Annotated in this window: 52 protein-coding genes (2 of these 52 only partly in view); 19 read left to right on the top strand and 33 right to left on the bottom strand. The window is 71.9% G+C overall.

All coding sequences use genetic code 11. The features are described from left to right. The 5 genes from trpS to pdxR all read right to left on the bottom strand — a co-directional run. A protein-coding gene (trpS, locus tag IF20_RS05335) for a tryptophan--tRNA ligase (protein WP_052863779.1) crosses the window boundary here: on the bottom strand, positions 1–229 show its 5' portion. It extends 785 nt beyond the left edge of the window; the window shows 229 of its 1,014 coding nt (coding positions 1–229); it begins with the start codon at positions 227–229; the stop codon falls past the left edge of the window. A gap of 96 nt (positions 230–325) precedes the next feature. Next, positions 326–1,513 (bottom strand): glutathionylspermidine synthase family protein, encoded by a 1,188-nt coding sequence (locus IF20_RS05330; RefSeq protein WP_052863778.1) that lies wholly within the window; start codon positions 1,511–1,513, stop codon positions 326–328. Positions 1,514–1,526: 13 nt separating this feature from the next. Next, positions 1,527–1,886 (bottom strand): hypothetical protein, encoded by a 360-nt coding sequence (locus tag IF20_RS05325; protein ID WP_052863777.1) that lies wholly within the window; start codon positions 1,884–1,886, stop codon positions 1,527–1,529. A 209-nt stretch (positions 1,887–2,095) separates the two neighbouring features. Further along, the gene (locus tag IF20_RS05320) at positions 2,096–3,283 is read right to left on the bottom strand and encodes a hypothetical protein (protein ID WP_234426513.1); all 1,188 of its coding nucleotides are present in this window, start codon (positions 3,281–3,283) and stop codon (positions 2,096–2,098) included. A gap of 217 nt (positions 3,284–3,500) precedes the next feature. Then, entirely contained in the window at positions 3,501–4,955 is a 1,455-nt protein-coding gene (gene pdxR / locus IF20_RS05315; protein ID WP_052863775.1) for a MocR-like pyridoxine biosynthesis transcription factor PdxR, read from the bottom strand. Between the two features lie 47 nt (positions 4,956–5,002). Between pdxR and IF20_RS05310 the strand changes: the two genes are divergently transcribed. Next, on the top strand, positions 5,003–5,515 hold the full coding sequence (locus IF20_RS05310) for a carboxymuconolactone decarboxylase family protein (protein WP_052863774.1): 513 nt from the start codon (positions 5,003–5,005) through the stop codon (positions 5,513–5,515). After that, positions 5,512–6,234 carry an isocitrate lyase/PEP mutase family protein gene (locus IF20_RS05305; protein WP_052863773.1) on the top strand — a complete coding sequence of 241 codons (723 nt, stop codon included), beginning with the start codon at positions 5,512–5,514 and terminating at the stop codon, positions 6,232–6,234. The genes IF20_RS05310 and IF20_RS05305 overlap by 4 nt, the downstream gene beginning before the upstream one ends. A gap of 39 nt (positions 6,235–6,273) precedes the next feature. Here IF20_RS05305 and IF20_RS05300 read toward each other — a convergent pair whose 3' ends face one another. The 18 genes from IF20_RS05300 to IF20_RS05215 all read right to left on the bottom strand — a co-directional run bounded on the left by IF20_RS05300 (position 6,274) and on the right by IF20_RS05215 (position 26,065). Next, positions 6,274–7,431, bottom strand: coding sequence for a trypsin-like serine peptidase (locus IF20_RS05300; RefSeq protein WP_052863772.1), 1,158 nt, complete (start codon positions 7,429–7,431; stop codon positions 6,274–6,276). Between the two features lie 219 nt (positions 7,432–7,650). Then, complete coding sequence (locus IF20_RS05295; protein WP_052863771.1) at positions 7,651–8,658, bottom strand: ABC transporter substrate-binding protein; 1,008 nt, start codon at positions 8,656–8,658, stop codon at positions 7,651–7,653. Between the two features lie 2 nt (positions 8,659–8,660). Then, the gene (locus tag IF20_RS05290; protein ID WP_110943873.1) at positions 8,661–10,577 is read right to left on the bottom strand and encodes an ABC transporter permease; all 1,917 of its coding nucleotides are present in this window, start codon (positions 10,575–10,577) and stop codon (positions 8,661–8,663) included. Positions 10,578–10,648: 71 nt separating this feature from the next. Further along, positions 10,649–10,828, bottom strand: a complete 180-nt coding sequence (locus IF20_RS05285; protein ID WP_052863769.1) for a hypothetical protein — start codon at positions 10,826–10,828, stop codon at positions 10,649–10,651. Beyond that, entirely contained in the window at positions 10,828–11,955 is a 1,128-nt protein-coding gene (locus tag IF20_RS05280) for a quaternary amine ABC transporter ATP-binding protein (RefSeq protein ID WP_052863768.1), read from the bottom strand. Before IF20_RS05280 ends, IF20_RS05285 begins: the two co-directional genes overlap by 1 nt. After that, positions 11,955–13,517 carry a GMC family oxidoreductase gene (locus tag IF20_RS05275; RefSeq protein ID WP_234426512.1) on the bottom strand — a complete coding sequence of 521 codons (1,563 nt, stop codon included), beginning with the start codon at positions 13,515–13,517 and terminating at the stop codon, positions 11,955–11,957. The genes IF20_RS05280 and IF20_RS05275 overlap by 1 nt, the downstream gene beginning before the upstream one ends. 297 nt (positions 13,518–13,814) lie before the next feature. Continuing rightward, complete coding sequence (locus tag IF20_RS05270) at positions 13,815–15,323, bottom strand: aldehyde dehydrogenase family protein (RefSeq protein ID WP_052863766.1); 1,509 nt, start codon at positions 15,321–15,323, stop codon at positions 13,815–13,817. Positions 15,324–15,666: 343 nt separating this feature from the next. Then, positions 15,667–17,100 (bottom strand): hypothetical protein, encoded by a 1,434-nt coding sequence (locus IF20_RS05265; RefSeq protein ID WP_199896498.1) that lies wholly within the window; start codon positions 17,098–17,100, stop codon positions 15,667–15,669. Between the two features lie 29 nt (positions 17,101–17,129). Next, entirely contained in the window at positions 17,130–17,525 is a 396-nt protein-coding gene (locus IF20_RS05260) for a hypothetical protein (RefSeq protein WP_052863764.1), read from the bottom strand. A 25-nt stretch (positions 17,526–17,550) separates the two neighbouring features. Continuing rightward, positions 17,551–17,916 carry a DUF4913 domain-containing protein gene (locus IF20_RS05255; protein WP_052864048.1) on the bottom strand — a complete coding sequence of 122 codons (366 nt, stop codon included), beginning with the start codon at positions 17,914–17,916 and terminating at the stop codon, positions 17,551–17,553. Between the two features lie 38 nt (positions 17,917–17,954). Beyond that, positions 17,955–19,724: a type IV secretory system conjugative DNA transfer family protein gene (locus IF20_RS05250; protein ID WP_052863763.1), complete on the bottom strand. Its 1,770-nt coding sequence runs from the start codon at positions 19,722–19,724 to the stop codon at positions 17,955–17,957. Next, positions 19,721–21,181: an ATP/GTP-binding protein gene (locus tag IF20_RS05245; RefSeq protein ID WP_234426535.1), complete on the bottom strand. Its 1,461-nt coding sequence runs from the start codon at positions 21,179–21,181 to the stop codon at positions 19,721–19,723. The genes IF20_RS05250 and IF20_RS05245 overlap by 4 nt, the downstream gene beginning before the upstream one ends. 38 nt (positions 21,182–21,219) lie before the next feature. Beyond that, positions 21,220–22,707 (bottom strand): SCO6880 family protein, encoded by a 1,488-nt coding sequence (locus IF20_RS05240; RefSeq protein WP_052863762.1) that lies wholly within the window; start codon positions 22,705–22,707, stop codon positions 21,220–21,222. A 120-nt stretch (positions 22,708–22,827) separates the two neighbouring features. Next, complete coding sequence (locus IF20_RS05235) at positions 22,828–24,081, bottom strand: hypothetical protein (RefSeq protein WP_052863761.1); 1,254 nt, start codon at positions 24,079–24,081, stop codon at positions 22,828–22,830. A gap of 1 nt (position 24,082) precedes the next feature. Further along, the gene (locus IF20_RS05230) at positions 24,083–24,844 is read right to left on the bottom strand and encodes a hypothetical protein (protein ID WP_052863760.1); all 762 of its coding nucleotides are present in this window, start codon (positions 24,842–24,844) and stop codon (positions 24,083–24,085) included. Positions 24,845–24,866: 22 nt separating this feature from the next. Beyond that, the gene (locus IF20_RS05225) at positions 24,867–25,142 is read right to left on the bottom strand and encodes a hypothetical protein (protein ID WP_052864046.1); all 276 of its coding nucleotides are present in this window, start codon (positions 25,140–25,142) and stop codon (positions 24,867–24,869) included. 148 nt (positions 25,143–25,290) lie between these two features. Further along, positions 25,291–25,497, bottom strand: a complete 207-nt coding sequence (locus tag IF20_RS05220; RefSeq protein ID WP_234426511.1) for a hypothetical protein — start codon at positions 25,495–25,497, stop codon at positions 25,291–25,293. A gap of 49 nt (positions 25,498–25,546) precedes the next feature. Then, positions 25,547–26,065 (bottom strand): DUF6668 family protein, encoded by a 519-nt coding sequence (locus IF20_RS05215; RefSeq protein WP_234426510.1) that lies wholly within the window; start codon positions 26,063–26,065, stop codon positions 25,547–25,549. A gap of 280 nt (positions 26,066–26,345) precedes the next feature. Here IF20_RS05215 and IF20_RS05210 point away from each other — a divergent pair, with 280 nt between their 5' ends. The 6 genes from IF20_RS05210 (at position 26,346) to IF20_RS05185 (ending at position 31,748) form a co-directional block, all read left to right on the top strand. Further along, positions 26,346–27,293: a peptidoglycan DD-metalloendopeptidase family protein gene (locus IF20_RS05210; protein WP_234426509.1), complete on the top strand. Its 948-nt coding sequence runs from the start codon at positions 26,346–26,348 to the stop codon at positions 27,291–27,293. Positions 27,294–27,330: 37 nt separating this feature from the next. Beyond that, the gene (locus tag IF20_RS05205) at positions 27,331–27,996 is read left to right on the top strand and encodes a hypothetical protein (protein WP_052863756.1); all 666 of its coding nucleotides are present in this window, start codon (positions 27,331–27,333) and stop codon (positions 27,994–27,996) included. Between the two features lie 44 nt (positions 27,997–28,040). Then, complete coding sequence (locus IF20_RS05200; RefSeq protein WP_052863755.1) at positions 28,041–28,550, top strand: hypothetical protein; 510 nt, start codon at positions 28,041–28,043, stop codon at positions 28,548–28,550. After that, positions 28,547–29,725 carry a hypothetical protein gene (locus IF20_RS05195; RefSeq protein WP_052863754.1) on the top strand — a complete coding sequence of 393 codons (1,179 nt, stop codon included), beginning with the start codon at positions 28,547–28,549 and terminating at the stop codon, positions 29,723–29,725. Before IF20_RS05200 ends, IF20_RS05195 begins: the two co-directional genes overlap by 4 nt. A 174-nt stretch (positions 29,726–29,899) precedes the next feature. After that, positions 29,900–30,988, top strand: a complete 1,089-nt coding sequence (locus IF20_RS05190; protein ID WP_199896496.1) for a hypothetical protein — start codon at positions 29,900–29,902, stop codon at positions 30,986–30,988. A gap of 91 nt (positions 30,989–31,079) precedes the next feature. Next, entirely contained in the window at positions 31,080–31,748 is a 669-nt protein-coding gene (locus IF20_RS05185; RefSeq protein ID WP_052863752.1) for a hypothetical protein, read from the top strand. Positions 31,749–31,842: 94 nt separating this feature from the next. Here the strand turns inward: IF20_RS05185 and IF20_RS05180 are convergent, their stop codons facing one another. The 4 genes from IF20_RS05180 to IF20_RS05165 all read right to left on the bottom strand — a co-directional run bounded on the left by IF20_RS05180 (position 31,843) and on the right by IF20_RS05165 (position 36,057). After that, a complete protein-coding gene (locus IF20_RS05180) occupies positions 31,843–32,832 on the bottom strand; it encodes a malate dehydrogenase (protein ID WP_052863751.1) in 990 nt (329 codons plus the stop codon). A 417-nt stretch (positions 32,833–33,249) separates the two neighbouring features. Beyond that, positions 33,250–34,563, bottom strand: coding sequence for a helix-turn-helix domain-containing protein (locus IF20_RS05175; protein WP_052863750.1), 1,314 nt, complete (start codon positions 34,561–34,563; stop codon positions 33,250–33,252). 165 nt (positions 34,564–34,728) lie between these two features. Further along, entirely contained in the window at positions 34,729–35,157 is a 429-nt protein-coding gene (locus IF20_RS05170; protein WP_052863749.1) for a DUF3017 domain-containing protein, read from the bottom strand. Positions 35,158–35,202: 45 nt separating this feature from the next. Continuing rightward, positions 35,203–36,057: a bifunctional methylenetetrahydrofolate dehydrogenase/methenyltetrahydrofolate cyclohydrolase gene (locus tag IF20_RS05165; RefSeq protein ID WP_052863748.1), complete on the bottom strand. Its 855-nt coding sequence runs from the start codon at positions 36,055–36,057 to the stop codon at positions 35,203–35,205. A gap of 372 nt (positions 36,058–36,429) precedes the next feature. Here IF20_RS05165 and IF20_RS05160 point away from each other — a divergent pair, with 372 nt between their 5' ends. Further along, entirely contained in the window at positions 36,430–37,065 is a 636-nt protein-coding gene (locus tag IF20_RS05160) for a hypothetical protein (RefSeq protein WP_052863747.1), read from the top strand. A 73-nt stretch (positions 37,066–37,138) separates the two neighbouring features. Here IF20_RS05160 and IF20_RS39815 read toward each other — a convergent pair whose 3' ends face one another. From IF20_RS39815 to purN, 3 genes are all read right to left on the bottom strand, one after another. Further along, a complete protein-coding gene (locus tag IF20_RS39815; RefSeq protein ID WP_052863746.1) occupies positions 37,139–37,690 on the bottom strand; it encodes a hypothetical protein in 552 nt (183 codons plus the stop codon). 177 nt (positions 37,691–37,867) lie between these two features. Then, positions 37,868–39,439 carry a bifunctional phosphoribosylaminoimidazolecarboxamide formyltransferase/IMP cyclohydrolase gene (gene purH / locus IF20_RS05150; RefSeq protein WP_052863745.1) on the bottom strand — a complete coding sequence of 524 codons (1,572 nt, stop codon included), beginning with the start codon at positions 39,437–39,439 and terminating at the stop codon, positions 37,868–37,870. Further along, positions 39,436–40,095: a phosphoribosylglycinamide formyltransferase gene (gene purN, locus IF20_RS05145; protein WP_052863744.1), complete on the bottom strand. Its 660-nt coding sequence runs from the start codon at positions 40,093–40,095 to the stop codon at positions 39,436–39,438. Before purN ends, purH begins: the two co-directional genes overlap by 4 nt. A 274-nt stretch (positions 40,096–40,369) precedes the next feature. On the opposite strand from purN, the gene IF20_RS05140 reads away from it, so the two are divergent. After that, the gene (locus IF20_RS05140; protein ID WP_052863743.1) at positions 40,370–41,320 is read left to right on the top strand and encodes a hypothetical protein; all 951 of its coding nucleotides are present in this window, start codon (positions 40,370–40,372) and stop codon (positions 41,318–41,320) included. Between the two features lie 19 nt (positions 41,321–41,339). Here the strand turns inward: IF20_RS05140 and IF20_RS05135 are convergent, their stop codons facing one another. After that, positions 41,340–42,962 carry a cell division protein PerM gene (locus tag IF20_RS05135; RefSeq protein ID WP_052863742.1) on the bottom strand — a complete coding sequence of 541 codons (1,623 nt, stop codon included), beginning with the start codon at positions 42,960–42,962 and terminating at the stop codon, positions 41,340–41,342. A gap of 75 nt (positions 42,963–43,037) precedes the next feature. On the opposite strand from IF20_RS05135, the gene IF20_RS05130 reads away from it, so the two are divergent. Continuing rightward, the gene (locus tag IF20_RS05130; protein ID WP_052863741.1) at positions 43,038–43,949 is read left to right on the top strand and encodes an RNA polymerase sigma factor; all 912 of its coding nucleotides are present in this window, start codon (positions 43,038–43,040) and stop codon (positions 43,947–43,949) included. 113 nt (positions 43,950–44,062) lie between these two features. Here IF20_RS05130 and sucD read toward each other — a convergent pair whose 3' ends face one another. Continuing rightward, the gene (gene sucD / locus IF20_RS05125; RefSeq protein ID WP_052863740.1) at positions 44,063–44,947 is read right to left on the bottom strand and encodes a succinate--CoA ligase subunit alpha; all 885 of its coding nucleotides are present in this window, start codon (positions 44,945–44,947) and stop codon (positions 44,063–44,065) included. A gap of 21 nt (positions 44,948–44,968) precedes the next feature. Further along, positions 44,969–46,147, bottom strand: coding sequence for an ADP-forming succinate--CoA ligase subunit beta (gene sucC, locus IF20_RS05120; protein ID WP_052863739.1), 1,179 nt, complete (start codon positions 46,145–46,147; stop codon positions 44,969–44,971). A 708-nt stretch (positions 46,148–46,855) separates the two neighbouring features. Between sucC and IF20_RS05115 the strand changes: the two genes are divergently transcribed. The 8 genes from IF20_RS05115 to IF20_RS05080 form a co-directional block, all read left to right on the top strand. Further along, entirely contained in the window at positions 46,856–48,754 is a 1,899-nt protein-coding gene (locus IF20_RS05115) for a phage tail sheath family protein (protein ID WP_052863738.1), read from the top strand. 39 nt (positions 48,755–48,793) lie between these two features. Further along, complete coding sequence (locus IF20_RS05110; RefSeq protein WP_030254205.1) at positions 48,794–49,318, top strand: phage tail protein; 525 nt, start codon at positions 48,794–48,796, stop codon at positions 49,316–49,318. 84 nt (positions 49,319–49,402) lie between these two features. After that, a complete protein-coding gene (locus IF20_RS05105) occupies positions 49,403–50,158 on the top strand; it encodes a T4 family baseplate hub assembly chaperone (RefSeq protein ID WP_052863737.1) in 756 nt (251 codons plus the stop codon). Next, the gene (locus IF20_RS05100) at positions 50,151–50,885 is read left to right on the top strand and encodes a hypothetical protein (RefSeq protein ID WP_052863736.1); all 735 of its coding nucleotides are present in this window, start codon (positions 50,151–50,153) and stop codon (positions 50,883–50,885) included. The genes IF20_RS05105 and IF20_RS05100 overlap by 8 nt, the downstream gene beginning before the upstream one ends. Before the next feature lie 64 nt (positions 50,886–50,949). Further along, positions 50,950–51,972 (top strand): DUF4255 domain-containing protein, encoded by a 1,023-nt coding sequence (locus IF20_RS05095; RefSeq protein WP_052863735.1) that lies wholly within the window; start codon positions 50,950–50,952, stop codon positions 51,970–51,972. A gap of 32 nt (positions 51,973–52,004) precedes the next feature. Continuing rightward, positions 52,005–54,068, top strand: coding sequence for an ATP-binding protein (locus tag IF20_RS05090; RefSeq protein ID WP_052864045.1), 2,064 nt, complete (start codon positions 52,005–52,007; stop codon positions 54,066–54,068). Further along, positions 54,059–54,397, top strand: a complete 339-nt coding sequence (locus IF20_RS05085) for a hypothetical protein (protein WP_234426508.1) — start codon at positions 54,059–54,061, stop codon at positions 54,395–54,397. Before IF20_RS05090 ends, IF20_RS05085 begins: the two co-directional genes overlap by 10 nt. Next, positions 54,394–57,169, top strand: the start of a protein-coding gene (locus tag IF20_RS05080) for an eCIS core domain-containing protein (protein WP_052863734.1). 4,070 nt of this gene lie beyond the right edge of the window; the window shows 2,776 of its 6,846 coding nt (coding positions 1–2,776); it begins with the start codon at positions 54,394–54,396; its stop codon lies off the right edge, out of view. The genes IF20_RS05085 and IF20_RS05080 overlap by 4 nt, the downstream gene beginning before the upstream one ends.

Below are 57,169 nucleotides of genomic sequence, written 5' to 3'. Positions count from 1 at the left end.
GGTCCAGACCGGCCGCGAGCAGCTGGGCGACCGCGACGCGGGTGTTCGCGCGCAGCTCCTTCGGGTCCTGCGGCACGGTGATCGCGTGCAGGTCCACGACCATGTAGAACGCGTCGTGGGACTCCTGGAGGGCTACCCACTGGCGGACCGCGCCGAGGTAGTTGCCGAGGTGGAAGGAGCCGGCGGTGGGCTGGATACCGGAAAGCACACGCGGACGATCGAGAGCCATGCCACTTATTGTCTCAGGTCCCCGACCGGTCCCCGCCGCCCGGTGGAGAACCTGTGACGGCGGTCTCGTCACGCCCGCGCCTCACACGTCCGAGCCTCAAAGGATCACGTGCGGCAGGAAGCGGGCGTACTCGTCCGTGACCAGGCCCGTCGACTCCCGGATGCCCAGCCCCGCCGCCTCGTCCTCGACGACCCAGGCCCCCAGGACGACGCGGTTGCCGTCGAAGTCGGGCAGCGGGGCCAGCGCCTGGTAGCAGCAGGCCTCGTCCCGTACGCCGGCCTCCGGCGCGCCCGCCGGGTGGATGGTGACGCCCGCGCCCTCCCGGCCGAGCAGCGGCTTGGCGACGTACCCGGTGCCACGGGCCAGGTCGCGGGGGCCGTCGAGGTAGGCCGGGAGGAGGTTCGGGTGGTCCGGATACAGCTCCCACAGGATCGCCAGCAGCGCCTTGTTCGACAGCAGCATCTTCCAGGCGGGCTCGATCCACAGGGTGGAGCCCGTACCGCCGCCGTTGTCGAGGGTGTCCAGGACGTGCGGGCCGAAGCGGTCGGTGGCCAGCCATTCCCAGGGGTAGAGCTTGAAGCAGGCCCGGACGAACCTCAGCCGTTGATCGACGAAGCGCCCGGCGAGCCCGTCCCAGCCGATCTCCTCCATGGAGATCGCCACCGTCTCCAGGCCCGCCTGCTGCGCGGTCTCGATGAGGTAGGCGACGGTCATCAGGTCCTCACCCAGCTCGTCGCCCGCGGAGTGCGCGAAGTGCAGCGGCGCGCCCGGCGGCAGCAGCTTCGCCTGCCGCCGCCACGCGTCGACCAGCCGCTCGTGCAGGGAGTTCCACTGGTCGGCGCCGGGGAACCGCTCCTCCATCCAGAACCACTGCGGACTGGCCGCCTCGACGAGCGAGGTGGGCGTGTCCGCGTTGTACTCCAGCATCTTCGCCGGGCCCGTGCCGTCGTAGCGCAGGTCGAACCGCCCGTACAGCGAGGGCAGTTCGTCCCGGCGGCGCCACGCCTCGGCTACCAGCCCCGCCAGCCGCGGGTCGTCGATGCCGAGGTCGGCGAAGCGGTCCTGCTCGACGATGTGCGCGGCCGCGGCCAGGCACATGCCGTGCAGCTCCTCGACGACCTCCTCCAGCGCCTCGACCTCGGGCAGGGTGAACTCGTAGTACGCGCTCTCGTCCCAGTACGGGCGCAGCGAGTCGTCGGGATAGCGGGTCAGGGGATAGATCAGCCCCTGCGCCTCGACGGTCTCCTGCCAGCCCGGCCGGGGCGTGATGGTGTGCCGCTGCATCGCCGCCCGCCGCTCAGCCGCCGGCCGAACCCGAACAGCCGAAGCCGCCCCGGTCCACGGCCTGGCTCTTGCTGAACGTGCCGTAGTCGGCGCGGCGCCCGTCGACGTCCGCGTCGTAGTACCACTGGCCGTCGACCTGGCGGCCGCCCGCCTTGCCGCCCTTCTTGCCGGTCCGGCCCGCCGACGCACCGCCGGTGCCGCTGCAGTTCTTGGAGTCGACGATGCGATAGCCGTTGATCGCGTCGTAGCTGTTGCGGTCCACGCACCGCTTGTCCGGCTCGGAGCCGCAGGAGGTGAGGGCGGCGGCCAGCGCGCCCATCCCGCCCAGTATCACCGTGCTCGACCGCAGCCGCCGCCGCGCCTTTTCCGCCATGTTCGATCTCCCCCGTGTATGCGGTGACTTGTCCCGTCACCGCGGCCGGTGACGTCCGTCCCAGCAGCCTAGACAGCCCCTTCCGCGCCGGGTACGGCCCCCTGCCCCGCACCGGCGCCACGGACGGAACGGCTTCCCGGAGACGATTACCGGCCACCCGTACCGCCTCGGCGTCCCGCACGCAGGACAGGGGCACCACCTGTTCGGGGCTACGCCGGCGGATCCAGGGAGAAGACGACGCGCTGCGCGCCGGCCTTCCGGGACCAGGCCCGCTCGTTGATCCCCCACAGCCGCCCGGAGGAGGGGGCGAAGGACAGGTTCTGGGTCAGCGGCGGCGCCTTGGTGAGGACGTGCGGCTCCTCACCGGGCAGGGCACGGTGGATGCAGTACGGCACGTCGGAGTCGTCGGTGCCGGCGGTCTCGGGGCACTCACCGCTGAAGTACCAGTACGTGCCGTCCGTGGCCGCTCCCTGGACCTTCCAGATCGGCACCCGCCACGCGGCCGCCGCCTCCGCCGAGCCGGAGTGGTTGTCGGCGCCGTCGGTGTCCAGCAGGCCGTCCCCGGCGTGCAGCGGCCACTGGACCACCGGACGGCCGCCCTTCTCGGCGACCTCCGAGGTGACCAGGGTGTCGGCTCCGGTGCGGTCCAGGCTGAGGGAGGTCAGGCACGGGGCGGTGTCGGTGCACTTGGCGCCTGCGGGGGCGTTGGTGTACATGCCGATCATCGGCAGCGCCCAGTTGTGGTAGCGCGCGGTGGCCTTGCCGTCGTGGAGGCCGACCTCAGCGCTGTCGTTCTCGGTGATGCGTATCAGGTTGCGCAGGTCGTAGACCTGGATCTGATGGCCGGTGGCGAGGAAGAGCTTGTTGCCGTACCAGGCGATCCCGTCGGCGTGACCGCCCGGGCGCACCGCCTGCTCCTGATCCGACGGTCCCGTCGACGGGTCCCCCACCGCACGGAAGTTGGCGCCCGCACCGTCGAGGTAGGGGTCGACCAGCAGGATGTGCTGGTAGACGGTCGAGCTGCCGGTGTTCTCCACGACCGATATGCGGGAGAACCGGTCGCCGGCGGAGTGCCAGGAGGCGAGGTAGACGTGCTTGCCGTTCCAGGTGCCGCCGGGTTGGGCGTCGTGGGACCCCGTCAGGCCCTGGGGGGTCCACTCGCCGGACGCGTCGTCCTCGGGGGTCCAGCAGAAACCGTCGGGGCTGTACTTGGGGTCGATGTTGCTCTTGTGGCACATCGAGGGGCGGCCGGTCCAGCCGTGCCCGTCGAGCATCGGGCTGAGCGCCGGCGTGTCCCGCGGGTAACCGTGAATCGCCGGGTCCTGCCGGAGCAGGTCGATCGCCTTCCACCGCTGGTCGAACTCGCGGGCGGTGAGCTTCATACCTTTGACGTCCATAGGCGCCAACGGTGTCGCGGCTGCGGCCGGCTGAGCGTACGTCAGCAGTTGCGCCACCATGGCGAAGGCGCCGATGCCCGCCGCTAAGAGCGACCGCGCCGTGCGCCGCTTCCCCCGTCTGCTGCCGTCGGTCGTTTGTCCCAATCGTCGTTCCATGACCGGGACATTACCCGGACCCACTGACAACGCAGGGTGACAGCGGCCCCTGCCACCCCCGTCACCGTCCGTCGGCTTCCCATGGCGGCGGCAGGGACCGCAGCAGCGCGTCCAGCGCGCCCGAGAAGGCGTGGTCGGCCGGGTGGCCGTAGCCGACGACCAGGGCGTCCGCCGGCTCCCCGGCCGGGTCTGCCGCCGGCCGCGGTGCCGTGAAGGTCGCCAGGCCCTCGACGGCGAGTCCGTTGCGGCGGGCCGCGCGCAGCGTCGCCTGCTCGGTGCCCGCGGGCAGCCGGACGACCGCGTGCAGCCCCGCTGCCAGGCCGGTGACCCGGACGTGCGGCGCGTGGGCGGCGAGCGCGGCGACGAGTTGGTCGCGGCGGCGCCGGTAGCGCAGCCGCATCGTGCGCACGTGCCGGTCGTAGGCGCCACCGGCGAGGAACTCGGCGAGGGTGAGCTGGTCCAGGGAGCCGGACTGCCACTCGCCGGTGCCCTTCAGGTCGAGCAGCGGCGCGACGAGCCGCTCGGGCAGCACGAGCCAGGAGATCCGCAGGGCCGGGGCGAGGCTCTTGCTGGCGGTCCCGAGGTACACGACGTGGTCCGGGTCCAGGCTCTGCAACGCGCCCACCTGCCGCCCGTCGTACCGGAACTCGCCGTCGTAGTCGTCCTCCAGGACCAGCCCGCCGGTCCGCCGCGCCCAGTCCACGGCGGCGGCGCGGCGGTCCGGGTGCAGCGGAACGCCGGTGGGGAACTGGTGCGCGGGGGTGAGCAGCACGGCACCGGTCCCGGACCGGCCGGTGAGCGTGTCGGTGCGGGCGCCGTGCGCGTCCACCGGGAGCGGTACGGGGCGCAGCCCGGCGCGGTCCAGGACGTCGCGGTGGAAGGGCAGCCCGTAGGACTCCACGGCGGCCTCGCGGGCGCCGGCCTGCCGCAGCAGCCGGGCGAGGAGGGCGAGGCCCTGCATGAAGCCCGCGCAGAGGACGATGCGGTCGGGGTGGGCGTGCACGCCGCGGGCGCGGGCGAGGTAGTCGGCCAGCACGGTCCGCAGCTCGGGCCGCCCGGCCACAGTGCCGTACCCGAACGCCTCGCTCGGTGCCGTGGTCAGCGCCTGCCGGGCCGCGGCGAGCCAGGCGGTGCGGGGGAAGGCGGAGACGTCGGGGGTGCCGGCGGTGAGGTCGTAGGCGGGCGGCGGCGGTGCGGCGGGCTGCGGCGGCCGCGTACGTACCGGAGCGGGGGCGGCCGGGGGACGCGACACGCGCTCCGCCACTCGGGTGCCGGATCCCTGGCGGGCGGTGAGCCAGCCCTCGGCGACCAGTTCGGCGTAGGCCTCGGCGACGGTGTTGCGGGCCAGGGACAGGTCGGCGGCGAGGGTGCGGGAGGACGGCAGGCGGGTGCCGGGCGCGAGCCGCCCCGTACGGGCCGCGTCCCGCAGCGCGTGCACGAGGGCGGCGCGTTTGCCCTGGGTACCGGGGAGATCCAGGTACAGATCGCGCCCGAAAGCGGCCCAGGAATCGGTCATGGAAATGGACCATACCGAGGGGGCCGCCCGGACGTAGCGTCGGACGCATGACGACGAACACGACGACCGGCCAGGGCGCCGGCCCGCACGGTCCCCGCCTGAACTGGTCGGAGCACGCCCCCGAGGTCTTCAAGGCCATGCTCCGCCTGGAGACGGCCGCCAGGAAGGGCCTCGACCCCGCGCTGGTGGAGCTGGTGAAGATCCGGGCCTCGCAGCTCAACCACTGCGCGTACTGCCTCGACATGCACATCACGGACGCCCGCAAGGCCGGCGAGACCGAGCAGCGCATCTACTTCCTCAACGCCTGGGAGGAGGCCGCCGAGGCGTACACCGAGAAGGAGCAGGCGGCGCTCGCGCTCACCGAGGCCGTCACGGTCCTGACCGGGGGCACCTCCCAGCCGGAGGCTGGGGGAGGCTTCGTGCCGGACGCGGCGTACGAGCGGGCCGCGGCGCACTTCGAGGACGCCGAGCTGGCCCAGCTCATCGCCCTGATCGCCACCATCAACGCCTGGAACCGCTTCGGCGTGACCTGCCGGCTCACCCCGGAGTCGCTGAAGTGACGGCGGCGCGGCTGCGCGCCCTGCACCACGGGCGGGCCCCCGGGGACCCGCTCGTGCTGCCCGGCCCCTGGGACGCCGCGAGCGCGCGGGTCTTCGCCGACGCCGGTTTCGAGGCGCTGGCCACGCCGAGCGCGGGCATCGGCGAGTCCCTGGGGTACGGGGACGGGCACACCCCGGCGGACGAGATGTTCGCGGCCGTCGCGCGGATCACCCGGGCGGTCGACGTGCCGGTCACCGCCGACGTGGAGGCGGGGTACGGCCTGCCCGCCAAGGAGCTGGTCGACCGGCTGCTGGAAGCGGGCGCCGTGGGCTGCAACCTAGAGGACTCGGACGCGGCGACCGGTGTCCTGCGCGATCCGGAGCGCCAGGCGGCGTGGCTCGCGGAGGTGCGGGCCGCCGCCGGGGACGCGCTGGTGATCAACGCCCGGATCGACACGTTCCTGCGGGGTGTGCCCGGCGCCGGGCCGGCCGTCGAACGGGGGCTGCGGTACGTCGCGGCGGGCGCGGACTGCGTGTACCCGATCCTCGCGCCGCCGGAGCTGCTGCCGGAGCTGGCCGCGGGCATCGGCGCCCCGGTCAACGCCCTGGCCGTGCCGGGCGGCCCCGCCCCGCGCGAGCTGGGCGCCGCGGGCGCGTCCCGCGTCACCTTCGGCGGCGGGCTGCAGCACGCGGCGACGGAGACGCTGCGCGGGGTGGCGGCGGCGCTGCGGGCGGAGTGAGCCGGGGGCCGGGCGGCGTACCGCCCGGCCCCGGGCGCGTCACTGCCCGGCGAACTTCTTGCTGATCGCGTCGAAGACGCCCTTGGCCTCCGGGCCGAGGTGCGGCCCGGCCAGCCAGGTGTGGTCCAGCGAGCCGATGGAGCTGTTGGAGACCAGGGAGAGTTCGCCGTTGTGGTCGGCGAGCCAGCCGCCGCCGGAGGTGCCGCCGGTCATGGTGCAGCCGATCCAGTGCATGGCCGGGGTGGCCGGGGCCATGGTCAACCGCACGGGCCGGTCGAGGCAGTTCATCATCTTCGCGCCGTCGTACGGCGGGGCCTGCGGGTAGCCGATGGCCTTGACGCCGTCGAGACCGGTCACGCCGCTGCCCTGCGGCGCGCCGAACCAGACCGGGACGGAGGCGCCGACGGTCTCCTCCAGCGACTTGCCGCCGCCGTTCTCCGGCTTCACGTGCAGCACGGCGAAGTCGTAGGCGGAGGCGGCGTTGCCGCTGTGGCCGCCGCCGTCGATCCACTGCGTGGAGGTCTGCGACCAGTCGGCCCACCAGGTGCCGTACGGGCTGACGTTCTGCTGCGAGGACGCGGCGACCTGGTCCGCGGGCAGCCCGCTGTCGTTGTACGAGGGCACGAAGACGATGTTGCGCATCCAGCCGCCGCTCTTACCGGAGTGCACGCAGTGGCCCGCGGTCCACACCAGGTTGGACTTCCCCGGGTTGGCCGGGTCGGAGACGACGGTGCCCGAGCAGACCATGGGGCCGTCCGGGCTGTCGAAGAAGATCTTCCCGATCGGGGCCATGTGCTGGTGGTACGGGCGCTCGATCTGCTGGGCGGTGACCGCGCGCGGCTCCGGGTCCGACGAGCCGGGTTCGGTGCTCTGCGTGGTCACCACGGGGGCGTCCGCGGCCTTCGCCATCCGGGACGGCTTCCACAGGTCCTTGATGACCGGGTTGGCGAACTCCGACGCCTTCCGGGCCCAGGTGTCCTTGTCCCAGTTCTTCCAGTCGCCCTGTTCCCACTTCTTGAGGGCGTCCAGGCTCTTGGGCAGGCCGTTGGGCAGCTTGGGCGACCCGGACGAGCCGTCGGCCTCCGCCGCGCTGTCCTGGCCCGCGGCCTTGGTGTCCTCAGGCCCGCAGGCGGTGGCGGTGACGAGCAGCGCGGCGACCGCGACGGCGGCTGCTGCGGTACGGCGTATGGATGGCATGACCCTTACTCCCCGTTATGACCTACTGTGCGAATGGCAAATTGTCATGGCCCCATTCAGGGCCCGCCCTACTATGCCGCCAAGGTGGGGTTGACGCGCGAGTAGGGGCGTGTGATGCACGTCTTACCCGAGGGAATACGCGCCGGTCGCCCCGAAATCGCCGCGGCCGGGCACCCCCTGGGGGGCGCCCGGCCGCTGTCTCACCGCTCGTTCAGCGGGTCACTTGTTCTTCGGCAGCCACTTCCGCCAGACGTCCGGGTGCTTCTTGACCCAGCTCGCGGCCGCGTCCTCCGGGGCCATGTGCTTGGAGGCGATGAGCTCCGAGACATAATTCTGGTCGCCCACCGACCACTTGAAGTTCTTCAGGAACTTCGCGGCCGAGCTGTTGCCCTTGGCGAAGTCGGCGTTGAAGAACTTCTGCAGCGGCGTCGTCGGATAGGCGCAGTCGATCGTCGTCGGATCCTTGGTGCCCTTGTCGGCGCAGTCCTTCGTGTACTTCGGAAGCTTGACTTCCTTCAGCGGCAGCTGGTTGAAGAGCCAGTGCGGCGCGTACCAGTACGTCAGGAAGGGCTTCTTCTCCTTGGCGAACTGCTGCATCTGCGTGATCTGGGCCGCCTCGGAACCGGCGAAGACCACCTCGTAGTTCAGCTTGAGGTTCTTCACCAGGGCCTTGTCGTTGGTGACGTAGGACGGCGAACCGTCCATCAGCTGGCCCTTGTCGCCGCTCTCGGCGGTCTTCAGCTGCTTGGCGTACTTGTTGAGGTTCTTCCAGTTCAGGACGTCCGGATGCTTGTCCGCCCAGTACTTGGGGACCCACCAGCCGATGTGGCCGTCGACGCCGAGGTCGCCACCGCGGACGATGGTCTTCTTGTCGTCGACGTACATCTTCTCCTGGGTGGGGTGGCCCCAGTCCTCCATGATCGCGTCCACCCGGCCCTGGCTGAGCGCGTCCCAGGCCGGGGTCTCGTCCACCTGGACGGTGTCGACCCGGTAGCCGAGCTCGTGCTCCAGCAGGTACTTGGCGACCGCGACGTTGGACTGCGCGCCCACCCACGTCTGCGTGGAGAGGGTGACGGTCTTGGTGCCGGCCGCCGCCGCGAACGGCGACGTCTGCTTGGTCATGTCGGCCTTGCCGCAGCCGCTGAGGGCCAGCAGCAGGGTGCCGGTCAGCGCGGTCGCGCCGACGGCCGTGGCCGTGGTCCGCATACGCGTACGAGTACGGATCATGGTCAGGCTCCCTTCCCCGCGCGGCGGTCCGTCGGCTGCGTGACCCGGTCCAGCATCAGGCCCAGGCAGACGATGGCGATGCCGGAGATCATGCCGAGACCCAGGTCACCGGTGGACAGGCCGGCGACGACGTCGTAGCCGAGCGCGCCACCGCCCACCAGGCCGCCGATGATGACGACGGCGAGGACCAGCACGACGCCCTGGTTCACGGCCAGCAGCAGCGCCGGCCGGGCCAGCGGCAGCTGCACCTGGCGCAGCTGCTGCCAGCGGGTGGCGCCGAGCGACTGCGCCGACTCCATGGCGGCCGGGCTGACCTGGCGCAGGCCCTGGGTGGTGATGCGGATGACGGCGGGCAGCGCATAGACGACGGCCGCCGCGGCGGCCGGGGCGCGGCCCACGCCGAACAGCGCGACCACCGGGATCAGGTACACGAACTGCGGCATGGTCTGGCAGATGTCCAGCACCGGTCGCAGGATCTGCTCCATGCGGGCGCTGCCGGCCGCGAGCACGCCGACGCCGATACCGACGATCAGCGTGACGACCAGGGCGGACAGCACCTGCGACAGGGTGTTCATGGACGGTACCCAGACGCCCAGCACGCCGATGAGGGCGAGCGCGACCGTGGCGGTCAGCGCGGTGCGCCAGGTGCCGATCAGCCAGGCGAGGGCGGCGACGATCAGCAGCGCGCCCCACCAGGGCAGCGCGGTCAGGCCGTCGCGGAGCGGGTTGAGCACCCAGGAGGTGAAGCCCGCCGCCCAGTCGGCGGTGCCGCCGACGACGGGGATGCCGGAGTAGATGTGGTCCACCATCCACTCCTTGAAGTGGTTCACCGGCGGCGCGATGTCGACCACCGAGGCGGTCGGCCAGACCAGCGAGCCGGTGAGCCGGCCCGCGGCCACCGCGAGCGCGGTCACCACGGCGACGGCCGGCCAGACGAAGCGGCCGCGCAGCCAGGACGGACCCGCGCTCTTGTCGGCGCCGAGCCGCTCGCCGGCCTTGGCGGTGGTGCGGTCCATGACGATGGCCAGCAGCACGATCGGGATCGAGGCGGCCAGCGCGGAGCCGACGTCGACGGAGGCCAGCGCCTGGTACACGCGGTCACCGAGGCCGGCCGAGCCGATCATCGAGGCGATGACCACCATGGACAGCGCCATCATGATCGCCTGGTTGATGCCGAGCAGCAGTTCCTTGCGGGCCAGCGGCAGCCGGGCGGACAGCAGCCGCTGCCGGCCGGTGGCGCCGAGCGAGGAGACGGCCTCCAGGACGCCGGCGTCGGCGCCGCGCAGGCCGAGCGCGGTGAGCCGGGCCATCGGCGGGGCCGCGTAGATCACGGTGGCGAGCAGCGCCGCGGGGACGCCGATGCCGAAGATCATGACGAACGGCAGCAGGTACGCGAAGGCCGGCAGCACCTGCATGGTGTCCAGGACCGGCCGCAGCAGCCGGAACATCCGCTCCGAGAGGCCGCCGGCCAGGCCGAGGGCCGCGCCCACGACGATCGAGGCGAGCACCGCGACGATCATCAGCGCGATGGTCTGCATGGTCGGCACCCACATCCCGAGCACGCCGCTGACCAGCAGCGAGATCAGCGCGGTGGCGGCGATGCGCACCCCGGCCACGCGCCAGGCGACGAGGGTGACCAGTGCGGTCACGCCGGTCCAGCCGAGCGCGAGGAGGCAGAGGTAGACGGCGCGTACGGAGACGACCACGCCGTTGGAGAGGTGGCCGAGGAAGTAGACGAAGAGCCAGTGCGAGTCGCGGTTGTCCACGATCCAGGTGCTGGCGTCGCCGAACGGGCCGGAGAGGTCGACGGTCAGCGCGTGCGGCCAGACGCCGCTCGCCCACTTGCCACTGACGAGGGGGACGAGGACCGCCGCGGCGACGGCGAGGACCAGGAGCTTGCCGAGTGCGCCGCGGCGCAGCGAGGCGGTGAGCCGGGCCGCGCGCGCGGAGGCGCCGGCCGGCGTGGTGGTGGGGCTGGTCGTGGCGGCACTCACACGCGCCCCCGCTTCGCGGTACCGGTGGGCACGTTCAGCGCGGCGGCGCGCTGCGCCTCGTGCCAGTACCGGCGGGCCGCGGTACGCAGCCCTCGCAGGGTCAGCGGCCGGGCGGCCGCGGGGCGGGCTCTGAGGTTCAGTGCCACGGGGACGGTGGGGACGGTACGGGGATGCATCAGGCGACCGCCTTTCCCTCGGCGGCGTCGCCTTCGTCGAGCCGGGCGACCACGTTGAGCAGGCAGGCGTGGTCCACGATGCCCAGGCAGCGGCCGTCCTCGACGACGCGCGCCGCGCCGCCGGAGCGGACCACGGCCTCGATGGCGTCGGAGATCAACGTGTCCGGGGCGAGCGCGGCGCCCTCCTCGGCCTCGCCGGACTCGGCGGGCCGCATGGCGCGGCGCACGGTCAGGACCTGCTCGCGCGGCACGTCACGGACGAAGTCGCGGACGTACTCGTCGGCCGGGGAGCCGACGATCTCCTCGGGGGTGCCGAGCTGGACGATCTTCCCGTCCCGCATGAGGGCGATGCGGTCGCCGAGCAGCAGGGCCTCGGCGAGGTCGTGGGTGATGAAGACCATCGTGCGGCCCTCCTCCTTGTGCAGGCGGATGACCTCCTCCTGCATGTCACGCCGGATGAGCGGGTCCAGCGCGCTGAAGGGCTCGTCGAAGAGCAGGATCTCGGGGTCCACGGTGAGCGCGCGGGCCAGCCCGACGCGCTGCTGCTGACCGCCGGAGAGCTGACCGGGCCGACGCTGCTCCAGGCCGCCGAGGCCGACCTTCTCCACCATCTCCATGGCCCGGGCGCGGCGTTCGGCCTTGCCGACGCCCTGGATCTCCAGGCCGTACGCCACGTTGTCCAGCACGGAGCGGTGCGGCAACAGGCCGAAGTGCTGGAAGACCATGGCGGCGCGGTGCCGGCGCAGCTCGCGCAGCGCGGACTTGTCCATGCCGCGCACGTCCTCGCCGTCCATCTCCAGGTCGCCGCTGGTCGGCTCGATGAGCCGGGTCAGGCAGCGGACCAGGGTGGACTTGCCGGAGCCGGAGAGGCCCATGACGACGAAGACCTCGCCCTTCTTGACGTCGAAGGTGACGTCACGGACGGCCGCGGTGCAGCCGGTCCGCTCGCGCAGCTCCTGGGCGGAGAGCTCGGTGAGGGAGGCATCCCCCGGGATCTTCTCGGCCTTGGGCCCGAAGACCTTCCACAGGTTGCGGACGGCGAAGACGGCGTCCTGCTCGGAGGCCGAACCGGCGGGCTCGGCGGGGGACTTGTCGTTGGCGGATGCGCCGATGACGGTGCCGGCCATCACGCATCACCTCCCTGGGTCGGGGTCTCGGTGAGAATTTCGGCGCACTTCTCCCCCACCATCAGCACGCCGATCATCGGGTTCACGGCGGGCATCGTCGGGAAGACGGAGGCGTCCGCGATACGGATACCGCTCAGCCCGCGGATCTTCAACTGCGGGTCCACAACGGCGAGTTCATCGTCGACGGCGCCCATCTTGCAGGTGCCGGCGGGGTGGTACACGGTGTGCGCGGCCTTGCGCACGAGCTCGCTGATCTCGGCGTCCTCGGTCACGTCCGGACCGGGGAACACCTCGCGCTTGAGCCACTTGGCGAACGGCTCGGCCTGCGCGACCTTGCGCGCCAGCTTGATGCCGTCGACCAGGGTCTGCCCGTCGTAGTCGCCCTCATCCTCGAAGTACTTGAAGTCCAGCGCGGGCTTGACCTCGGGGTCGGCGGAGGTCAGGTAAAGGCGCCCGCGCGCACGGGACTTGGGGATGTTCGGGGTCATCGACACGCCGTGCTCGGGGCGCTCGTAGCCCAGCCGCTCGGGGTTGTCGGTGAAGGGGATCTGGTAGAAGTGGAACATCAGGTCCGGGCCCTTGTGGTCCGGGTCCCGCTTCACGAAGAGGCCCGCGTCGGAGTCCATCGCGGAGTTGCCCGGGATCGGCCCGTTGGTCTCCCAGACGATGACCGACTCGGGGTGGTCGATCAGGTTCTCGCCGACGCCCGGCAGGTCGAGCTTGCACTCGATGCCCAGCGCCTCCAGGTCCTTCTTCGGACCGATGCCGGAGTGCAGCAGCAGCCGCGGGGTGTCCACCGCGCCGGCGCATACCAGCACCTCGCGGCCGGCCTCCAGGTAGATCTCCTCGCCGTCCTTGGTGCGGACGTGGACGCCCTTGGCGACGGTGCCGTCCAGCTCCAGCCGGTACGCCCAGGTCTCCAGCAGCAGCGTCAGGTTCGGCCGGTCGCCGGCCTCCATGTGCGGGTGCAGGTAGGCGACGGAAGCGGAGGAGCGCTTGTTGTTCTCCGGGTGGTAGGAGAGGTCGAAGAAGCCGACGCCCTCCTCGAAGGGCTGGTCGTTGAAGCCGACGACCTCGGGCACGCCCAGGGCGGTCTTGGTGGCCTCGATCCAGTCCGTGGCGATCTCGTTCTGGTCCTTCTTGGCCACCCGCACGATGTTGTTGCGCAGCTTGCCGAAGTACGGGTCCATCGCCTTGGCGTTCCAGCCCTTGGCGCCCGCGGCCTCCCACTCGTCCCAGTCGGACGGCAGCGGCTTGAAGGAGATCAGGGTGTTGTGCGACGAGCAGCCGCCGAGGACCTTGGCGCGGCTGTGCAGGATGTGCGAGTTGCCGCGCGGCTGCTCGGTGGTCGTGTACTCGTAGTCCAGGTCGCCGCCGAGCAGGCCGAGCCACTTGCGCAGCGTCAGCACGTCCTCGCGGTCGATGTCGCTCGGGCCGCCCTCGATGACGGCGACCGTGACGTTCGGGTCCTCGGTCAGGCGGGAGGCGATCACCGAACCTGCGGTGCCGCCACCGACGATCACGTAGTCCGCTGACATCTTCTTCGCTGCTGCGGGAGGCATGGGTAGCTCCTTGTGGTTTTTCAACGTGCGTGCGGTTGCGCAGTGCTGGAGAGCGGAGGCGCTCGGCCGGTGGGCGGGAGCGCCCGGCGTGCGCGAGCGGTGGTCGCTCTGCGGGGCTGCGGGTCCGCTGGGCCGCGTCCTTGCGGCCGGGAAATTCGGGGGGCGGGCCGGGCCTGTCACCGGGTACGGGATGCGGCCGGGCCCGCGCGGAGGGGCGGGCTGCGGGTGCCCTTGCGGGCTGCGGGTGGCCGGGCGGGCCGCGACGGTGCTGCGGCCCACCCGGTCATCGCGAGCGGGTCAGCCCGCGAACCAGCGCACCGGCTCCGGGCGCAGGTTCTCGTAGATGTGCTTGGACTCGCGGTACTCGTCCAGGCCGGCCGGGCCGAGCTCGCGGCCGATGCCGGACTTGCCCATGCCGCCCCACTCGGCCTGCGGCAGGTAGGGGTGGTAGTCGTTGATCCAGACGGTGCCGTGCCGCAGCCGGGCCGCGACCCGGCGGGCGCGCGCGGTGTCACCGGACCACACCGCGCCGGCCAGGCCGTACTCGGTGTCGTTGGCGAGCGCGACGGCCTCGTCCTCGGTGGTGAAGGTCTCCACCGTCAGGATCGGCCCGAAGGTCTCCTCGCGGACCACCTTCATGTCGCGGTGGCACTGGTCCAGGATGGTCGGCTGGTAGAAGTAGCCGCCCTCGGGGCGCGTCTCGCTGGGCTTCGGGCGGGAGCCGCCGCAGCGCAGCCGGGCGCCTTCCTTGAGCGCGGACTCGACGTACGCCTCGACCTTGTCGAGCTGCTGCTGGGAGACGAGCGGGCCGCACTCGACACCCTCTTCGGTGCCCCGGCCGAGCTTGATGCGCTCGGCGCGGCGGGCCAGCTCGGCGACGAAGCGGTCCTTGACCGAGGCCTGGATGATCAGCCGCGCACCGGCGGAGCAGACCTGCCCGCTGTGAATGAAGGCGGCGTTCAGCGCCTGGTCAACAGCGGTGTCGAACTCCTCATCCGTGGCACACGCGTCGGCGAACACCACGTTCGGGTTCTTGCCGCCCAGCTCCAGCGCGATCTTCTTCGCACCGGACACCGCGGCCGCACCGGCCTTGGTACCGCTGACCAGACCACCCGTGAAGGAGAAGAGATCCACGTCCGGGTGCTCGGCCAGCCGCTGCCCGACGGGCACGCCGGCGCCGGTGACGATGTTCGCGACGCCCTGCGGCAGCCCGGCCTCCACCAGCAGCTTCACCAGGTGCACGGTGGACATCGGCGTGACCTCGCTGGGCTTGATCACGAAGGTGTTGCCGGCCGCGATCGCCGGGGCGACCTTCCAGCTGGCCTGCAGCAGCGGATAGTTCCAGGGCGTAATCATCGCGCACACGCCGACCGGCTCGTACACGACGACGCTGTGCACGTCCTCGCTGCCCGCGTCGACGACCCGCCCGCCGCTCTCGTTCATCACCAGGTCGGCGAAGTACCGGAAGGCGTTGGTCACGTCGTCGACGTCGACACGGCCCTCCTCCAGCGTCTTGCCGGTGTCGCGGCTCTCGATGAGCGCGATCTCCTCGCGGTCCCGCTGCAGCAGGTCGGCGACCCGGCGCAGCAGCGCGGCCCGCTCGGCCGCCTGCGTACGGGGCCACTCCCCCTGCCCGCCGTCGAAGGCGCGCTTCGCCGCGGCGACGGCCGCGTCCACGTCCTCGACGCCGCCTTCCGACACGGTGGCGAACACCGTCGCATCGGCGGGGTCGAGGACCTCCCGCGTGGCGTCGGATGCAGCACTACGCCACACCCCGTCTACGTGAATGGTCTCGGTTGCCGACACGTCCGCTCAGCCTTCCACTTCCACTTGCCGTTCTGTGCCTGCCGGTTCTCACCAGCAACGTCGACCCCTCCCCCTTTATCCGCTCCTCATGCGCAAAACTTCACGGAAGGTGACCGGTGTCACGGAACCGCTAAGGAAATGGCAGCCTTTGCCCTGTTTTGGCAGATGCGTGCGCTATACAGCGGGGTGCTAACGCCCCACCCGCACTGCCCGGCTCGACGACCGCCCCCGGCGTCGCCCGTACAGGTCCGGTCACCGGGGGTCACCGCCTGGCGACCGGGTTCGAGCGGGGGGAAACGTGGTGGCGTAGTGGGCGGGGTCCGCGCACGTTCTCGCAGCCCGCTCAGCGGCTCCTGAGTCCGGTGACGAGCAGTCCCGCGCCGTTGTTCCGGGTGACGAAGAGCCCCGAGTTCTTCAGGGCCTGGAGCGGCAGCTCGGTACCGATGGGCAGGGCCTCGACCGTTCCGTCGGCGGCCCGCACCTCGGCGACGGTGCCTTCCGTGTCGGCGGACGGCACGCCGCCGTAGGCGGTGCCGTCGTCGCGGATCGCACGGATCAGGACGCTCTTGCGGCTCTCGTCGCCCGCGAGGCAGGTGCCCTTGCGGTCGCGGGTGTCGAAGAGGACGGGACCGTAGGCCACGTACCGGCCGCTGGGCGATGCCACGACCACGGGATCGTCCGGGCCGTTCCCCAGATCGTAGTCCGGGTCAGCACACGCGGTGCTCGCCTGGATACGGCCCGTCTTCGTGTCGTGCACGGACCAGATGCTGTCGTCCGATGAGTCCTCTCCCTCGGGGACCCATCGGGCGACGAGACGGGTGCCGATCACGCCGACCACTTCGCCGTTGCGCTTGCCGTCCGCGCGGAGGGGACCGGCGGAGGCTCCGTCCGGGATCACGTCCTGGCTGCTCCACTGCCCCGGCGCCTCGAAGCCGCCCCTCAGGTCGTTGAAGGCGACCGGGCCGTCGGCGCCGACCGCCGCGACCCGAGCCGGACACTTGTCGCCGTCGCAGTCGACACCCAGCCCGGTCCCGTTGCCGTAGCTCGTGACCTTGCCGGTCTCCATGTCCACCGAGGCGCCGTACGTCGTGTAGCCGTCCCAGGTGATGAGGAGCCCGGCGCCGCCGTCCCGGACCCGAAGGTCGTCGGGATCGGCGCTGACGATGGGGTCACTGTCGTCGTTCTTGAGGGGCACGGAGACCCGGTGCGCCGGGGTGACGTTCTTGCCGGAGGCGTCGACGGGGAAGATCTCCAGCTCCACGACCTCCCTGCCGCTGTTCAGTTCGTCCCTCCCCCGGACGCCGTGGCCCCAGGCGACCACGTAATCGCGGTCACCCTGGTGCACCGTCGTCACACCGGGCAGCTCCGGCTCATCGCTCTGGAACGAGCTGGCCTCGTTCACCTCCGACAGGGGCGTCGGAGGACTCCACGGCTTGCCGGTCCACTCGACGGTGCCGGTGGCGGCGTTCCTGACCTGGACCGCATAACCGGTCTCGTCGATCACTGTCAGGTAGGCGACCCGGTCGGACTGCGGCGCCACCGCCACCGGTACGGCCTTCGCGCTCTCCGGGAGCCAGGTGAGCTTCTGCTGCCATCCCTCGCGGCTCTTGTAGCCGGAGGGCGCGGTGATCTCCGTGATCGGTTCGGCCGTCGCGCCGCCCTGCTCCTTCTTCCCGTCCTTGCCGGTCTCCTTCGCCGGGGTGGAGCTCCCGCTGCCGCACCCGGCCAGGACCGCTCCGGCCAACACCACACTCAACAGCGCCTTTGCGCTACGCACGAACGTCCTCGCTTCATCGGATGACTCGGTCAGCGGAATCGTGACGGGCCCGGTGGGCGCCGCCGGGGTGTACGGGCCGCGACGGGCGGCGGGGGACGGGAAGGCGGATCCGGCCGGAGCCGGGAAGCGGGTTCGGCCGCCCGCCCCGGGCCGTGTTCCTCCTCGTGGAGCAGGTGCGCGGCGACGGCGAGCGCTTCCTCCAGCGTGGCGAAGAGGGCTCTCGGCGGGGTGGACTCCCCGCTCGCCGGCGAGCCCACCGACACCCGCCACAGGCCGTGCGCGTTCTCCACGACGACGGTGCGTCCGCCGTGCCGCAGCTCGATGAGGACGCCGCCGGCTTGCCCTTCCCGCACCTCGGCGACCGATGCCCCGCCCGCGACCCTGTGGACGGTCGCGGCGATCCGACTCAGGTCTGTCCGGCGCATCCGGCCCCCTCGCTCCCGTACCCGGTCACCCGTCGTACGCGTCGACCTCCGGTGCGGCCTTCGCCCGGTGCGCCCCGGCCTTGCAGCCGGCGAACGGGCCGGCGGGGTCGCGCAGTTCGAGCATGGTGGGGCCGAGGTGATCACGGTGCCACACCGCGGGCCCACTGGCCCCCGAAGCGGGGTCGGTGAGCTCCTGCCACGCGAGCCACAACGCGTGCAGCCGGGCCACCGCCTCCGCGTGTTCCCACCAGCGCGGGCACCACGGCGACTGGGAGCGGGCCTCGCGGCCGTAGACCGGTACGAGCAGGCCGTTGACCCACAGGGCGAGGCTCCGCAGTTCCTCGGCGTACTCGTCGCCCTCCAGGTAGAGGATGAAGGGCGGGGCCTGCATCTCGGCGCCGCCCACCCCGCCGTCGAACGTCTGTGCCGTCACGGTTTCTCCATCACGATCTGCGCCGCACGCGCCGTCATCGCCTGCGACTCTGCTTGCGCCGCTGCCTGGATGCGCTCGGCGCCCGGCTCCTTGAACCACGGCCGCAGCCGGATCAGCGCAGGCCGGATACCGGTCGCCAGCAGCAGCGCCGTGCCCTTCGGCAGCGCGCGGATCCGGTCGACCGGCATCACGCGCTCCTGCCGGTACGACGTCGAACGCGTCCGGCCGTCCTTGCTGCGGGAGATGCTCACCGTGCTCACGTCGTGCTCGCCCACCAGCTTGGAGACCTTCTCCACGAAGTCGGCGTCGTCCAGCCCCGCACCCAGCAGCTTGATGGTCGCGGCGCTCCACAGCGCGTCCATGCCCGCCTCGCCCCACACCCGGCTCCCCTGCCGGTAACTCTGCAGCAGCGTCACGACGTTGATGCCGCGCGAGCCGAAGTGCGAGTACAGGTCGGGCAGATCGGAGATGCGGCAGACGTTGGCCGCCTCGTCCAGCACCGCGGTCATCGGCGGGTCCAGCCGGCCGCCCTGCCGCTCCGCCGCGACGGCGCCCGCCCGCATCACCGAGTCCGCCAGGGCCGCGATGACCCCGGCGGCCGAGCCACCGCCGTCCTTGGAGAGCAGGTACAGGGTGTCGCGGCTGAGCGCGTGCCGCTGGGGCGAGAACTGCGCGACCTTCGGGTCCGGGGTCACCCACGCCGAGATCCTGGGGTCCAGCAGGCAGGAGACGCACTGCCGGGCCGTCTCGAAGATGCCGTCCCGCGTCTCGACCGCACCCTGGATGGTGCCCTGCAGCTGCGCGGCGAGCGCCGGCATCTGCGCGTCGTTGAGCAGGTCGATCGGCGTGCGGTCGGCCGGATCGGCCAGCCAGCCCAGCAGCTCGGTCACCTGCCGCCCGCCACGGTTCGCGGCGTGCAGCAGCGCGGTCAGGGTGTTCTGGGCCGCGGAGATCCAGAAGTCCTTCTTCGAGGCGTCGTCGTTGACCGCGCCCACGAAGTGCCCGGCCAACCGCATGGCCCCTTCAATGGTGGACGCCTCCGCCAGCATGTCCCACCACATGGTGCGCGGCGTGTGGGCGATGCCCTGCGGGTCGAACGTCCACACCGTCCCGACGCGCTCCCGCTCGGCCTTCGTGACCGTGTAGACGTCGGCCTTGTTGGACGTCAGGATCACCGGGCCGCGGGCACGCAGCGTACGGGGGACGGCGATCCCGGTCGACTTTCCGGACCGGGGCGCCATCAGGTGCAGCTCCACGTCCTCGTACGAGGAACGCAGCTCCGGGCCGTTCGGTTCGAGATTGCCCAGCAGGTTGCCGGTGTCGTCGGGGTCCAGCTTGCCCGTCTTCGGGAGCGAGGGGCGCAGCGAACGGGCCTTGGCCGCCGCCTCCTTGGGGAGCAGCACCGCCAGCTCCCGCTTCCCGGCCAGCGCCTTCGGCTTGGCCACCCGGCGACGGACCGCCGTGATCAGCAGAACGATCAGGAGGATCGCCAGGAGGAAGAGCACGACGATGCCCGCGACGACCGCGCCCACCGGGGCGTCCGGCCACAGCGCGGACGGGCCCTGCTGCACGAGGTCGACCATGGACCTCAGGGAGAACGGCGGCGGATTCCAGCCCGCGCCGGACACGGCGGCGCCGAGCGTGCCGCCGAACCATGCGCCGAAGAAGGCCAGGAAGCAGAAGGCGGCGACGGCGACGATCACCCAGGGGAGCACATCATCGGCTCCCGTGCCGCCCTTCCGTCCCCCCGTGTACGGCTTGCTCATCCCCGTGCCCCTATGTCTTCCACCGGATTTCCGGCCCCGACCCAACGGGTGTTGGTGTTGTGGAGCTCGCGCTCGGTGTCGGTGATGGCCACCCGGATCGGGATGCCGGGCCGGCCGCCGACCTTGATCAGGAAGCGGCCACGGCCCGGTGGTTCCTCGTTCCCGCCGGTGCCGGCCCAGCCCGGCGGTGAGGACCAGGACGACACCAGATCGATCTCGCGTTCCGAGAGCCCGACGATGTTGCTGAGGTCCTGCATCTCCGCCTTGGGCAGACCGGCGCAGACCACCATCCCGGCCCGCTCGACGAAGCCCCGCGCCTTGGCCCGGTCTGCCTCGCTGCCCAGCGCCTCCGCGTCCTTCAGCGTGTGCGTGATCTTCGCGTCACCGAGGCCCAGCGAACGATTCAGGCGGGTCAGCGCGTCGATCCGTTCCACGATGCCGGACGCCGCGCGCAGCGGCCGCCACAGCTCGTCGAGGACCGTGAAGAACCAGCGCCGCGGCGCCAGTCCGGCGTCGGAGAGGGCGTGCGCGGCGGCGACCGTGCCGAGCCCGTCCGACCACGCCGCGAGCATCGCCGCGGCCGTCAGCTGGGTGTCCGCCTCACCGATGCGCGAGATGTCGATGCACACCGCCGGCGCGTCGGGGTTGATCCGGGTCGAGGTCTCCGAGGCGAAGGTGGAGCCCAGCGGACCGTCCAGGATGCCCAGCAGCGATCGGTGCAGCGGGTCGACGGCCTCCCGGTAGCGGGACATGTCACCGCGGTCCAGCGTGACGGCACGTACCCGGTCCGGGCCCTCGTCGAGTACCCGGAGCAGGTCGGGCAGGAGCGGCGCACGCCCCGTCGGCGTCCGTTCCCGGAGATGGTGCAGGCATGCGGAGACCACCGACATCTCGTGGTCGCCCATCGGCTGCCCGCGCACGATGGTGATCAGCGCGGCGACCATGTTGAGGACGCGGCCGTGCGCTTCGGACGTGAGCGCCCGCCCGGCCTCGCCGCCCAGTCGGTCCGCCGCCTCGCCCATCGCGCCGGGATCGAGGACGTTGATGCCGCCGACCCCGCGGCCGATGGAGATGACCTGGCCGCCCAGCGCCCGCACCGTGTCGGCGTAGTCCGGCTTGAGGTCGCCCAGGACCAGCGGCACGACACCCGTCGCGGCCAGGCCGATGAGCATGCGGTTGACCAGTGTCGACTTCCCCAGGCCCGGCATGCCGAGCATGAAGAGGGACGGGTTGGAGATGTACCGGGCCCGGGTGAACCACGAGATGGGGTCGCCGCAGACGGTCGCGCCGGTGTGCAGATGCTGGCCGAGCGGCACGCCGGTCATGGGGGCGCCGGAGCCGGCCGCGAAGGGCCACAGGCCGCAGGCCTGGACGGTGGTGGCGCGCCACATCGTCGGCGGGTCCATGTGCGCGACCTGGCCGCCGCCGGGACCGTACCAACCACGCGCCGGCGCCATCGGCGTGCGCGGAGCGCGGGCCTGGGGCTTCTTCTTGCTCACAACGCCTCCCGGATCTCGCGCGGGATGAGCGTGTGCTCCCAGGGCAGGATGCCGACGGGCAGCGTGCAGGTGAAGGCCGACGCCTGCATACGGTCCGCGGGGCGCATCAGCACGCGCGAGGACGCCTGGAGGTTCCGTACGGTCGTGGCGGCGTCGGCGAGCTGCTCCTCGCTGTCGACCGTCACCGTGAGCATCAGCGAGAACTCCACCAGACCGGCACCCGAGGCCTCCTCGGCGGCCGTCTGCTCGGCGGCCCGCATCTCGTTCGACGCACGCGCCTGGACCAGGCCCCTCCCGGAGGAGGCGGTGAAGTGGGCGTTGCGCCGGTCGGACTCGACGATCCGCGCCGAGGTGGCCGGGTCGATCGGGCGGTAGACCAGGCACACCCGCTTGCGCCGCGTCCCCGGCGCCGGCTCCAGCAGGCCGCGCAGCACGTTGGAGCGCACGGTCCCGCGCGGCGCGAGGGTGAGCAGCCAGCTGCGGGAAACCCCGGAGTCGTGCTGATAGGAGGTGACCGACTCGATGGCCGAGGCCGGCCCGGCGTCCTCCCATTCGAGCCCGGTGGACTTGTTCTCGGCGCGTGCGGAGAGGACGTCCGGCGCGATCGCCGGGTCGTACGCGACGCGTACGGTCTCCGCAATCTGCTCGGCCGACAGCGGGTAGGCGGCGCCGCCGCCCGCGGCGACCAGACCGGACAGCAGGCCGGGCAGGCGTATCGCCAGGTCGGTGACGACGGTTTCGGGGTCACGGCGAGTGCCCACGGTCCCGTACGTCAAGGTGACGTAGGTGTGCATCTCCGAGGACGCGGACGGATAACGCTCCACGACCTCCTCCATCACCGCACGGGCCGCGGCCGGCGCGGTCGGCGAGAGCCGGGGCAGCACCTCGGCGGCCAGCCGGGTCCCCGTGTCGGGCGCGGTCTCCACCACCACGGACGCGCCCCGCAGGCCCGGCTCGTGGGAGAGCCTGGCCAGCCAGTCGCCCCAGGAGGCCACCCAGATGTCGATCTGCTCGCCGTCGATCAGCGAGCCACCGTCGGGCTCACAGGCGAGCACCACCGTGTAGAGGTTGCGCCCGGGGTGGTGCAGGACGCCGAAGGGCCGGTCGTACGCGTCCCTCCCCTCCCGCATCTTCACCCGGGCCAGCAGCCCGGGAGGAGAGAAGCGCCCGCCCGGCCGCTGCGACAGCGGACCGGAGACGTAGATGTGTGAGCCTTTGGACTTCCTGCGCATCCAACCGATCCGAACTGCGAGCAGCTGATAGATGTTCCGGCCGTCCACGGTGCGGACGGCTACCGGCGCGACCACCAGGAACAGTGGTACGAGCACGGTGATCGCGGCCATGAGCGAGATCAGGGACGCCAGCAGGACGACGACCAGCCCGCCGAACGTGGCGACCGTGCCGAGCAGGCCGAGCGGTCCCAGCCCCGGCCTTCTGGGGCGCCGCCAGTTCCCGTACGTGGGACGCGCGACTTCGGAAGCCATGCGATTCCTTTCAAAGAGTCCCTGCGACGCGGGGGAGCACGGTGCGCTCCCCTTCCCCGGCCGCAGCCGACGGGATGGCGTCAGCCGGTGCGGCCGGGGCGGGCCTGCGTCGTGGGCCCACTACTCGTTGTGTCCCTTGTTGCCGTCGTTGTCGCCGAGGGAGTTGACCACTTCGCTGGCTGCCTGAACGCCGGTCTGCACGGCAACTGCGGCTGCCTGCACGGCCGTCGCGGCACCGGCCGTCGCCGCACCGCCTGCGGCCGACGCCGCACCGCCCCCGGCAGCCCCCGCACCGCCACCGGCCGCGCCACCGCCACCCGCGGACGCACCAGCGCCGCTGGAGGGCGAGCCCTTGGGCGCACTGGAGGCGCCACCGCCACCGCCACCGCCCGCTCCGGCACCACCGCCGCCACCGCCACCGCCGACGCTGCCGCCGGCGATGCTGACGGCACCGGTCGCGATGTTGTTGGCGGCACCGATGGCCACGGAACCACCGGAGGTGTCCCCCAGAGCCGCGGTCGCCGGGACGACGAGCTTGAGCAGGGCGGGCAGCGCGAAGATCCCCAGAATCAGTACACCCAGGCCGGCGATGATCTGGTTCAGGTCACTGGTGTCCTGGGTCATCGCCGTACCGGCGTAGAAGATGAGCGCGGCAGCGGGCTTGTACAGCAGCCAGGCGGCCAGCCAGCCGATGTGCTTCTTCCACCAGCCGCTCCCCCACCCCGTCATCGAGGCGGCAGCGGACAGCGGCAGGGTGCCCACCAGCATCACGAGGACACCGATACGCAGATACATGAGAATGATCTGGACCGTGACCGCCAGCACCGCGAGCAGGCCGAGGATGATGACGAGACCGGGACTGGTCGCAGCCATCGGCACGAGCGCACCGACCAGCTGCGCACCGTTCTTGCCGATGTGGGCCTGCTTGTAGATGTACCCGGCATAGTTGTCCGAAGCGACCGTGAGCGCTTGCATGGCGGTGACCGACACGCCGGCCACCAGGACCACACGCCACATACCGTGGAACGCCTGCTGCATCGACTGGCCCTTACGGTCCAGCGCCATGCGGATCGCGGCAATGAGCAGGGAAGCGACGGCAACGTAGCCCACGAGCCAGTTGAGCTGGTCCTGGATCTTGTTGATCGGACTGTGCCCGCTGTAGGCGCCCTGGGCGTCCACCGACATCCACATGCCGTTCAAGGCGTGCATGACCGAGTCGACGGCGTTGCCGATGGCTTCGGCAAAAGCGCGTACGGCACCACCGAAGGCGGACTTCGCTACGGATTCAGCGCCGCCGGCGACCTTGTCTGCTCCCCAACTGATGGCGTCCTTGCCGCAGTTGACGGGGTGTGCGATGCACTTCCCGAAGCCCATGTCACTTGCCCCACTTCACGAAACCCTCAGGACCCGACGTCTGCGAGAACCCGCTGTAGGGGGAGCCGTTCGGCTGCGCGTCGACCTTCCAGTCCCCGTCGAGCCACTTCAGTGACACAGAGCTCGTGGCGTACTCGTCACCGATCTTGAGCAGGATCTGGACGGTGGCCTGCTCCTTTGAGTACGTCAGGACGGAGAACCCGTAGAAGTTGCCCCCGGACTCCGCAGTGCTGTTACGGGGGTCGTCCTTCTCCTTGGCCCGTTCGCTGATCAGTTTGTCGCGCGCGGCGCCGGGGACGAACTGCTTCTCCACCACGTCACGCCACCCGGGATACGGCAGCTTGTCCGTGATGGCGTTCACCGCGAGGGCGGCGCCCATGGGGCTGTGGGAGTAGCACGACCACACGTTGCCGTCGAACTTCTTCGGGCCATAGGTCTCCGAGACCGGTACCGGGACACTGCCGTAGCTCTTCCACAGCATGTCGGCCGGCGCCTTCGTCGGCTTCTCCTGATCACTGTCGTCCGTCTTGCACCCGGCCGGACGGCCATCGGCACCGGCATCGCCACCGCCGTCCTTGGTCGGTGACGGCGCGGCATGGGACGGCGAATCGTCACTCGGTGCCGGGTCCGAGCCCCCGCGTGTCACGAGCGCGAAGACGGCAAGTACCACCACAGCGAGCAGGAACACCGCCGAGATGATCCAGCCTCGCTGCTGCCAGAACGGCTTCTCCCACTCGCCACTGGCCCCGGAACGCTTACCCATGGGTTGACTCCCTTTCGCTTCGTCAGAAGACGAAGTTGACCAGCGGTCCGGCGGTGGCGACGAGGACACAGCCGCCCAGCACCATTCCGAGGCGTCCCATGTGCTCGGAGCCCTCGCCCCGGCGCATCGACATCGCCATCATGGCGCCGGTGATGAGCACACCCGCCACACCCGCCGCGGTGCCCGCCCAGGCCACGATGCCGAGCACCGTGTCCACCTTCGAGGTGAGCTCCGGCGGGGCGTCGCTCTTCGGCTGCGGGACACCCCCGTCAGCCAGGTATCGGTACACGTCTGTCATCTTCACGGCTTTCTCCTTATTTCGTTTTTTCCGGGACGCGCGCCCGCGCCCACGAGTGCTTCGAGTCGACGGGGTACGAGATGCGATATCCCGCCCGCGCATTCACAGCTCACCAGCAAGCGCGCATGCTCACGGGTGAGTTCGGTTGCTAAAGAATGAAGTTCACGATGGGGCCCGCGGTGGCCGCGATGACGCAGGCTCCGAGCACGGTGCCGAGCTGGACCATGTGCTCCTGCCCCTCGCCCTGGCGGATCGACAGCGCCATCTTGGCCCCGACGATCAGCAGCCCCATGACACCCGCCGCGGTCGCCACCCAGGCCACCATGCCCATCACGGTGTTGATGGGGCCCGTCACGTTCGCAGGCGGTCCCGCAGCCAGAAATGTCGTCACAGTTGCCTCACATCTACTGAACGGAGTGCCCGACAAGGCGCGCCAGGGACAGGAGTTCACGGGGGATCGAGCCATCGAGCTTCGCGCCGGTGCGCCAAGCCGCGATCCACGGCACACGGTGCACGGCCACCGCGGACCCCAAGATCTTGATCCGCTGCTGAAGTTCGCGCGGCAGTCGTCCGGGAGCATCGGCGACGAGCACGACCGCCCCGATCTGGAGCCCCGTGGGTTGTTCACCACGACGGAACAGGTCCAGCGTCTGCGACACCCCGGTCAGCCCCGCCGCGTGCGTACGCGCGACGAGCAGGAGCGTGGCGGGCTCGCCTCGTGACGGGTCCGGCCAACGCTGACCGACGTCCGCACCGCCGAACAGGGTGGCCAACGTGGTGGCGCCGGCGCCGCCGTGGACGTTCACCCAGGAGAACTGCTGCGGCGTGGCCTGCTGTTCGGGCGCAGCCTGGCGTTCGGCGGACGAGGCGTCTCCCTCGCCGACCACTGGCCCACGGACCCAGATTTCGGGCCCGAAGGGCACTTCTCCCACATTCCCCCGCACCGTTCTTCTCCCCCGTAAAACCAACTTTTCCGACCCATTCGGGCGGCCGTGGTGCTTACTGGCCACCCAAGTCGGCGTTGCGCAACGGGATGACGTTGGTTCAGTCGATACCCGCGTGGTGCATGATGCCAGCAGCGCTAAGGTGTGCGCTACCCAGGGATCTGCAAGCACGGGGGGATGCATGTCACGGGGCGGAGGCGCGGTCGCATGGGCTATCGGCGGTGCGGTCGCTGTGGTTTTTGCACCTGTTGTCCTGTTCATGGGCATGGCCGGTGGGGGCGAGGATGATCCAGACCTGCCGACCGGCGGCAACGGATCTCTCAACAGCAAGCAGGTACCGGCAGAATACGTGCCGTGGGTTCTCAAATCCGGTGCACAATGCCCCGAGATCGGACCGGCCGTGATCGCCGCGCAGATCGAGGCGGAATCGGGCTGGAACCCAAAGGCCGTATCACCCGTGGGCGCCGAAGGCCTCTCGCAGTTCATGCCCGGCACCTGGAAAACCTGGGGCCGCGACGACGACCACAGCGGCAGCATTTCCCCGTACGACGCGGGGGACGCCATCATGGCCCAGGGGCGTTACGACTGCGCGCTGGCGAAACAGATCAAACCGTACGCGAAAAGCGGGAACGTCCTGGATCTGGCGCTGGCCGCCTATAACGCCGGCCCCGGCGCGGTCCAGAAATACGGCGGCATGCCGCCGTACGACGAGACAACGGCCTACGTCGCACGCATCAAATCGCTGATCGCCAAATACGAGCAGGCCACCGGCGGCGGCGCCGAGATTCCGGCCGGGCAGAAGATGGCGATGCCGGTACGCGGCAACCCGCCGGTCACCTCGCCCTACGGCATGCGCATGCACCCGACGCTGCACGTACGCAAGCTCCACACCGGCATCGACTTCGGGGCCCCGATGGGCACCCCGATGCGCGCGGCGCTGAAGGGCAAGGTGACCTTCGCCGGCTGGTCGACGGGGTACGGCAACCGCGTGGTGATCTCGCACGGCACGATGGACGGCAAAAAGGTGTCGACCACCTACAACCACATGTCCGCCATCAACGTCCATGTCGGGCAGGAGCTCAATACTGGTGACCAGGTGGGGGCGGTGGGTTCCACGGGCTTCTCCACGGGTGCACACTGCCACTTCGAGGTGCAGGTGAACGGCAACTACGTCGATCCGGCCCCGTGGCTGGGGCTCAAGAAGTGACGGCGACACTGGGAAACGGGGGTTCGAGGTGAAGACCATGACGGCGGCCGCCGGCATGATGCGGCGGGCGGGCCTGGCCGCGGCCGTGGCCGTGAGCCTGGCCGCGCTGGCGGGCTGCGGGCTCCCCGGTCTCGAACGCCCCGAGCAGAAGGTGAAGCCGACGCAGCCCACGTTCGCCGAGAAGGCCCCGCTGCCGTCGGCCTCGCCGCTCGGCCCCGACGCGCACGTGCCCGAGCCGCCGAAGCCGGACCGCCACGACGCGACGGCCGTGGCCAAGGCGTGGGCACTGGTGGCCTACAGCTACGACACGAAGTACGACGTGAGCCCCCACGACGCGATCCTGCGCGCCATCCCGTACCTGACCAGTAAGAAGGCCAAGGACGAGCGCAGCTACCGGCCCGCGGCCGGGGCCGGCAACGAGTGGAACACCTGGGCGAAGCACAAGGCGTGGACCACGGTGAAGCTCCACCTGGAGGTGGACGGCGACGCCCCGGCCGACACGCCCACCAAGGCCCACCGGCAGATCTCCGTCTCCGGCACGGCGACCGGCCGCGACGACTGGAAGGGCGTGGGCCCGCGGGTACAGGCCTTCGTCACGCTCGTCCGCACCAGCACGAAGGGCGACTGGCAGGTCAGCCGCGTCGACGCGGTCCCGGCAGCGGTCGTCCCGAGCGCGCCACCGTCCTCGGCGGGGCAGGATTGAGAATCCGCTTTCCGACTCACTTCACGACGACGATGGAGAAAAGAATGACGGCAGAATACGAGTACTTCATCGAGGCCCATGAAGAGCCGTGGGTGCATCGCACCATCGAAATTCTGTGGCGGCGACCTGTGGTCACCGAGGACTGGGAATACCTGTCCTTCTTCGACTGGGAATGGCACCCGGCCGGACCGAGCCACAAGGTGTCGAGGGGACCGAAGTCGCAGGCACTGACGCCGGTGCCGTCCGAGCGCGCCGTGGAGCTGGCGGCGGACCGCGGGCGGTGGGCCCTGTACTGGGCGGTGTACCGCGACGAGCCTGAACCGGACGAGCGGCCCAGCGAAACCGCTCGCGGTGTCGTACGCCGCAAGTACAGCATGGAAACCGGACGCGACGAGGTGTTCGGCCGAGGCAGGGCGTGGGTGCCCACGGAGGCAATCTTCGACTTCCACAATGCGGGGCCGCACGACGCGTCACCGCTGGTACCCATCACCGCGCGAGAAGCGGATGACATTCTGTTCAGGCTCCTCGGCGTACAGGGTGCCACAGCGCTGTGAACGACCAGATCGGTTGGCGGGGGAGCGCCGAGAAGGGCGAAGCGCATCTGACGCTGTCCGCCGCGGATGATGCACTTGTGCAGGCTGCCTGGCAGCAGGCCGAGGCTATGCGGCCTGCCTTTGACACCATGATGCGGGAGATCCGTGACCGGACGAACGAGCGGGGGAGCCAGCTCCCCGGCGACCGTCTGTCCGACGGGGTGGCCGAAGTCGACTATTCGCTGAAAACGCTGGAATCCCTGCGTGGCAAAGTCGCCCGTGAGCTCGACAAGGACCTCGCAAAGAGCACGGCGGATGTTCTCGCCGACATGAAGGATCTCAATCGGTACACCCTGCTCTTCGAGGCCCAGTCGTACACGCGCGGCGTACAGGAAACGTTCCAGGAGCTGCGAGCCCGCGGGTTCGAAGAAATAAAGGCGCAGAACACGTGGACCGATCCCGTCTACAAAGGCATCAACAGCGCCTGGGAGCACCCCGGATCCGGTCAGCGCATCGAACTCCAACTTCACACCCCGGATAGTTTCCGAGTGAAGATGGAGAACCATGCACTGTACGAACTCTCCAGGTCCGGGACGTTCAAGGCTGAGTTCGGCCTGACGGGTGCCGGCCCCTACATTGACGCGGCCAACCAGCTGCAGAACGAGCGGTACCAGACGTGCCGCGAAGTCAACGGTGAAAGACTGCCGATTGAAATTCCCGACGGGCACGAGCAGTTGGCGCCACCTTTCGCCCGGGTCGAGCTGCAGGGCATCGCCCAGGAGTACCACCTCGCCGCCGTGCGTGAGCGCGCCAATGCGATCGCTCCGAACTCAGCCCAGAGTCCGGCCAGTTCTGTCACGCAGAACCCGGCCACGCAACAGAACATGTCCGTAGCTCAACTCGCGGAGATGAAGGGGGGAGTCAAGGCCACGACCACCGGGCTGCCCGGGCAGGGTGCTCAAGCGCCAAGCACGCAGGCTCAGTCGGCGTCGAGTACGCAATCGAGCACGCAAACCAGTGCGTCGGGGCAGGCGGTGAATCCGGCTGCCGGTCTGGCGCGCCAGCGTTCTGCCCGTGGGAACGCGCAGAACAGCGGGAACACCGCGGCGCAGGGGCCGGCCGCGCAGCAGAACACCGCGCGCCCGCGGCAGCTGCCCCAGCAGAACAACAACAATGGCCGTGGCCGGGGCCACTGATGAACCGCTGAGTGACAGCTCGAAGTTCATGTCCACGGCGAGACCCTGAGTGAGTGCGATATGCCAAGATTCCGCCGCAGTGAGCGGAAACCGGCTGCTGAGCAAGGCCAGCAGCCGGCGCCGACTCCGTTCGAAGTGCTGATCACCGAGAACGGTGACTGCACGGTCGGCGGTATGCCCGTGTCCCCCGCCGGGGACGAGGCGCTGCACGATGCGGTGCTCAACTACCTGTACCGGCTGGCCATGGCCACCGGGCACCCGGTACGGGCCTTGGTGCACGACGCTCGCAGTGGCTATCTCACCCCGATCGAGGTGCAGACGGACGGCTCCAGCCACTTCGCCGGGGCGCCGGAGCAGGTGGCACCGCCGGCAGCGGCGTCGACAGCAGCACCGGCGCAGAGCTCCGCTCCCCCGCAGGCGCAGGCGCAGAGCTCCGCTCCCCCGCAGGCACAGGCGCAGAGCTCCGCTCCCCCGCAGGCGCAGGGGCAGAGCTCCGCTCCCGCAGAGGCGCAGGCGCAGATGCCGGCGCCCGCTCCGGCCCCACCCCCGCCCCCGGCCCCCGAAACGCAGGCGCGGCCGCATCCGCAGCAGATCGAGCAGCAGGGCGCGGCACCCACCGGACAGCCGGTGGAGCGGATACCGGAGCCGGCTCAGCACGTGCCGGTCGCCGATCCCCGTACGGCCGCCGCCGGGCAGCCCGCGCAGCCCGCGCCCGCCGCGTACGGACCGTCGGCGGGGCACGGCGTGCCGGCTCAGCAGCCGGCGCCCAGGCCGGGGGCCACCGCGCCGCCCAGCATTCCTCCCGCGCTCGCGGACGCCGTCACCCGCATCAATGACGCCGTCCAGCTCGGGCGCCTGGAGTTCGCCGCGGCCACGGCGAACAGCGCGCTCAGCACCGCGGTGCAGGAGTTCGGCGTCGGGCACCCGTACGTGCTGCACCTGCAGGAGCTCTTCGCGCACATCGCCTACCTGGCGCACGACAGCGTGAAGTCCGTGGCCATCTACCTCGACGTCTTCGACCATCGGTACAAGCAGAACGACCCGACCGCCTACGACACGTTCATGCGCGCGGCCAAGGCCTGGTCGTCCATCAGGGACCCGCAGCAGGGCCTGGTCTACGGGCAGCAGCTGATCAATACGTGGATCGAACTCGCCCGGCCCGGCGGCCCGGCCGCTGCGGACGGGGACAAGATCGAGGCGGCTCAGAAGAGGCTGACCCGGCTCGCGCAGCATGTCGCTCCCCCGGGACAGCCACCGGCATAGGCAACGAACCCGCAACTCGGGCAGCGCGGCGTCCCGGCCGTCGCGTCTTCCCGTGAACTCGACCCGCCGGGGCTGCCGCGGAGGACAGGCGATGGACCCCAGGGTGCACACACCACAGCACGGGCCCCGGCCCGCGGACGAGCAGCCGCGCCGGAACCGGCTCGGACAGCAGGAACGTGAGCGGGCCGAGCAGCCCGCCAAGGCGGAGCGCGAGCGGACAGCGGCGGCGCGTGAGCGCTCACCGCGCGCCAGGGTCGACGTCTACGTGAACGAGTACTCGGGGACGGTCACCTGGCGCACGCGCATGACGCCGGCCGAGAGGCGTTACCGGGCCGCTTCAGGGCCGGCGGCACGGCAGCGGCCGTCCGACGGCGAGCGCCGGCGTGCCGAGTCCGCGGCGCTCCGCTCGGTCGGTGTCGACCCCCGGCGCAGCAGGGGCAGCGGTGCCGTGCCCATTCCCGCCCATCCCGCCACCGTGCTGGCCGCCACGCACGTGTCTGTGACCGATATGACACCGGGGCAGCTGAGCAGCCATATGGCGCGGGTCAGCGCCCTGCGGTCACAGCTGCAAGCAGACACCGCGCGGGCCGGCCGCATGCCGACGAGCAGCGCCGCCCGGCTGCGCTCGGGCCTCGACGCGACACGGGTGCATTCGCTGCGCGTGGAGCGGGCCTCGTCGGCACGTGAACTGGCGCAGCGGCACCAGCAACCCCGTCATCTGCGGACCGACCAGCGGCAGCGGGGGCCCGCTCAGCGGTGAGTCCACGCGCGGGCCGTCGGCCCCGGGGCACGGCACGGCCGTGCGGCCCACCCGCGAGGGGTGGACCGCACGGCCGCTGTGTGGTCCGTCAGGGTCAGATCAGGCCCAGGCCGCGGACCGCGTCGCGCTCCTCGGTGAGCTCCTTGACCGAGGCGTCGATGCGGGCGCGGGAGAACTCGTTGATCTCCAGGCCCTGGACGATCTCGTACTTGCCGTCCTTGGTGGTGACCGGGAAGGAGGAGATGATGCCCTCCGGCACGCCGTAGGAGCCGTCCGAGGGGATGCCCATGGAGGTCCAGTCGCCGGCGGCGGTGCCGTTCACCCAGGTGTGGACGTGGTCGATGGCGGCGTTGGCGGCGGAGGCGGCCGAGGAGGCGCCACGGGCCTCGATGATCGCCGCACCGCGCTTGGCGACGGTCGGGATGAAGTCCTCGGCCAGCCACTTCTCGTCGTTGACGGCCTCGGCGGCGTTCTTGCCGGCCACCTCGGCGTGGAAGATGTCCGGGTACTGGGTCGCGGAGTGGTTGCCCCAGATCGTGAGCTTCTTGATCTCGGAGACCGGCACGCCGGTCTTCTTCGAGAGCTGCGAGAGCGCACGGTTGTGGTCCAGCCGGGTCATCGCGGTGAAGCGCTCGGCCGGTACGTCCGGCGCGGCGGCCTGGGCGATCAGCGCGTTGGTGTTGGCCGGGTTGCCGACGACCAGGACCTTGATGTCGTCCGCCGCGTGGTCGTTGATGGCCTTGCCCTGCGGCTTGAAGATGCCGCCGTTGGCCTCCAGCAGGTCACCGCGCTCCATGCCCTTGGTACGGGGGCGGGCGCCGACGAGCAGGGCGACGTTCGCGCCGTCGAAGGCGACGTTCGGGTCATCGGTGATCTCGATGCCCTGGAGCAGCGGGAAGGCGCAGTCGTCGAGCTCCATCGCGGTGCCCTCGGCGGCCTTCAGGCCCTGCGGGATCTCCAGGAGCCGCAGCTTGACGGGCACGTCGGCGCCGAGCAGGTGACCGGAAGCGATGCGGAAGAGGAGTGCGTAGCCGATCTGGCCGGCGGCGCCGGTGACGGTGACGTTGACGGGAGTGCGGGTCATGGCGATCTCCTGCGGCGAGTTCTTCTGGGGGCAAGCCCCAGAGCCACCATGGTTGCGGTGGGCGGTGGGTGTTCCTGCCCATGTATACGGAGCCCCTCGACGCCTCGATGTATCTCGGTATCAAGAGACCCGGGCGTCAGGCTATCGGACGGCGGCGCGCCTCCGGTGACAGGCCGGTGTGTGACTCCTCACCGGCCGTCACCCGCCGGTCGCCGGTCGCGCGTCCGAGGATGCGCGGCCGGTCCGCGGCAGGGGTGGGCGGCCGTTCGCGACAAGGAGGGGGAGCGCGAACGGCCGCCGGGTGGTGCCGTGCCCGTGGGGGGCCGACCGGTCGCCTGCCCCGAATCCGCCGGGCCATGCCCCCGGTTCCGCGGTACGCCCCGAATGGCCCAGCGCGGCGTCCCCGCCGCGCGCCGGTCAAGGCGTGGCGGCCGTGGACGGACCGCCGCTCCGCGCGGCTCGCGGCGTGGTGCAGCTCTGGTAGCCCGCGTCGGTCGTCCCGCACGCCCTGACCTTCTCCGGCGGACCGCTGACCGGCACCATCGCGGTGTACGCCGAACCGTCCCGGCCCGCCGTCGCCTGCTCCGTGCGGCCGCCGGAGGTGACGGTGGCCCGGTCGCCCTGCGCGCCGCCCGTCATGCGGGCCCAGGCGGTGCCGCAGACCTTGCTGTAGCGGACCTCGATCAGCGCGCCGCCCATGACCCCGCGGGACGGCGAGGTGGCCTGGTCGCCGCCGCATCCCGTCTCCTCGGGGTCCTTGCCCGCGCAGCCGGTACCGAAGCACTTCACGCCGGCCGGCAGTGCGGGTTCCTGGGACGCGGTGGGCGTGGCGGGGGCCGGCTTCGCCTGCTGTCCGCCCTCGCCGCCGCCGAGCAGCAGTACGGCGGCCGCGATGAGCAGCAGCGCCCCGACGACCCCGGTCACGAACATGGTGATGCGGCGGCGGCGTTCGCTGTCGTGCGGCGCGCTGACCGACCGCGGGTCCGGCCCGTACGGCGAGTCCGCGCCGTGCGCCGGGTCAGGCGCGTACGAGGGCGGCGCGTACGCGGCGGACGACGGCGGTCCGGCGGGCGCGGGGCGGGGCCCCGGATCCGCGAAATCGGCCGCCGACGGGGCTGAGGGGGCCGCCGAGGAGGCCGCTGGCGGGGCTGAGGGGGTCGCTGACGGGGTCGCGGGGGCCGCCTGGGACTCCGCGGCAGGGGTGGCCGGGAAGGCGCCGGAAGAGGTGCCCGGGGCGCGTTGGTGCGGCATCTTGGTCGCGGCCGCCGGCGTCTCGTAGGGGGCCACCGGCGTCTCGTACGGGCCTGCGGGGGCGGGGGCGGCGGACGGCGCGGCGGCGCCCTTGGCGGCGGACCGCTTGCCGGACTTCTTGGCCGTCGCCGGCGCGGGGCCGAACTCCCCCAGCGCGGCCCGCGCCTCGGCCACCCGTATCGCTTCCATGGTGACGTCGTGGCGCATCTCCGCGCGGCTCCAGGCGCGTTCGGCCAGCTCCCACATCGTGGTGAGGTGGCCGGTGTGCGCGCCGGTCACCTCGGCCAGCGCCAGCACCGCGCGCCGCGGCGCCAGCAGCCGCCCGTTGAGGTACCGCTCCCAGGACGTCTTGCTGTAGCCCGTACGGTCCGCGACGGCCGATATGCTCAGGCCGCTGCGCTCCACCAGCGTGCGTAACTGCTCGGCGAACTCCCTCACCTGCGGATCGAGTTCGTCCGGTAGCGCCCTCCAGCGAGGCATTGCCTCCCCCTATCCCCCCGAACTGCTGCGGCTATCCATTGGGATGCCACTCGTCAGGATGCCAGTTCCCGGCGGGGGAGGGCGGAAAAGCGTTCACGGTTCGGACACGCGTCTGCGCGCGCCGCGCACGTCCGGACGCCCCCGTTCCGGGCGCCCGGACGCTGTTCAGCGCACCGTGAAGTGCACGATGTCGTCGAGGAAGGGCAGCGACAGCCAGGGGCTGGGCTGGATCATGAGCGCCAGCATCACGATCACGAAGCCGAGCCCACCGTACGTCGCCATGTCCGTGAAGCGCGACCGCACGGCGAGCATGCCGACGGACGGCAGGACACGCCGCAGCACGGCACCGGCCAGCAGCGCCAGCCCGATCAGCAGGGTGCCCGCCCGGAAGGCGTCGAAGGCGAGCACCAGCAGTCCGAGCGCGACCCCGCCGATCACCGTGAGCAGCGGCCACTGCCGGACCGGCGCGGGCGCGTCACCGGGCGCCGCGCGCCCGCCGCCCTGCGGGCGCGCCGTGTCCTTCGTGATCAGCGGGAAGCGCCGGGTGAACCGCTGCGGCCTGGACACCCCGTCCGAATGTGCTCCGGCGTTCATGCGCTCGCTGCCCCTTCCGTCGTCCGTACGTCGTGGCCCCGCGGCTCAGGCGGCCGCGCGCTCGGCGGCCTCGACCACGTTGACCAGCAGCATGGCGCGGGTCATGGGGCCGACGCCACCGGGGTTGGGGGCGACGAAGCCGGCCACCTCGCGCACGCCGGGGTGCACATCGCCGACGATCTTGCCGTGCTCGTCCCGGCTGACGCCGACGTCCAGGACGGCCGCGCCCTCCTTGACGAATTCCGGCTTGATCAGGTGCGGCGAGCCGGCCGCCGCCACGATGATGTCGGCTTCCTTGAGGTGCTTGGCCAGGTCCCGGGTGCCGGTGTGGCACTGGGTCACGGTGGCGTTCTCGGACTTGCGGGTGAGCAGCAGCGGCATGGAGCGGCCGATGGTCACGCCGCGGCCGACCACGACGACCTCGGCGCCCTTGATCTCGACGCCGTACCGGCGCAGCAGGCGCAGGATGCCGTTCGGGGTGCAGGGCAGCGGTGCCGCCTCGTTGAGCACCAGGCGGCCGAGGTTGGTGGGGTGCAGGCCGTCGGCGTCCTTGGCCGGGTCGATGAGCTCCAGGACGCGGTTCTCGTTGATGCCCTTGGGCAGCGGCAGCTGGACGATGTAGCCGGTGCAGGCCGGGTCCTCGTTCAGCTCGCGGACGACCGCCTCGATCTCCTCCTGGGACGCGGTGGCCGGCAGCTCGCGCTGGATGGACGCGATGCCGATCTCGGCGCAGTCGCGGTGCTTGCCCGCGACGTACTTCTGGCTGCCGGGGTCCTCGCCGACCAGGACGGTACCCAGACCCGGCTGGACACCCTTCGCCTTCAGCGCCGCCACGCGGGCGGACAGGTCGGACTTGATCGCGGCGGCGGTGGCCTTGCCATCCAGAATCTGGGCGCTCATGGCTCCTATCCTCCCGGATGACCGGGCCCGCGTACCAATCAGGGGCCGGTTCGGGGGTTGACGCGCGTAGAAGCACTGTGGTTGTCGCGAACGGACCACAGTCCGGTCCGGTCTCGGTAACAGGAAGAGCACATATCGGGATCAGCCGACGACCAGTACCCCTCGTCGGCTGGACAAAGCCTTTATCCGGACTTCACGATGTTGCGATACGTGCTGCGTTCGCAGGAGGGGCCGAATGCGAAAGCGGCACGCTCGGGGGAGAACACCAAGCACTCTTCACAGCTCACGCAGCAACGCGGCTGCGAGGGCGGTCAGGTGGCTTCCCGTCGTAACCGTCGGCCCGCCACAGTCCCCGCCCGAAGGAAGCCTTCCGTGAGTTACCCTCCGCCGCCCGCCGGCGACCCGAACAACCCCTACGGCCAGCAGCCTCCCCAGGGCCAGCCCGGCTACGGCTACCCCCAGCAGGCCCCCCAGGGCGTCCCGCCCCAGCAGGGCTACGGCTACCCGCAGCAGCAGGCGTACCCCCAGCAGCAGCAGCCGTACGGCGGCGGTTACCCGGGCGCGCCGCAGACGATGCCGGGTGGCGTCAAGGCCGCGCGCATCATCCTGTTCATTCTCGGCGGCCTGCAGGTGCTCGGTGCGATCGGCACGGTCATCGCCGGTGCAGTCATCAGCTCCTCGGTGTCGGACGCCGCCGACTCCCCGTACAGCAACAGCGCGGACCTCGAGAAGGCGTCCAGCTTCGGCATGGGCATAGCCATCGGCAGTGCCATCGTGCTTCTTGCGCTGGCTCTGTGGGCCATCCTCACCGCCGCGAAGTTCACGACCGGCGGTAACGGTATCCGGATCTCGGCGATCGTCTACGCGTCGCTCCTGACCCTGTTCAGCGTGATCAGCCTGCTCATGCTCAACATCTTCGCGCTGCTCAGCCTCGCCGCCGGCGTCCTGATCATCGTGTTCCTGGCCCGCGCCGAGGGCTCGGCCTGGTTCAGCCGCCAGCGCGTCTGATCGCACGCCACGCCTCACGCTCAGGGCCCGTACCGCCACCGCGGTACGGGCCCTGTGCTGTGCCGGGCGACCGTCAGACGCTCAGCGAACGCGCGTAGTTGACCTGCTGCGCGACCTGGTACGCCACGCTCTCGTGCGTCGCCGGGATCATCGTCGAGTGGTACTTCCCGCCGCTGTTCACCGTCACCTGGATGTGCCCGGTGGTCGTCTTCTCCTTCATCAGGAGGAAGAGCAGGCCGAGGAAGCAGAAGATGAAGAAGACGACGGCCAGCACGATGGCGTACGTCGGCATCTTCTCCTCGGTGCGCGACATGTCCGTGACGGTCCACACCGCGCCCTTGAGCGGCAGTTGGCCGGCCGGCGTGATGATGCCGTCACCGGTGACGGTGATGTCGCCGATCACCATAAGGGGCTGGGCGTAACCGCCCTGACCGCCCGCCTGGCCCGGAAAGCCGCCTGCCTGCGGGTAGCCGTATCCGGGCGGGCCCGGCGGCGGCGAAGCGGGCCCCGGGTAGCCGTAGGCGGCGCCCGGAGGAGGACCCGCAGGGGGCGGCGGCGTTCCCCCCGGAGGTGGCTGGTCCGCGGGGCCGAAGCCGCCGTGCGGTGGCGTGTTTCCGTCACTCATACGGCGGAGTATGCCGCATGCGCACGAGACGCGTCGCCCCCGTGCGGCAAGGGCCGCCCCACCCGTAGGTGCAGCGGCCCCGGCCTCGTACGTGCGGTACGCGACGCCCTCGTACGTGCGGTACGCGACGCCCTCGTACGTGCGGTACGCGACGCACTCGTGCGTACGGTGCGCGACTCAGTGGAAGAAGTGGCGCGTGCCCGTGAAGTACATCGTGACGCCGGCCTTCTTGGCGGCCTCGATCACCTGCTCGTCACGGACCGAACCGCCGGGCTGCGCGACGGCCTTGATACCGGCCGCGGTCAGCACCTCCAGGCCGTCGGGGAACGGGAAGAACGCGTCGGAGGCGGCGTAGGAGCCGCGCGCCCGCTCCTCACCCGCGCGCTCCACCGCGAGCTTCGCGGAGTCCACGCGGTTGACCTGGCCCATGCCCACGCCGACCGTCGCGTTGCCCTTGGCGAGCAGGATCGCGTTGGACTTCACCGCGCGCGACGCGCGCCAGGCGAACGCCAGCTCGGCCAGCTCCTCGGCGGACAGCGCCTCGCCGGTGGCGAGGGTCCAGTTGGCCGGGTCGTCGCCGTCGGCCTGGAGGCGGTCGGCGACCTGGACGAGCGCGCCGCCGTCGATGGCCTTGACCTCGACCTCGGCCTTGGGGGCCTCGGGGGCGCGCAGCACGCGGATGTTCTTCTTGCGGGCGAGCACCTCGACGGCGCCGTCCTCGTAGTCCGGGGCCACGATGACCTCGGTGAAGATCTCGGCGACCTGCTCGGCCATCGCGACGGAGACCGGGCGGTTGACCGCGATCACGCCGCCGAAGGCGGACAGCGGGTCGCACTCGTGCGCCTTGCGGTGCGCCTCGGCGACGTCCGCGCCGGTCGCGATGCCGCAGGGGTTGGCGTGCTTGATGATCGCCACGCAGGGCTCGGCGTGGTCGTACGCGGCCCGGCGCGCGGCGTCGGTGTCCGTGTAGTTGTTGTACGACATCTCCTTGCCGTGCAGCTGCTCGGCCTGGGCCAGGCCGCCGCCCTCGGCACCCACGTACAGCGCGGCGCCCTGGTGCGGGTTCTCGCCGTAGCGCAGCACGTTCTTGCGCGTGTAGGTGGCGCCGGTGAAGTCGGGGAAGCCACTGTCGTCGGCCGCGGCGTAGTCGTCGGCGAACCAGGACGCGACGGCCACGTCGTAGGCGGCGGTGTGCTGGAAGGCCTCGGCCGCCAGCCGCTTACGGGTGGCGAGGTCGAAGCCGCCCTCGGAGGCGGCCTTGAGCACGTCCTCGTAGCGGGCCGGGTTCACGACGACGGCCACCGACGGGTGGTTCTTGGCGGCGGCGCGGACCATCGAGGGGCCGCCGATGTCGATCTGCTCCACGCACTCGTCCGGGGTGGCGCCGGAGGCGACGGTCTCGCGGAACGGGTAGAGGTTGACGATCACCAGGTCGAACGGCTCCAGGCCCAGCTCGCCGAGCTGCTTGCGGTGGTCCTCCAGGCGCAGGTCGGCGAGGATGCCGGCGTGCACCTTCGGGTGCAGCGTCTTCACGCGCCCGTCCAGGCACTCGGGGAAGCCGGTCAGCTCCTCGACCTTGGTGACGGGGACGCCGGCCGCGGCGATCTTCCCGGCGGTGGAGCCGGTGGACACGAGCTGGACGCCCGCCGCGTGCAGCCCCTTCGCCAGCTCTTCGAGCCCGGTCTTGTCGTAGACGCTGACCAGCGCCCGGCGGATGGGCCGCTTGGTACCTTCGGCGGTCTCGGTCACGGGATAACTACCTTTCGTCCCTCAGTGCGGTAGCCGTTACGGGCCAGACGCCCCACGACATCGACGAGCAGCGAACGCTCGACTTCCTTGATCCGCTCGTGCAGCGCGGATTCGTCGTCCTCGTCCCGGACCTCGACCACGCCCTGGGCGATGACCGGACCGGTGTCGACGCCGTCGTCGACGAAGTGGACGGTGCAGCCGGTGACCTTCGCGCCGTACGCGAGCGCGTCGCGCACGCCGTGGGCACCGGGAAAGCTGGGCAGCAGGGCCGGGTGGGTGTTCACGGTCCGGCCGCCGAACCGGGCGAGGAACTCCTTGCCCAAGATCTTCATGAAGCCCGCGGAGACGACGAGGTCCGGCTCGTACGCGGCGGTCGCCTCGGTGAGCGCCAGGTCCCAGGCCGCGCGGTCGGCGTGGTCCTTGACCCGGCAGACGTAGACCGGCAGCCCGGCGCGCTCGGCGCGCTCCAGGCCGGCGATGCCGTCCCGGTCGGCGCCGACGGCCACGATCTCGGCTCCGTACGCCGCCGTGCCCTGCTCGGCGATGGCGTCCAGCAGCGCCTGGAGGTTGGTGCCGGAACCGGACACCAGCGCGACGACCCGGGCCGGACGGCCGGGGCGGGCGGGCGCGGGGACGGTGAGTGGGGAGGAAGCCACGGCGGGTTCTTTCTCGGTCTCGCGTGCTTTGTGTGGTCGTACAAGGCCGTGGGTACCGAAAAACCGGGGAACCCTACGAAGGCGCCGACCGTCAGCAACGATACCGGCACACCGCGCGGCCCCCACGGGACGGGGGCGGACGCGGAAGGTAGCGTCAGGCGTAAGACCGCATGTGATCTCTCGGAAGATCCGTGGAGCACATGGGATTCGTGGTGACCCGCCGCCGGACTGACGGCCCGGCGAACGGACGAGACAAGGGGAAGACGCACCTCAGATGACGGACCGACGCCGCCGGGCGGCCCTCCTTCTCCTCCCGATGCCCGCCACCGCTCCCGGGGTGGCGCTGCTGCCGCGCGAGCACAAGCCGTCGTCCTCGTCGGAGGGAGAGGACCGGGGCCGTGAGGACCGGGGCCGTGAGGGCCGGGACGGCGACCAGGACAACCCCTTCGCCGCGCCGCCCGCCGGCACGCCCGACCAGGAGTGGCGACCCCGCCACGCGCACTCCGGGCACCACGGCGACGACGGTTCCGAGGGCTCTTCGGGCGAGCAGGGCGGCGAACAGGGCTGGGGCAGCCAGTGGAGCAGCCGCCAGCCGGGTCGCCAGAGCGGCGGATTCGGCAGCCGGCCCGGCCGCGGCGGCCCGGAGGGCCCGAACGGCGCCGGCGGTCCCGGCGGCCCCGGCCAGACCGGACTGCGCTGGGACCCGACCGACCCGGCCCAGCGGCGGGCGCGCTACGCCCTGCTGTCGGGCATGTGGGCCTTCTTCTTCGCGCTCTTCAGCCTCCCCGAGATCGCCCTGCTGCTCGGCGCGCTGGCGCTGTACTGGGGCATCAGCTCGCTGCGCGCCAAGCCGCGCCCCGGCAAGCCGGGCGGGGCCAAGCCCGGCAGGGCGAAGGCCACGGCCGCCGACATCTCCGGCGGGGTGCCCAGCGGTCCCGCGTACGACACCGACACCACTCCGGCCGCCGGCCCGCCGCACGCGACCGCCGGCAACACCGCCACGCCCGCGACGTACGGCGGCGGCCGGCCGCAGACCACCGCGGCGCTGAGCGGGCTGGTCACGGCGTGCCTGGCGCTGGCCATCGTGGCCGCGGGCTTCACCCTCCAGCTCGTGTACAAGGACTACTTCACCTGCGTCAACGACGCGCTCACCCAGTCGGCGCGGCACTCCTGCGAGAAGCTCCTCCCGGAGCAGCTGCGACCGATCCTGAGCGTCCAGGAGTAACCGGGGCGGCCCGTACCGCCTAGTCCCGACCGGGGCCGCCCGGTCCCTCGGGTGCGCGCGCCCTGTCCGCGCTGCGGGTGCCGTCCGACCTGCGGGCCCTGCGTTCCGCCCGGGTCACCGCGCGTTCCTGGGCGGCCGCCCGGGAGGCTGCCGCCGAGCGTTCCCGGCGTGCCGCGCGGGCCTTCCGGCGCTGCGCACGCCCTGCCCGGTGCGCCCGGAACCCGGCCAGTGGGGACCGGCCCAGCCCGCGCCAGAGGTACCACTCGCGCAGGAGCAGCGCGCCCGGGACGGCGACGGCCGCGGTCCAGCCGGCCGCCGCCGCGCCCGTGAGCCACCAGCTCGGGCCGAGGTGCCGGAGCGCGGCGGTGCCGAGTGCGCCGCCCGCCGCGCCCGACAGCACGGCGGCCCCCGCGCCGCACCACAGGGCGGCCGACGCCGCGACCGTTGCGGTGGCGCGGCGGTTCCAGCGCAGCAGCCGGGCCGTCGCGGCGCGTGCCCGGCGCTTCCCCGCCGGCCCGTCGCCGCTGTGCCGCGCCGCTTGCCGCACTCCGGCCACCGCTGCGCGCGCGGGCCGGGCCGCGTACCGGGCGGCGACCGCCCCCGCCACGACGGGCCCCGCCACCACCGCCCAGGTCAGCGGCGACCCGGCGCCTTCCTGCGGGACCGCGCCCAGCAGCGGGAAGGGCGGCAGCCCCGCCGGGTGCGCGGTGGCGCCGAGCGGTCCGACCACGCTGCCGGCGCCGAGCGTGAAGCCGGGCCCCAGCGCGTACGCGGCGCCCCAGACCGCGGCGTTGGGCAGCAGCAGGAGGCAGATCAGTACGACCGTGCCGCGGCCCGGCCAGTCGGGGGCGAGCTGGAGGAGGCCGTGGCGTACGGCGCCCGCGTGCCACACCGCCCCGGTCAGGAGGAGCAGCGCGCCCGTGGCGAGCAGTACCGCGCCGGCCGCACTCGCGGCCCGCAGCGCGGCGGCCCGCAGCGGCCGGGCGAATGCCGCGCGCAGGGCCGGTGGCAGCGCGGACCGGAGCCGGCGGAGGCGGCCGGACGCCGGCAGCGCCGCGCGCAGCCCGATCGTGCGTGCCGCCACCACCGCGACCGTGCCCACCGCGGTGAGCGGCACGAAGAGCAGCGCGCTGAAGGGGTCGACGCGCAGCGGTCCGGTCGCGGCGTAGGCCACGGCGACCGCGGCGACGAGCAGGTATCCGCCGAGGAAGCGGCCGAGTACGGCGCCGGGGGCCGCCGCGCGCGGCCCTGTGGAGCGCGCCTGCCGGGCCGCCGGTCCCTCGGCCGCCCCCGACAGGGCGTGCTGGGCGCACCGGTACAGCAGCCACACGGGCACGGCGACGAGGAGCAGCGGCGTCAGGCCCACGGGTACGGCGGTGGTGCCGGGGCCCGCGCTCCGTACGAGGTCCGCACCGTGCGCGAGCAGCCAGACGTCGGCGGCGACGTGCAGCGCGCCGGCGGGGCCGCCGGCCGGGGCCGGCGCGGCGATCCACAGCAGGAGGACGGAGACGGTGCAGACGCCGAGGCCCAGTCCGGCGGTGACCATGCCCACGAGGAAGGCACCGACGCGGGTGGTGACGCGCGGTACCGGGGCGCCGTCGGACGGGGCGGCCGTCGGGTCGCTGTCGGTCAACTGGCTCACGCCGCCATGCTCCCAACAACACCCGTTTCCACCACGCAGCGGGCGAATTCCGGCCGTGTCGACCAATATACGTTTATGGGATTTACAGCCCGTAAGGCGCAGGAGATCCGGAAGGTCGGGAAGAGCCGGCAGGCCCCGAGAACCCGGACGGCACCCCGGCCCCGGAGAGTCCCGCGGACCGCAGAGGCCGGCCCGCCGCCGGACGCCGCGCACACCGACGCGCGGTCCGGCCCGCCGTCCCCCACCGCGGCCTTCGACGCGCTGTACGACCGCCACGCGCCGTCCCTCGCCCGCCAGGCCTTCCTCCTCACCGGCCGGACGCGGCTCTCGGCCGAGGCGGTGGAGCGGGCGTTCCAGCTGGCCTGGGAGTGCTGGCCGGAGGTGGCCAAGGACCACGATCCGGCGGGGTGGGTGCGGGCCGCGGCCCACGAGTACGCGCTCTCCCCCTGGCACCGGTTCCGCCCGAGCAGCTTCCGCTCCCCCGCGCGGGCCGCGGGGAGCGGACGGCCCGACCCACTGCTGACCGCCCTGCTGCGGCTGCCCGCGCCGTACCGCCGCGCCCTGCTGCTGCACGACGCGGTCGGGCTGGGGCTGGCCGAGACCGCGGCCGAGGTCGAGGCGAGCACGCCGGCGGCGGCCGGCCGGCTGGCCCACGCCCGCCAGGTGCTGGCCGGGCACCTGCCGGAACTGGGGCTGGACGGCGCGTCGCCGGCCGGGCAGCGGGCGATCCTGTGCGAGCGGCTGGCCGGTCTGACGGCGGCGCATCCGGTCCGGATGCCGGCGGCCCGTGCCGTACGGACGGGCGGCGAGCGCAGCACCCGGCGGCGGACGCGAGGCGCGATCGGGCTGACCGGACTGATCGTCGCCCTCACCGTCACGACGTTGTGGACCGGCGGCGGCGAGCGGTACGTCCCGCCCCCCGGCCGGCCCGGCGTCCCCGCGGCCGGCGACCCGCAGGCCGAGCACGGTCCCCGGCACCACCGGTAGGCGGTACGCGGCCGGATACGACGCGGACCCGTACACCCCCCAAGGGAGTACGGGTCCGCGTATGAAGCTACGCGCGCGTCACGTCAGGGACGCAGCGCCGCGCCGCGCCGGATTCAGCCGGCGAGCAGCTCGCGGGCGAGCTTGGCGGTCTCGGTCGGGGTCTTGCCGACCTTGACGCCGGCGGCCTCCAGGGCCTCCTTCTTCGCCTGGGCGGTGCCGGAGGAGCCGGAGACGATGGCGCCGGCGTGGCCCATGGTCTTGCCCTCGGGCGCGGTGAAGCCCGCGACGTAGCCGACGACCGGCTTGGTGACGTTGGCCTTGATGAAGTCGGCCGCGCGCTCCTCGGCGTCGCCGCCGATCTCACCGATCATGACGATCAGGTCGGTGTCGGGGTCGGCCTCGAAGGCCTCCAGCGCGTCGATGTGGGTGGTGCCGATGACCGGGTCGCCACCGATGCCGACGGCCGAGGAGAAGCCGATGTCCCGGAGCTCGTACATCATCTGGTACGTCAGCGTGCCGGACTTCGAGACCAGGCCGATGCGGCCGGGCTTGGTGATGTCGCCCGGGATGATGCCGGCGTTGGACTGACCGGGGGTGATCAGGCCGGGGCAGTTCGGGCCGATGATGCGGGTCTTGTTGCCCTTGGCCTTCGCGTACGCCCAGAAGGCGGCGGAGTCGTGCACCGCGATGCCCTCGGTGATGACGACCGCGAGGGGGATCTCGGCGTCGATGGCCTCGACCACGGCGGCCTTGGAGAAGGCCGGCGGCACGAAGAGGACGGACACGTTGGCGCCGGTCTTCTCCATGGCCTCGGCGACCGTGCCGAAGACGGGGATCTCGGTGCCGTCGATGTCGACGTTGGTGCCGGCCTTGCGCGGGTTCACGCCGCCGACGATGTTGGTGCCGTCACCCAGCATGAGCTTGGTGTGCTTCATGCCCGTGGCACCGGTCATGCCCTGGACGATGACCTTGCTGTCCTTGTTGAGGAAGATAGCCATTGTTCTGGAGTCCCTCTTCCCTTACTTCGCAGCCGCGAGCTCGGCGGCCTTGTCGGCCGCGCCGTCCATGGTGTCCACGCGCTGGACCAGCGGGTGGTTCGCGTCCGACAGGATCTTGCGACCCAGCTCCGCGTTGTTGCCGTCCAGGCGGACGACCAGCGGCTTGTTGACGTCCTCGCCCTTGGACTTCAGCAGCTCCAGGGCCTGGACGATGCCGTTGGCGACCTCGTCGCAGGCGGTGATGCCGCCGAAGACGTTGACGAACACGGACTTCACGTCCGGGTCGCCGAGGATGATCTCCAGGCCGTTCGCCATGACCTCGGCGGAGGCGCCGCCACCGATGTCGAGGAAGTTGGCGGGCTTGACGTTGCCGTGGGCCTCACCGGCGTACGCGACGACGTCCAGGGTGCTCATGACGAGACCCGCGCCGTTGCCGATGATGCCGACCTCGCCGTCGAGCTTGACGTAGTTCAGGCCCTTGGCCTTGGCGGCAGCCTCGAGCGGGTTGGCTGCGGCCTTGTCCTCCAGGGCCTCGTGCTCCGGCTGGCGGAACTCGGCGTTGGCGTCCAGGGACACCTTGCCGTCGAGGGCGATGACGTCACCGGAGGCGACCTTGGCGAGGGGGTTGACCTCGACCAGGAGCGCGTCCTCGGCGACGAAGGTCTCCCAGAGGGTGACCAGGACGTCGGCGACCTTGTCGGCGACCTCGGCCGGGAACTGCGCCGCGGCCACGATCTCCTGGGCCTTCTCCTTGGTGACACCCTCGTTGGAGTCGACCGGGATCTTGGCGAGCTTCTCGGGGGTCGTCGCGGCGACCTCCTCGATGTCCATGCCGCCCGCGACCGAGGCCATGGCCAGGAAGGTGCGGTTGGTGCGGTCGAGGAGGTACGAGACGTAGTACTCCTCGGCGATCTCCGGAGCGGTCTCCGCGATCATCACCTTGTGGACCGTGTGGCCCTTGATGTCCATCCCGAGGATGTCCGTCGCGCGAGCGACGGCCTCGTCCGGGGTCGCGGCAAGCTTCACGCCGCCGGCCTTGCCGCGGCCGCCGACCTTCACCTGCGCCTTGACGACAGACTTGCCGCCCAGCCGCTCGGTCGCCTCGCGGGCCGCCTCAGGCGTGTCAATGACTTCACCGGCCAGCACCGGTACACCGTGCTTGGCGAAGAGGTCCCTCGCCTGGTACTCGAACAGGTCCACGCGCGTCCGTCCCTTTGCTTCTCAAATAGCCACGAGTCGTGGTGATCGCGGTTCGTTGTCTGCGCGGGCGTGCCGCGAAGGGCAGGGTGACAACGCAGTCACAGCAAGGGCGTACATCGTCAGCCGGTACGCGGCAGGTCCGTCTCGCAGGTTATCCCCGCGGCACCGGCCCTTCTAAATCGCAGATCACACTGCGGCGGTGATTACTGTCACAGATCACGCGGACGGAGGCGCGCGTCACAGCCCCGCCCGGACGCGGCCGAAACTCGACGGTGTCCCCGCACGGGGTCCTCACACGGAGTACACCCCTCCGCCGCGGACCTCCCTCCCGGACGCCCGTACGCGTGTCCGCTATGCACCGGGGCGAGCGGCTCGCGCCGGTACGGCCCGCACATTCGCCGCAGCCGCCCGTCCACCACCTCGACACGGCCCACACAAGTCCTTCGCAAAAGCTGACCGGAACGCGTCCTTGACCCTCCAACTCGCTTACTTGGAGACTGCGTTGAGCACTTACGCATCAGGAGTCACAGGCCCGGCCGTCGCCCACGGCCGCCTGGTCCCGGCCGGCCGACCCCGGCGGGACAGACGGGGGAGAACTGATGAGTAGGCGTGGCCGCATAGGGGTGCGGTGGCGTCGCTTGGCCGCCTCCTCCCCCTTCCGCCCTCTTGGTGCCTCTCACTCGGTGCCTGACAGGGATTGGAGGGGGAATGCCGACAAACGCGACCTATCCCGGCGTCTACGTCGAAGAGCTTCCCAGCAGCGTCCGCAGCATCACCACCGTCACCACCTCGGTGACCGCCTTCGTGGGACACACTCGCCGGGGCCCGCTCAACCATCCGGTGCGCGTCACCAGCTTCGCCGACTTCGAGCGCCGCTTCGGCGGCCTGACCTCGAAGAGCCCGCTGAGCTACGCCGTGCACCAGTTCTTCGGCAACGGCGGCACCGTCGCGGTGATCGTCCGGACCGTGAAGGCCGGCACCGGCGAAGAGGCCTGCGTCACTCTGGAGTCCACCGAGGGCCACAGCGAGTGCCCGGTGCTGGAGGTGCACGCCAAGGAGCCCGGCCTCTGGGGCAACGGCCTGCGCGTGGCCGTCGACCACGACACGCCCGCCCGTCGCCCGACCACCACCCCGGCAGGAGGCGCTTCGCGCCGCACCTCTCATGGTGAGGAGACGTTCAACCTCCAGGTCCTCGACGCCAAGGGCACCGCCCGCGAGTCGTACGGCAACCTGTCCATGGACCCTGAGAGCGGCCGGTACGCCGAGACCGTGATCAACGCCGGCTCCCAGCTGATCCGCGTCAAGGTCCTCGACGAGGGGCGCCCCGACCCCTCCGGCACGGTCTCCAAGCCGTTCGCGCACGAGCTGCCCGACCTGGCCGTCGACCTCACCGTCAAGATCGGCGAGGTCGAGCGCGAATTCACCCTCTACGACCCCGACCAGGACGGCGAGGCCCCCTGCACGGTCACCGAGCTCGCCCTCCTCCTGGAGCGCAAGCTGCGCGCGCTGCCCGACGCGCCGGGCAAGCACGCCTACGCCGGCGCACAGGTCACCGCTTTCGGCCGCCGCCTCCAGGTGGTCGCCGGGTCCGCCGACCCCGAGGACGTGGTGCGGTTCGTCGGCGAGTGCGCCAACGACCTGGGCCTGGAGGCCTCGGTCAACCCGCCGGTCTTCCCGCTCGCCGGCGGTGTCGACGGCGACGTGCCGGGCCCGCGCGACATCATCGGCAGCGAGGCCCGCAAGACCGGTCTCCAGGCGCTGCGCGACGTCGACGACGTGAACCTGCTCTCGCTGCCGGAGCTGTCCGGCTACGAGAACACCGAGGACATGGTCACCGTCCTCTCGGCCGCCGAGCGGCTCTGCCAGGAGCGGCGCATCTTCCACCTCGTCGACGCGCCCTCGACCTGGGGCTCCGTCGACTCGGCGCGGGCCGGCATCGGCGCCTTCGAGTCCGTCCGCGGCAACCACTCCGGGCTCTACTTCCCGCACCTCCAGCTCACCGACCCGCTCACCGGCCGGCTCCGCACCTTCCCGCCGTCCGGCGCCATCGCCGGTGTCATCGCCCGTACGGACAGCGGGCGCGGCGTGTGGAAGGCGCCGGCGGGCACCGAGGCGCGCCTCGCGGGCGTGCACTCCCTCTCGGTCAAGCTCACCGACCGGGAGAACGGCCTGCTGAACCCGCTGGGCATCAACTGCCTGCGGACCTTCCCGATGGTCGGCCCGGTGGTCTGGGGCGCGCGCACCCTCCAGGGCGCCGACGCGCTGGACAGCGAGTGGAAGTACGTACCGGTCCGCCGCCTCGCGCTGCACGTCGAGGAGTCCCTGCTGCGCGGCCTCCAGTGGGTGGTGTTCGAGCCCAACAACGAGCAGCTGTGGCAGCAGATCCGGCTCAACGCCTCGTCGTTCCTGCACGGGCTGTTCCAGCAGGGCGCCTTCAAGGGCGGCACGCCTCGCGAGGCGTACTTCGTGAAGTGCGACAAGGACACCACGACCGCCGAGGACATCGACAACGGCATCGTCAACGTCGTCGTCGGCATCGCACCGGTCAAGCCCGCGGAGTTCGTCATCGTCAAGATCCAGCAGATGGCCGGGCAGTTCGAGCTCTGACCATGAGGAATCAAGGAACGAAGGAACCGAAGGAATCCGATGGCTGAGTTCACAATCAACGCCCATCGCTTCGACCCGTACAAGAACTTCAAGTTCCTGGTCCTGTGGGACGGTCGGACGGTCGCGGGCATCAGCAAGATCTCTCCGCTCAAGCGCACCACCGAGGTCGTCAAGCACCGCCACGGCGGCGACCCGTCCTCCCCGCGCAAGTCGCCGGGCCGCTCGGAGTTCGAGGGCATCACCCTGGAGCGCGGGGTGACCCACGACCCGGAGTTCGACCGCTGGGCCAACAAGGTCTGGCAGGTCGGCGCGGGTCTGGGCTCGGAGGTGTCGCTCGCGGACTTCCGCAAGGACATCGTCATCCAGGTCCTGAACGAGGCCGGCCAGGTCGCCGTCTCGCACAAGATCTACCGGGCCTGGCCGAGCGAGTACCAGGTGCTCGGCGAGATGGACGCCAACGCCAACGCGGTGGCGATCCAGAGCCTGAAGCTGGAGTGCGAGGGCTGGGAGCGGGACTACGAGGTCGAGGAGCCGCAGGAGCCCTCGTTCACCCACCCCGCCTGATCGACGGAGCGGACGAACCACCTCGCGTACGCGGTGCACACCGCGTACGCGAATCACCCTGAGCACCACCGGACGAGGTGAGGAATGGCGGTCACCGGGCCCGCTGAGCTGCTGGCCACCTGGGAGGCCGGACTGGCCCTCCAGGGCGGCGGCCGAGCCCTGCTGCTGCACCGCGCCGCACGCCCCGAAGCCGGCACCGACGCACTGCTGTCGGTGCCGGCGGGCGAGCGCGCGGCGGACCTCTTCGCCCTGCGTCACGCGCTGTTCGGCGCGCGCATGCAGGTCAAGCTGGCGTGCGCGGACCCGGAGTGCGGCGCGGCGATGGAGTTCGAGCTGGACGCGGCCGAGCTGGGTGCCGTCCGGCCGCGGGTGCCCGAGGAGGGCCTGCGGGTCGCCGAGGGCGGCTGGTCGGTGACGTTCCGGCTGCCCGCGGTCGCCGACCTCACCGAGGCCGCGGCCGCCGCGGTGGACGCCGCGGACGCCAGGCGGCTGCTGGGTGCCCGGTGTGTGCTCACCGCGGTACGGGACGGCCGCGCGGCCGGGCCCGAGGAGCTGGAACGGCTGCCGGAGGCGGTCCTCAAACGCTTCGCGGAGGCGGTCGAGGAGGCCGACCCGGGGGCCGAGGTGGCCTTGAACATCGCCTGCCCCGAGTGCGGCGCGACCACCCCGGCCGAGCTGGACATCGCCACCTACCTGTGGACCGAGCTGGACGCCTGGGCCCGCGACGTGCTGCTGGACGTCCATCTGCTCGCCTCCGCCTACGGCTGGAGCGAGCCCGAGATCCTGGCGCTCAGCCCGCTGCGGCGCCGCTACTACCTGGAGCTGTGCGCCGATGTCTGACGACTACTTGGGGCGGCTGGTCGCCCGGCACGCGCCGCCGGACCAGCCCGGCGGTGGTACGGACGCGTACCGGCGTACGCGCGTGCAGCCGAGGCTCCCCGGCCCCTTCGAACGCATCGAGGCACTGGGCGGCGCGCCCGCGGAGCCGCACGCCCCGGCCACGCGGTCCCCGCACGCGCAGCTGACCGCCCCCGCCGAACAGGTCGTCGTCCAGCGCGAGATCAGGACCACCGAACGGGAGACGGCCGTGCTGCGGCCCGAGACCGCGCGCCCGGACACCGCGCTCCCCGCCGAACGGCCCGTACGGCCGACGGCCCCGCTGCTGCGGCCCGCCGCACGGCCGGAGCCGGGGCCGCGGCCCGCCGCACCCGAAGGACAGCGTCCCGGAACGCGGCGTACGGGCGGCCGTCCGGAGGAGCCGGGGGCGCCCCGGCCGGCGGCCACGCCGGTACGCGCGGACACGGACGCCACCCCGCGCGCCGTGACACCCGCGCTGCGCCCCCGTACCGAGGTACCGGCGGCCCGCGACGCGGCGCGCGCGGCTGCCGCAGGCCGGCGTGCACAGCGCCCCGCCGAGCGCGTGGTGCACGTACAGATCGGCCGCCTGGAGGTCAGCGCGGCCGGTGCGGAACGGCCGGCGACGGGCACGCGGGCGAGCCGTACCGACCGCCGGGGACCGGCCTTGAGCCTCGCCGACTACCTCGCGCGCGGGGAGAGGACGAGCTGACGGTCATGGACGAGCTGACGGTCATGGTCACGACGACTTCACGGACTTCACGGGGACTGAACTCATGAGCAACGCACTCGCCGTCGCGACGGTCACCCAGGCCCTTGCGCTGCTGATCGAGCACAACCTGCACCCCGAGATCGACATGGCCGTCTCGGTGGAGACCCGCAAGCCGCCGGCCGAGCCGGCCCTGGACCCGACGATCACGGTCTTCTGCTACCAGGTCACCCACAACCCCTCGATGCGCAACAACGACCTGGTCACCCGGGCCGCGGACGGCACGCTTCTGAAGCGGCCCGCCGCCGCGATCGACCTGCACTACCTGATCAGCGCGTACGGCGAGGAGACGGAGCTGGTCGGGCAGCGCCTCATCGGCAGCGTGGTGCGCACGCTGCACGAGATCCCGGTACTGCCCAAGGAGCTGATCGAGGAGGCGTGCCGGCGGCCGTACCTGGTGGGCAGCGACCTCGCCGAGTCCCTCCAGCGGGTCCGCTTCACGCCGACCCAGATGGACGTCGACGAGACCTCCAAGCTCTGGGGCATGCTGCACAACACCCCGTACTCCCTGTCGGTGGTCTACCAGGCCTCGCTGGTCCTCCTGGACGGCCACGAGAAGCCGCTGCCGGCGAAGCCGGTGCGGAAGCCGGACGTCCGCGTGCTGCCGTTCGGGGCACCGGGGGCGCCGGAACGGCCGTCGGCACAGCCCGAGGCGGCCGGGGACGCGCCGGCCGCGGAGAACGCGCCCGCGGAGACGACGCCACCTGTGGAGACGACGCCCCCCACGGACGCCTCCCGTACGGGGGCCGCGCGTGCCGAGGCGTCCGGAGCCGCGAAAAAGCCCGCCGCGGAACGGACTGCTGCCGTGGAGCGGACGGCCGCCGTGGAGCGGACGGCCGCCGCGGAGCAGACGACTGCCGCGGAGCAGACGACTGCCGTGGAACGGACTGCTGCCGCGAAGAAGGCGGCCGGCGGCGCCAAGTCCGGTGCGTCACCCGCGCGTTCGCGCACCCGCACCCGCCCCCGCAAGGCCACCGGCGACTCCGGGACCACGGGCGGTGCGGACAAGGACCAGGGCAAGGAGGGCTGAGGCGAGTGCGCGGAACGGGGGGCACCGAGGACATGGGCGAGCACACGGGGGCCGCGGCGGACGGCGCCGCACTGGCCGCCGCCGTGCGGTCCGTGCTGGCGCGCGTGGACGCCCACGCGGCGCGGGCCGGCGGTACGGGCGCGAGCGCCGGTCCCGGTCCTGGTACCGGGACCGGCGCGGGTACCGACTCCGGGACCGGCGCGGGTACCGACTCCGGGACCGGCGCGGGTACCGGCTCCGGGACCGGCGCCGCCGTCGAGCCCGCCACCGCCACCGCCACCGTCACCGCCACCGCCAAGGTGGCCGCACTCGACGCGCTGACCGCCTGCTTCGGCCTCAGCGCCTTCGAGCGCGAGGTCGTCCTGCTGGCCGCGGCGGCCGAGCTGGACCCGACCACGGACGCGCGCTGCGCCGCGGCCGCCGGTGACCCCACCCGCGCGTACCCGACCTTCTCCCTCGCCCTGGCCGCCCTCGCCGAACCGCACTGGAGCGCCCTCACCCCCGTCGCCCCGCTCCGCCGCTGGCGCCTGGTCGAGCTGGAGGACGAGACCCGCCTGACGACCACCCGGCTCCGCCTGGACGAGCGCATCCTGCACTTCCTGGTCGGTACGCCGTACCTGGACGCCAAGCTGCACGGCCTGCTGCGCCGTACGGCGGCCCCCGCGGCCCTCCCGCCTTCGTACGACGCGGCGGCCGACCGGGTCGCGGCCGGCTGGGCGAGCAGCAGCCCGGACTCGCCGCTCCGCGTCGAACTGGTCGGCGCGGACCTCCGCACCCGCGCCGACATCGCCGCCACCGCGGCCCGCCGCTCCGGCCTCGGCCTGTACTCCATGGCCGCCGACGACATCCCCACGGACGCCGCCGAACGCGACCGCCTGGCCCGTCTGTGGCAACGCGAGGCGATCCTCCTCCCCGCCGCCCTGCTCATCGAGGTCGGCGAACTGGACCGCGACCAGCACGCCGCCGCGGACTCCTTCATCGCGGGCGCGGCCGTCCCCCTCGTCGTGTCGAGCCCCGACCCCCGCCGTACGGAGCACCCCCGCGGCGAACGCGTCACCGTCCCCAAGCTCTCCGACGAGGAGCACCTCACCCTCTGGACCGACGCCTTCGCCGACGTCCCGGAGGTCACCGACCGGCATCTCCAGTCCCTCGTGGCGCAGTTCCAGCTCCCGCCGCACGTCGTCCGCTCGGCCGCCGCATCCGTACGCCGCGACCTGCCGCACTCCGACACCCTCGACGCTTCCGAACTGGCCTGGCAGGCCGGCCTCACCGAGGCCCGCATGGGCCTGGACGAACTGGGCCGCCGCATCGAACCGCGGGCCGGCTGGGACGACCTCGTCCTCGCCGACCGCCAGCTGCGCATCCTCCAGGAGATCGTCGCCCACGTACGCCAGCGCTCCACGGTCTACCAGGACTGGGGCTTCGCGAAGTCCCTCCGCAGCGGCCTCGGCGTCACCGCGCTCTTCGCGGGCGGCTCCGGTACCGGCAAGACCCTCGCCGCCGAGGTCATGGCCAAGGAACTGGGCCTCGACCTCTTCATCATCGATCTCTCCCAGGTCGTCAGCAAATACATCGGCGAGACCGAGAAGAACCTCAGCCGGGTCTTCGACGCGGCGGAGCGCGGCGGCGCCCTGTTGTTGTTCGATGAAGCCGACGCGCTCTTCGGCAAGCGCAGCGAGGTCAAGGACAGCCACGACCGCTACGCGAACCTGGAGGTCAGCTACCTCCTCATGCGCATGGAGGCGTACCGCGGCCTGGCCGTCCTCACCACCAACATGAAGAAGGCCCTGGACTCCGCCTTCATGCGCCGCATCCGCTTCGTCGTCGACTTCCCCTTCCCGGGCGAGAAGGAGCGCGCGGAGATCTGGCGCCGGGTCCTCCCCGCCCAGGCCCCCATGAAGGGCATCGACCCGGACCTGCTCGCCCAGTTGACCGTCGCCGGCGGCTCGATCCGCAACGTCGCGCTCTCCGGCGCCTTCCTGGCCGCAGAGGAGGGCGAGCAGGTGCAGATGCGCCACATGCTCGCCGCGGCCCGCACCGAATACCTGAAGCTGGAACGCTCCTTGACGCCGTCGGAGGTCCACGGATGGGTCTGAACGAGCCCGCTCACGACGGCGTACGGAGAGGGGCGACCCCGGCTGCGGAGGGTCCCGCGCGCTCCTTCCGCATCGACATCGGCGAACTCGTCCTGGACGGCTTCGACGCCCGCGTCGACCCCGACCGCGTCATGACGTCCTTCCAGCGCGAGCTGACCCGGCTGGTCCACGAACGCGGGGTGCCCCTGGCAGCCGACGGCTCCCCGGTCTCCCTCGACGCGCTCGCGGGCCTGCCACCCCTCCCCCGTACGACGTCCCCCGCCCGCCTGGGCGAGGCCCTGGCCCGCTCGGTCCACGCAGGCCTGACCGGACGGGGGGAGGCCCGATGAGCAGCACGTCCCACTCCTCCTCCCAGGACACCAGCCAGTCCGCCGCCGAGAAGCGCCGCAAGCGCCGGGAACGCAACGCCAAGTCCCGCACCCCCGAGCCGAAGGACATCGTCAGCGGCGCCGGCCAGCCGCTGGACCTGAGCGTCCGCCGCGACCTCGAAGAACAGCTCGGCCACGACTTCAGCCAGGTCCGCCTGCACACCGACCGCGACTCCGCCCAACTGGCCGACATGATGGGCGCGGACGCCTTCGCGGTCGGCCAGGACATCTTCTTCCGCGAGGGCACATACCGCCCCGGAACGGCGGACGGCCAGCGGTTGTTGGCCCACGAGCTGCTGCACACGGTCCAGAATCCGCACGGTCTGGGCGCTTTGCGCGCGGGCCGCGACCTGGGCTCCGTATCCCTCCCCCAGGAAACGATCGAACGGGAGGCGGAGTCGGCGGCCCAGTCCTCGGTACTGGGGGCGCTGCAGGAATCCGTACCCGCGGAACAACCAGCCGCCGCCGAGATCGAAGAAGGCCAGGCGACCCCGGGCTGGCTCCGGTACGCGACGGTGGACGCGGACCGGATGCGTCTGGAACAGCTCGACCCGGCAACGCTGGTCGACCGGCTGGCGAACGGCGTCGTGCGGTCGCTGCGCGGCGACCCTGCGGACCTGTCGAAGCGCACCCGTACGCAATTGGCGCGCCTGCCCGACGAGCTGCTGGACGACGTGCTCGGACGCCTGGAGAGCCGGCTGCTCGGTCCGGAGCACGACCGGGTGCTCGACCTGGTCGAGGAGATCGAGGCGCAGGGCGACCACGCGGCCGACACCACCGAGTGGGCGGCTCAGGACGCCCCGGCGGTGGAGCCCGACCTGGCCGACGACCTTCGCATCGAGCGGGAGAGCGAGCACCGCGCGGCCGAGGAGGAGAAGGCCCGCGAGGAGAAGCCCGCGTCGGCCCCCGGGCCCGAGAAGGACCGGGCGGAGGCGCCGCCCGCGCCCGGCAGCACGCCGCGGAACGGTGGCACGCCGCAGAGCGGCAGTACTCCGCAGGGCGGGGGCGCGCCGCGCGGTGAGCGGCAGACCGAGACGGGTGCGGGCAAGGACAGCGGCACTTCGTCCGCCGGGAAGGAGCCGTCCGGGCCGGCCGGAGGGGCGACCGCCGGGAAGGCGGAGCCGCCGTCCGGCACGACGGCCGAGGGCGGCAAGGAAGACGGTCAGAAGTCCGGGGGCTCCCAGGAGGACGCGAAGTCCGGCGAAGGCAGGAAAGCCGACGGAAACGAACAGTCCGGCGAGGACAAGAAGAGCGCCGAGGGCAAGGGCGCTGACGAGAAGAAGAGCGGGGACGACAAGAAGGGCGCGGCAGGAAAGGAGGAGGCCGAGCAGCGGGAGACGGCGGTCTCGAGCAAGGAGGAGTCCGCGGCGAAGAACCGCCCGGAAGCCGCCGAACAGCACGTCGCGGGCCAGCCGGCCAAGCAGGAGGACAAGGCCGGCAGGAACAGGTTCGAGGGCTCCCCCACCACTGCGGGCAAGGGCACCGAGCTGCCCGGCAGGACCAGCCGACTCGACGGCGTACGCAACCAGGACCTCGACGGCCCGGAAGAGGCCGCAGACGACGATCCGTTCGGCGCCGGCAGCGCCTCGGAGGTGGAGGTCGGGGGCGCCGAGAAGAGCGCCTGGGACACCAAGCTCCAGCCGGAGGACTTCCTGCCCGAGCAGGACCTCGATGTGTCCGGGGTACCGACGGCGGAGACCCTCGATTCCGCCTCGTCGGCCACCCAGTCGGTGCCCTCCTTCCCCGCACCGCCGCCGACCAGGGCCGACAAGGTGCAGGCCGAGCGGGACGCCGAGGACGCCGAGGACGAAGCGGTCGAGGCCGAGCCGGAGGAGGCCGAAGCCGAGGCCCCCCTGGAGTCCGAGCCGTCGGTGGAGACCGAGGGCGGGCCCGACGATGCGTTCTCCGGCGACCCGGACGCGGAGCGCATGGCCGACCCCCGGCCGGGCGCGGGCACCCCGTCGAAGGACCCGAAGAGCGGGGACGACCCGAAGGCGGGCCCCGTCGCCGCACAGAAGGCGGTACAGGAGTCACCGGGCAGGGCGGACGGCGGCGGCGAGGAGAAGGAGGCCGCCGCCAAGGAGGAGAAGGGCACCGAGGCCGGCGGCGACAAGGCCAAGGGTGCACAGGAGACGGACTCCCAGAAGGCCGCGGGCGGCAAGTCCGCGGCGCCTGAGACAGCCGGCAAGGGCGAGGAACCGAAGAAGGACGAGCAGAAGAACGACGGCCAGAAGAAGGCGGAGCCGGCCACGGCGGGCCAGGGCAAGGGCGATACGGCGGGCCAGGGCGAGGACAAGGGACAGGACAGCAAGTCTCCGTCGCCCGCGCGGGACACCCATGTCTCCGGCGGCTCGAACGCGGATACGCCGGGCGGTGCGAGCAGCCAGGCGTCCTCGGGGCCGGACGCTCCTTCGGGAGGCGCCAACGCTCAGGAGACGAAGGAACCGGCGGTCAAGGAACCGGCGAAGGCATCGGCGCCCGCGTCCGCACCGAAGGAGTCGCCGCAGCCGTCTCCAGCCAAGAAGGAAGAGCCGGGGACGAAGGATGAGCCGGGCGCCGAGGCCGCCGCGCCCAAGGCGGCTCCCGCGCCCAAGGCGCCGCGTGGCGGCGGTGGGGGCGGAGGCGGCAAGGGCAGCGCACCGGCCAAGGGGAAGAAGAAGGACTCGGGCCCCGCGCCGAACCTCTCCCAGGTGTCCCCCGAAGCGGGCCTGTCCTCGGCCGCCAAGCTCAAGC

The organism is Streptomyces niger, assembly GCF_000718305.1.
GTDB lineage: Bacteria > Actinomycetota > Actinomycetes > Streptomycetales > Streptomycetaceae > Streptomyces > Streptomyces niger.
Note: the sequence above shows the minus strand (reverse complement) of the source record. Positions and strands in the feature narration are given on the sequence as shown.

Coding starts and splice junctions, on each gene's coding strand:
- IF20_RS05105 (WP_052863737.1), top strand. CDS start 49,403: ATGGCGGTCACCGGGCCCGCTGAGCTGCTGGCCACCTGGGAGGCCGGA.
- IF20_RS05275 (WP_234426512.1), bottom strand. CDS start 13,517: ATGCCTCCCGCAGCAGCGAAGAAGATGTCAGCGGACTACGTGATCGTC.
- IF20_RS05320 (WP_234426513.1), bottom strand. CDS start 3,283: ATGGACGTCAAAGGTATGAAGCTCACCGCCCGCGAGTTCGACCAGCGG.
- IF20_RS05095 (WP_052863735.1), top strand. CDS start 50,950: ATGAGCAACGCACTCGCCGTCGCGACGGTCACCCAGGCCCTTGCGCTG.
- IF20_RS05085 (WP_234426508.1), top strand. CDS start 54,059: ATGGGTCTGAACGAGCCCGCTCACGACGGCGTACGGAGAGGGGCGACC.
- IF20_RS39815 (WP_052863746.1), bottom strand. CDS start 37,690: ATGAGTGACGGAAACACGCCACCGCACGGCGGCTTCGGCCCCGCGGAC.
- IF20_RS05230 (WP_052863760.1), bottom strand. CDS start 24,844: ATGGGTAAGCGTTCCGGGGCCAGTGGCGAGTGGGAGAAGCCGTTCTGG.
- IF20_RS05250 (WP_052863763.1), bottom strand. CDS start 19,724: ATGAGCAAGCCGTACACGGGGGGACGGAAGGGCGGCACGGGAGCCGAT.
- IF20_RS05170 (WP_052863749.1), bottom strand. CDS start 35,157: ATGAACGCCGGAGCACATTCGGACGGGGTGTCCAGGCCGCAGCGGTTC.
- IF20_RS05310 (WP_052863774.1), top strand. CDS start 5,003: ATGACGACGAACACGACGACCGGCCAGGGCGCCGGCCCGCACGGTCCC.
- IF20_RS05205 (WP_052863756.1), top strand. CDS start 27,331: ATGACGGCGGCCGCCGGCATGATGCGGCGGGCGGGCCTGGCCGCGGCC.
- IF20_RS05235 (WP_052863761.1), bottom strand. CDS start 24,081: ATGGGCTTCGGGAAGTGCATCGCACACCCCGTCAACTGCGGCAAGGAC.
- IF20_RS05190 (WP_199896496.1), top strand. CDS start 29,900: ATGCCCGTGTCCCCCGCCGGGGACGAGGCGCTGCACGATGCGGTGCTC.
- IF20_RS05165 (WP_052863748.1), bottom strand. CDS start 36,057: ATGAGCGCCCAGATTCTGGATGGCAAGGCCACCGCCGCCGCGATCAAG.
- IF20_RS05325 (WP_052863777.1), bottom strand. CDS start 1,886: ATGGCGGAAAAGGCGCGGCGGCGGCTGCGGTCGAGCACGGTGATACTG.
- IF20_RS05130 (WP_052863741.1), top strand. CDS start 43,038: ATGGGATTTACAGCCCGTAAGGCGCAGGAGATCCGGAAGGTCGGGAAG.
- IF20_RS05185 (WP_052863752.1), top strand. CDS start 31,080: ATGGACCCCAGGGTGCACACACCACAGCACGGGCCCCGGCCCGCGGAC.
- IF20_RS05100 (WP_052863736.1), top strand. CDS start 50,151: ATGTCTGACGACTACTTGGGGCGGCTGGTCGCCCGGCACGCGCCGCCG.
- IF20_RS05175 (WP_052863750.1), bottom strand. CDS start 34,563: ATGCCTCGCTGGAGGGCGCTACCGGACGAACTCGATCCGCAGGTGAGG.
- IF20_RS05285 (WP_052863769.1), bottom strand. CDS start 10,828: ATGCATCCCCGTACCGTCCCCACCGTCCCCGTGGCACTGAACCTCAGA.
- IF20_RS05255 (WP_052864048.1), bottom strand. CDS start 17,916: ATGCAGGCCCCGCCCTTCATCCTCTACCTGGAGGGCGACGAGTACGCC.
- IF20_RS05210 (WP_234426509.1), top strand. CDS start 26,346: ATGGGCATGGCCGGTGGGGGCGAGGATGATCCAGACCTGCCGACCGGC.
- IF20_RS05260 (WP_052863764.1), bottom strand. CDS start 17,525: ATGCGCCGGACAGACCTGAGTCGGATCGCCGCGACCGTCCACAGGGTC.
- IF20_RS05280 (WP_052863768.1), bottom strand. CDS start 11,955: ATGGCCGGCACCGTCATCGGCGCATCCGCCAACGACAAGTCCCCCGCC.
- IF20_RS05240 (WP_052863762.1), bottom strand. CDS start 22,707: ATGGCTTCCGAAGTCGCGCGTCCCACGTACGGGAACTGGCGGCGCCCC.
- pdxR (WP_052863775.1), bottom strand. CDS start 4,955: ATGACCGATTCCTGGGCCGCTTTCGGGCGCGATCTGTACCTGGATCTC.
- IF20_RS05140 (WP_052863743.1), top strand. CDS start 40,370: ATGACGGACCGACGCCGCCGGGCGGCCCTCCTTCTCCTCCCGATGCCC.
- IF20_RS05110 (WP_030254205.1), top strand. CDS start 48,794: ATGGCTGAGTTCACAATCAACGCCCATCGCTTCGACCCGTACAAGAAC.
- IF20_RS05245 (WP_234426535.1), bottom strand. CDS start 21,181: ATGGCGCCGGCGCGTGGTTGGTACGGTCCCGGCGGCGGCCAGGTCGCG.
- IF20_RS05330 (WP_052863778.1), bottom strand. CDS start 1,513: ATGCAGCGGCACACCATCACGCCCCGGCCGGGCTGGCAGGAGACCGTC.
- IF20_RS05225 (WP_052864046.1), bottom strand. CDS start 25,142: ATGACAGACGTGTACCGATACCTGGCTGACGGGGGTGTCCCGCAGCCG.
- IF20_RS05115 (WP_052863738.1), top strand. CDS start 46,856: ATGCCGACAAACGCGACCTATCCCGGCGTCTACGTCGAAGAGCTTCCC.
- IF20_RS05300 (WP_052863772.1), bottom strand. CDS start 7,431: ATGCCATCCATACGCCGTACCGCAGCAGCCGCCGTCGCGGTCGCCGCG.
- IF20_RS05090 (WP_052864045.1), top strand. CDS start 52,005: ATGGGCGAGCACACGGGGGCCGCGGCGGACGGCGCCGCACTGGCCGCC.
- IF20_RS05295 (WP_052863771.1), bottom strand. CDS start 8,658: ATGATCCGTACTCGTACGCGTATGCGGACCACGGCCACGGCCGTCGGC.
- IF20_RS05200 (WP_052863755.1), top strand. CDS start 28,041: ATGACGGCAGAATACGAGTACTTCATCGAGGCCCATGAAGAGCCGTGG.
- sucD (WP_052863740.1), bottom strand. CDS start 44,947: ATGGCTATCTTCCTCAACAAGGACAGCAAGGTCATCGTCCAGGGCATG.
- IF20_RS05180 (WP_052863751.1), bottom strand. CDS start 32,832: ATGACCCGCACTCCCGTCAACGTCACCGTCACCGGCGCCGCCGGCCAG.